Here is a 57,671-nt window from a genome sequence, read left to right on the forward strand (position 1 = left end):
CCCGGCACCGAGGCGACCTGCCAGTCGTGGTCGACGTCGAGTGCTACGCCGAGTACTGCGATACCCCTCCCTCGGCAGCCACAGTCCGGGAGGTGCTCGACCCGCTCCTGCTCGCCATCGAACAGCACTACGGCCGACCGGCCGTGCTCTACGCGACCCGCGACTGGTACGAGCGATACCTGGCCGGAAGCTACCCCGACAACCCCGTCTGGTTCCGCTCGGTCGCCACCTCACCGCAGCTCGCCGACGACCGCGACTGGACTTTCTGGCAATGGTCGGCGCGCGAGCAGCTCGACGGGTACGACGGTGACGAAGAGTTCATCGACATGAACGCCTTCAGAGGCAACCGCCAAGAACTGGAATCACTGCTGCTGCCCTGACACCCTGCCTCGGCGGCCGGGCTGATGCCCGCATCGGGCTCGTCCATCGGGCGCGCAACCCAGGTACCTGGAAGCCGATGACCGCCCGCCTGTGGCTGTTCCGGATGTGCCCTGTCCGCGCCGGGCCCAAGGTGACACGACTTGGAGATGATCTTTCCTCGTTCGAGCGGATGACGTTCGTCAACGGGATGGTAACGGGACGTTGGGAGCCGCCGACCGCCCCGTACGGTGGCCTCATCGGACCCCACGACGACACGGTCACCGGGGCTCGCGGGGCCAGCCACGGGCTCACCCCGACCGACTCGTACAAGGGGGAAACATGAAGAGATCCGTGCTCACCGCACTGGTCCTGCCGTCCGTCGTCGCTGTGATTCTGGGGGGAACAGCGCTGTCGGCGCCGATGGCTTCGGCCGCGCCGGCGTCGAGCTCGACAGCAGCAGCAGTGCCCGACGAAGGAGGTGCGGCCGCCTACCCGACGGGCGCTCCCGCACCTGGCACGGCAGCGCCGACCGACGAGGCCGCCCCGGTCGAGTCCGCGCCCGCCGAGGCACCCGTCGAGGCGCCTGTCGAGTCCGCTCCGATCGGCCTTCCCACGACCGACGACGCGGCCCCGGCCCCCGCCCCCGAGTCGGACGAACCGGCGCTGGCGGCGCCCGAGCCCGAGCCCGGCAGGGACGACGTCGTCGGCATCGCCGCCGCGACCGAGCCCGGCACCGTGACCATCGCGGGCACGACCGAGTTCGGCGACCTCCAGACGGCCGTGACCGACGGCTGGCCCGACGGCACCACGTTCACCTACCAGTGGACCCGTGACGACGCGGCCCTGGAGGGCGCCACCGACGAGACCTACGTCCTCGTCCGCGCAGACATCGGTCGCGTCGTCGAGGTCGCCGTCACCGGCACCGGGCCTGGTGCCGACGACGAGCCGACGACCGTCGTGAGCGACCGCCGCGTCGCCGCGGGCGTCGCGTCCACGTTCACCGCCCAACCCGGCACCGACCTCACGGTCGTCGCCGGCGAGCCGTACTCGTTCACGTGGGAGGCCGCCGGCGACCCCCTGCCCAACATCGAGATCGTCGCCGACCCGAGCACGCTCGTCTCGACCCTCCCCGCGGGCGCCACAGTCACCCAGGCCCCCGGCTCCCTCACGATCTCCGGAACCAGCACCCTCGCCGGCTTCTACTCGTTCGGCGTCACACCGCTCAACACGGTGGGCATCGGCGAGCTCCTCGTCGTCGACCTCGAGGTCGCAGCAGCGGAGGCGGCGGGCATCCTCGTCTCGGCGGTGGAGATCCCCGAGACGGGCGACGAGGACCAGGCGATCGCCGTCGGCTCGTCGCTGGACGGCAGCGCCACGACGCTCCGGCTCGACGACGGCGACACGGTCTTCGTGAGCGCCTACGCCGTCGACAGGTTCGAGAACACCGTCGTGCTCGGGGCCGACCTGCCTGAGAGCCTGCGCACCTCCGCGTCGACGAACGGACCGGGCGACGCCGTCGTCCGCACCTCTCCGAACGGCTTCCCCTCGGTCACGTTCAACAGCCCCGGGACGCGCGCCTTGGACATCTCGTTCGGTGGCTTCACCGCGACGATCCCGGTCGAGGTGCGGAGCAACGCTGTCGTCGTGCCCGCAGCGTCCGGCTCGGCACCGATCACCACCTCCGCCAGCCTCGCCTACACCGGCAGCGAGCCCACAGACGGCCTGCTCGCCCTCGCCGCCGGCCTCCTGGCCGCCGGTGCCGCCCTGACCGTCGTGCGCCTCCGCCGCCGCGTCCAGCGCTGACCGCCGCCTGCGCGCCCCTAGCCCTCCCCACCGGGAGGGCTACGGGCCCGTCGCCCGTTCGAGCTGGGCCGGGTCCGGGGAGCTCACTCCGCTGAGGGCGGTGTCGGGGCTTCCACCAACACCGCAGGACAGCTCTTGCGGCGGGTCCAGGTCCAACGGGTCTCACGCCCAAGCTGCCTTCGGATGATCACCGTGAAAGAACCCGTAGGGGAATCGGTCCCGGTGGCGGACTGTCGACCGGGCCTGGTGGCGGCTTGTCGACGATCGCCTCGCTCGCGCTCACGGGCTGAAGTAGCCGCCGTCACAGTGTCTGAGTTGAGCGGTCCAGGGCGACGCGACACCTGTGTGCGGTGCCGAGGCGTGCCCCGGCGTGGCACCCCTCGGCACTTTCGCCGCTCTTAGCGTGAAGGAGGCGCCAGATACGCCGCCTCGATCTGAGGGAGAGCAATGGATCACGAGCATCTGGGCAGGACTGGAATGCAGGTCAGTCGTCTTGGCCAGGGCCCGCAAAAGTGGGGTCCAGGTTGAATGTGATCACCCGAAGGCCTGGCGGCCGCTGACCGATCCCCTACCGGGCATCACGCTCGGCGTCAGCTTTCCTGCGCCCACGAACGGTTCGGAGCACGAGGCGCCAGCAGACGAGGTAGGTGAAAACCCCGGCAGGAATGGCGATCCACTGCGGAGCGCCAACCAGGACGAGCACGACGGCTACAACAACGGCGATGATCAATGAGCCGAGCAGAACGAGACTCTGCACACGGCGAAGGCGCTGCTCCACTATTGAAGTCCCCATGCGGGCAGATCAGTCAGGTATCTAGTAGCCGATCGTCTACCGGGCATCTTGCGGAGGCGTCACCAGCGACTCGACGCGAGGATGACAAACCCAACCATGAACAGCGCGAACGAGGCCAGTATCCATGGGAAGACAAGGGCCTTGCGTCCCTCAAAGACCGGCCCGCCGTAGCGCCGATGGTTGATGAGTTCGTAGATGACAGCCGCGCCGAACGATGCGAAGCCGACTGCGGCAAGGACGATGGCCAGGGAATCCATAACTAACCTAAGCAGTCACTTCGAGCGCATGAAGCAACTTCATGGGGTAGACAACAAGCGTGAATTTAGACTCTCGGTTCGGCCGCATCATGTACGGCATCAGCCTCGTCGTGAGCGTTGGGATGCTCGCCCTCGTGTGGCTGGTCCTGCAGCCGAGTCTGATCTTCTCCATCGTGTTCACGGTCTTCGTTGTGGGCATCGCTGTGTGGAACGGCCGATCTGCCTTTGGCGCTTCCTCAAAGAGTCCCAGGACCTAGCGGCTCAGCCCCTCCGTCGTCGTACGCGTCGCCCGCCTCGCAGCACAGACGAGTGGTTGCGCTTGACAGCGGACTCAGCTCCTAAACCGCGCGTTGGATCGCGCGGTCGACCGTCGAACGAGCAACTCCGAAGAGCTCGGCGATCTCGCTGGTGGTGTGGGCGCCGGTTCGGTGCAGCTGCACGAGGTGCTTCTCCTGCGAGGGGGTGAGCTTGGGCTTGCGGCCGCGGAGCTTGCCGGCAGCCTTGGCGATCGCCATCCCCTCCCGGGTCCGGGCTCGGATGAGGTCGGCCTCGAACTCCGCGACCATGGCGAGGACGTTGAAGAGGAGCCGGCCGACAGGGTCGGTCGGGTCGTAGACCGCTCCCCCGAGGTTCAGGGCAACGCCCTTCTTCGTCAGCTCGTCCGCGATGTCCGTCGCATCCCGCAGCGACCGAGCAAGACGGTCAAGCTTGGTGACGACCAGGACGTCGCCAGCCCGGCACGCGGCCAAGGCCTCGCGGAGGCCCGGTCGCGCTCGAGTTGTACCCGACAGCCCGTGGTCAACATGCACGTGTTGATCTTTAACACCAAGCGCTGCGAGACCATCGCGCTGTGCTGCAAGATCCTGTCCGGAGGTCGACACACGCGCGTATCCGATGAGCATTCGACGACTGTAGCGTTTATCCCCTTCACCGGGCCTTTTTGCGGGATAGGCATACGCGAATCCGCAGGCCAGGCGCCACTTGACCTCCATCAATTAGAACGGTCGCCCGAAGGTGTCCCGATGAACGACCCCTCACCGCACACCCCAACGCGCCCCGCCAGCCTGCGATCATGACGACGTGCCCTCCTCCGTCGCCACCGCCTACCTCGGCGTCGACGTCTGGCTGCTGCGCCTCGACGACACGGCGGCGGGGCTCGCCCGGGCGCACGGGCTGACGCTGCCCGCCGGCTCGTCCGCGGCCGCGTGGCTCGACGCCGACGAGCGGGCCCGGGCTGCCCGGCTGCACGACGCGACCGACCGGCACCGCTGGCTGCTCTCGCACGTCGCCACGCGCCTCCTCGTGGGCCTCGCGCTCGACCGCCACCCGGCCGACGTGACCTGGCGCCGCGAGCCCTGCCGGCGCTGCGGCGGGCCGCACGGGCGCCCCGTCGTCGTCGACGGCGACGACCTCCACGTCAGCCTCAGCCGCTCCGGCGACACCGCCCTGCTGGCGCTCCGCCGCGGCCTCCCCGTGGGCGTCGACGTCGAGCAGGTGACGAGCGCCACCCCGCACGACGACCTGCACCGCTGGGTCCGGGCGGAGGCGGTGCTCAAGTCATCCGGGGAGGGCCTGACCCGAGACCCCGCCGCGGTCGACGTGGGCGACCCGTCACGGGCGCGGTGGTCCGGCGAGGTCGGGGGGCTCGACCTCGACCTCTCCGCAGCCGCCGGCACGGCCCCCGACACCGGGGCCGACCCGCGCCTCCTCGCGGCCCTCGCGGGCCCCGCCCTGCACGGCTCGTCGCTCCGCGTTCACCTGCCGGTCACCGCGTCGACCTAGGTTCCGACCGACCCTGCGAGACCCTCGACGCCGAGGCCTCCCCCGCGCGCCCGCCGCGCGCCCGACCTGCGGAGACCCCATGCCCGACGCCGGCACGCCCCTCGACCCCTTCCTCCGCTCCGGCCGCGCCGCCGCCCCGCGCACCCTCGTCGACGTGCTCGAGACGACCACCGCCGCCCACCCCGAGGCCTCCGCCCTCGAGGACGAGCGCGGCGCCCTCAGCTACCGCGAGCTGTCGGCCCAGGTCGCCGTCGCCGCGAGCGCCCTCGCCGCCGCCGGCGTCGGCCGCGGCGACCGGGTCGGCGTCCGGATGCCCTCGGGCGACCGACGGCTCTACGTCGCCATCCTCGCCGTGCTGACCGCGGGCGCCGCCTACGTGCCGGTCGACGCCGACGACCCGGAGGAGCGCGCCGACCTGGTCTTCGGCGAGGCGCAGGTCGCGGGCGTCGTCGGCGCCGGAGGGGTGTTCCGCACCGCGGGGCAGGACGAGACCCAGGGCGTGCCGCTCTTCGGCGCCCGGGCCCCGCACGCCAGCACCGCCGACCGCCGCGGGCCCGGCGCCCCGGCCAGGCCTCCGCGCCCCGAGCCCGCCGACGACGCCTGGGTCATCTTCACCTCAGGGTCGACCGGCACCCCCAAGGGAGTCGCGGCGAGCCACCGTGCAGCCGCCGCGTTCGCCGACGCCGAGGCCGAGCTCTTCCTCGCCGACGACCCGCTGGGCCCGCTCGGGCCCGGCGACCGCGTGCTCGCGGGCCTCTCGGTCGCCTTCGACGCCTCCTGCGAGGAGATGTGGCTGGCCTGGCGCAGCGGCGCCTGCCTCGTGCCCGCCCCGCGCAGCCTCGTGCGCACCGGCGCCGACCTCGGCCCCTGGCTCGTCACCCACGGCATCACCGTCGTCTCGACCGTGCCGACGCTCGCCGCGCTGTGGCCGGCCGAGGCGCTCGAGTCGGTGCGCCTGCTCATCTTCGGCGGCGAGGCCTTCCCGCCCGAGTTGATCGACCGCGTCTGCGGCGACGGCCGCGAGGTCTGGAACACCTACGGCCCGACCGAGTCGACGGTCGTCGCGACCGGCGCCCTCGTCGTGCCGGGCGAGACCGTCCGCATCGGCCTGCCCCTGCTCGGCTGGGACGTCGCCGTCGTCGACCCCGCGGGCGACCCGGTCGCCGAGGGCGAGGTCGGCGAGCTCATCATCGGCGGCGTCGGCCTCGCCCGGTACCTCGACCCCGCCAAGGACGCCGAGAAGTACGCCCCGCACCCGCAGCTCGGCTGGTCGCGGGCGTACCGCAGCGGCGACCTCGTCGTGCTCGACCGGGAGGGCCTCGTCTTCCGCGGCCGGGCCGACGACCAGGTCAAGGTCGGCGGGCGACGCATCGAGCTCGGCGAGATCGAGTCGGCGCTCCAGGCGCTGCCCGGCATCGCGGGGGCGGCGGCCGCCGTCCGCGAGACGTCGGCCGGCAACCGGGTCATCGTCGGCTACCTCGCCCTGCACGGCGGCGCTGGCACGGGCACCGGCGCGGGCACAGCCGCCGCACCCGCCCCGACGCTCGACCGCGCCGCCGCCCTCGCCCGCCTCCGCGAGGCGCTGCCCGCCGCCCTCGTCCCCCTCCTCACCGTCGTCGACGGAGACCTCCCCACCAAGACCTCCGGCAAGATCGACCGCGACGCCCTCCCCTGGCCCCTCGCCGACCAGGCCCCCGACGACGGCTCGGCGGGCACGGGCAGCGGCACGGGCACGGGTGCCCTCGGGCCCGACGAGGCCGTGCTCGCGGCCGACTGGCAGGCTGTCCTGGGCCTCCCGATCGGCGACGCCTCCGCCGACTTCTTCGACCTCGGCGGCGGCTCGCTCGCCGCGGCCCAGCTGGTGGCGCGCATCCGCGAGCGCGACCCCGAGTACACCGTCGCCGACGTCTACTCGCACCCGCGCCTCGGCGCGATGGCCGACGACCTCGCCCAGCGACGGGCCGGAGTCGCGGGAGACCCGGCAGGGCCCTCCCGCACCGAGCACCACCGGTCGCTGCCCGTCCCCGCCCGCACCCAGTGGCTGCAGACGCTGCTCGGCCTGCCGCTGCACCTCCTCGCCGGCCTCCGCTGGCTGACGATCGCGCTGACCGCCTCCACCGTCCTGCGAGCAGCGGGCGGCTTCGACGTGCTGCCGCGGGTCGAAGCCTGGCTGCTCGTCGTGGGGATCGTCGTGTTCGTGACGCCGCCGGGGCGGATGGCGATCTCGGTGGCCGCGGCGCGACTCCTGCTGTCCGGGGTCGCCGCGGGCGACCACCCGCGCGGCGGCGGCGTCCACCTGCGGCTGTGGCTCGCCGAGCAGGTGCAGCTGCAGACCGCGGCGACGGGCCTCGCCGGGGCCCCGTGGATCAGCTACTACGCCCGTGCCCTCGGAGCGCGCATCGCCCCCGACGTCGACCTGCACACGCTGCCGCCCGTGACGGGCATGCTGCGCGTCGGCCGGGGCGCGTCGATCGAGCCCGAGGTCGACCTGTCGGGCTGGTGGGTCGACGGCGACGTGCTGCGCCTCGGCGCCGTCCGGATCGGGGCGGGCAGCACCGTCGGCATGCGGAGCACCCTGCTGCCCGGCACCCGCATCGGCAAGCACGCCACGGTCGCCCCGGGCTCCGCCGTCTTCGGCCGGGTGCCCGCGGGCCAGGCCTGGTCGGGCTCCCCCGCCGCCCGGGTCGGCAAGGCGCGCACCTGGTGGCCGGACGAGCGGCCCGACCGTGCCCGACGGTGGCTGTGGGCCTACGGCGTCTCGTCGCTGCTGATCAGCCTGCTGCCGGTCGCCTCGCTCTCCGCCGGCGGCGCCCTCGTCGCCGCGGGCGTGCGGGGCTCGGCCACGCTCGGCGACGCCTGGTGGCGGGCCGTCGTCTGGGCGGTGCCCGGCACCCTGCTGGCCGGCGTCGTGGCGGCGCTCGTCGTCGTCGGGGCCGTCCGGCTGCTCGCCCTCGGCGTCCGCGAAGGCACCTGGGCCGTGCGCAGCCGCGTCGGCTGGCAGATCTGGAGCACCGAGCGCCTGCTCGACCTCGCCCGCACCTACCTCTTCCCGCTGTACTCGAGCCTCGCGACCCCGGTCTGGCTCCGCCTCCTCGGGGCCCGCGTCGGCCGCGACGTCGAGGCCTCGACCGTGCTGCTGCTGCCGTGCATGACGACGATCCGCGACGGGGCCTTCCTCGCCGACGACACCCTCGTCGCCTCGTACGAGCTCGGTGGCGGCTGGCTGCGCGTCGCCCGGGCCGAGATCGGCCGCCGGGCCTTCCTCGGCAACTCGGGCATGGCCGGCCCCGGGCACGTGGTGCCGAAGGACGGCCTCGTCGCGGTGCTCTCGGCGGCCCCGCGCTCGTCGAAGGCCGGCTCGTCGTGGCTCGGCTCGCCGCCCGTCCGGCTGCGACGCACGGTCGCGGTCGCCGACGAGTCGCGCACCTTCCGCCCGCCGGCACGGCTCCGCGCCGCCCGCGTCGCCTGGGAGCTCAGCCGGGTCGTGCCCGTCGTCGTCACCGTGCTGATCGGCCTCGGCCTCGTCTTCGGCCTCTGGGCCGTGACCGACGCGCTCGGCCTGCTCGCCGCCTCCCTGCTCAGCGCCGTCCTGCTGCTCGCCGCGGGGGCCGTCGCCGCGGCCGTCAGCACCGCCGCGAAGTGGCTGCTGATCGGACGGGTGCGCGCCTCCGAGCAGCCGCTCTGGTCGTCGTTCGTCTGGCGCAGCGAGACCGCCGACGTGTTCGTCGAGATGTGCGCCGCGCCGTGGTTCGCCCGCGCGGCCAGCGGCACCCCCGCCCTGGTCTGGTGGCTGCGCAGCCTCGGCGCCCGGATCGGCCGCGGCGTCTGGACCGAGAGCTACTGGCTGCCCGAGGCCGACCTCGTCACGCTCGGCGACGGCAGCACCGTCAACCGGGGCTGCGTCGTGCAGACCCACCTGTTCCATGATCGAATCATGTCCATGGACTCCGTCACGCTCCGCGCCGGGGCGACCCTCGGGCCGCACGGCGTCGTGCTGCCCGCCGCCGTGCTCGGCGAGCACGCGACCGTCGGCCCCGCCTCGCTCGTGATGCGCGGCGAGGGCGTGCCCGCCGGCAGCCGCTGGAGCGGCAACCCGATCGGCCCGTGGCGCGAGGTCACGTTCGCCGACTACCACGCCGTCACCTCGTGACCTCGTACGCCCCCGGCAGCGGCGACGAGACCTGGTCGGCCGAGTCGTACGACCTCGAGCTGGCCTACCGCGTGGCCACCAACCGGCTCGACGGCACGGCGACCGTGACCGCGGTGGCCGCCACGCGCCTCCGGAGCCTGCAGCTCGACCTCGTCGGCCTCCGCGTCGAGAAGGTCAGGGTCGACGGGGCCCGCGCCCGCTCGCGCCACACGGCCGGCAAGCTCACGGTCACCCTGCCCGAGCCGGTGGAGGCGGGGGCCCGGCTGGTCGTGCGGGTGGACTACTCGGGCACGCCGGCGCCCCGGCAGAGCCCCTGGGGCGAGCTCGGCTGGGAGGAGCTCGACGACGGCGTCATCGTGGCCGCCCAGCCGACGGGCGCGCCGACCTGGTTCCCGTGCAACGACCGCCCGGCCGACAAGGCGAGCTACCGCATCAGCGTCTCGGCCGAGCACGGCTACACCGTCGTCTGCAACGGCGAGCTGACCGACCGCCGCACGACCGCCGGCAAGGTCACCTGGACGTACGTGCAGCCCGAGCCGACCTCGACCTACCTCGCGACCGTGCAGATCGGCCGCTACGAGACCGTCCCCGTCGCCCTCGGCACCGAGGCCGCCCCGGTCGCCGGCCTGATCGTCGCCCCGCCCGAGCTGCACGACCGCGCCGCGCACGACTTCGCGCCCCTCGACCGCATGGTGGGCTGCTTCGTCGACGCCTTCGGCCCCTACCCCTTCCCCGGGTACACCGTCGTCGTCACGGCCGACGAGCTGGAGATCCCGTTGGAGGCGCAGGGGGCCGCGGTCTTCGGCGCCAACCACGTCGACGGGAGGTCGGGCACCGAGCGGCTCATCGCGCACGAGCTCGCGCACCAGTGGTTCGGCAACAGCGTCGGCCTCGCCGACTGGCGCGACATCTGGCTCAACGAGGGCTTCGCCTGCTACGCCGAGTGGCTCTGGTCGGAGCACGACGGCGGCACCACCGCGCACGCGCACGCCCAGCGCACGCGGCTGCGGCTCGCCCTGCCGCCGCACGACATCGTCGTGGGCGACCCCGGGCCCGACGCGATGTTCGACGACCGCGTCTACAAGCGCGGAGCCCTCACGCTCCACGCGCTGCGGCTCACGATCGGCGACGACGCCTTCTTCACCGTGCTGCGCGAGTGGACGGCCCGCCACCGCCACGGCGTCGTCAGCACCGACGACTTCGTCGAGCTCTGCGACGAGGTCACCGACACGACCGACGACTCGCTGGCGCTGCTGTTCGCGGCCTGGCTCGACCAGACGGCGCTGCCGACGCTGCCGCGGCGGGGCGCCGGGGGCTGAGCGTCCTGGGGCTCGGCGTCCCGGGGCTCGGCTTCCCGGGCCGGCCCTAGGGGGGCTCGGGGTCCGGGCGGGGCAGTGCCCGTAGGAGGCGCGGGTCGGCTCAGCCCGCGGAGCCTCCGTCGTCGAGCGGGTCGCCCTCGGCCGCGGCGATCAGCCTCGTCATCGTGCGGTGCAGCACGACCAGCTCGTCGCGCGTCACGCCGAGCCGACGCATCATGCGGCCGGGGATCGCCTCGGCCTCGGCCCGGAGCGCCTGCCCCGGCCCGGTCAGCTCGATGGCCAGCGTGCGCTCGTCGTCGACGTGACGGCGCCTCGTGAGCAGGCCCTGCGCCTCCAGCCGCTTCACCAGCGGGGAGAGGGTGCCGGGGTCGAGCCGGAGGAGGCGCGCGAGGTCGCGGATCGACAGCGGGCGGTCGTCCGGGCCCTCACCGCGCCTCCCCCGGTGCTCCCAGAGGGCGAGCATGACGAGGTACTGCGGGTGCGTGAGGCCGAGGGGCTCGAGCACGGGGCGGTAGGCGGCGACGACGCTGCGGGACGCGACCGAGAGGGCGAAGCAGATCTGGCTCTCGAGGGCGAGCGGGTCGACGGCGGTGGTGCCGGGTGCGTTCACGAGCCCGCGTCGGCCCGGGCGGCGCGGGGGGTGCCGGGGCAGTGCACCATCGTGCGGGGGCCGGTGCGGTCGACGACGTGCTCGTCCATGGGCGCGCCGCAGAGCGGGCATGCTCCGCCGTGCGCCGGCGCCACCGGGGGCGCCTCGTTCTTGAGGCCGAGCTGCGCGCCGCCGATGTAGGGGCGCAGCCGGGCGTTCATCGACTCGACGAGGTCGCCGAAGCGACTGCCGTGCGCGTGGGGGTCGCGGTCGCGGGGTGCTCGGGGTGCTCGGGCCATGACGTCGAGTGTACCGATCGTTGGGGCACCAACGGAATCCCCGGGCTGGGCAGTGGGCGGCCGTCAGGGGCCGTCGAGCTCGACGTCGACCAGCGTCACGAGGTAGCCGCAGAACCACGCGGCACGCCCCGGTCGTCCCAGTCGGCGGTGCCCAGCACCGAGGTGACGTTCCACGCCACGGGTGCCGACGCCCGTCCGATCGCCGCGACGGTGCCCGTGACCGTGCTGACCCGGTGCGTGGCGCCGTAGTGCTCGACGAGCAGATCAGGGTCGGCAGGGGCGTGCAGCCCGGCCAGCCGGTCGGCGCCGGGGGCGGGCACCGTGACGGGCCAGCTCACCACGTCGGCGACCCGGAAGACGTCGTGCCCCTGCACCAGCTGCCACGCGTCGACCCACACCGTCACGCTCGTCGCCACCCCGCGCCTCCTCGCCGTCGCTCCGCAGGCCTCACCTGGTCGACCCGCCTCGTCGCCTCCACCGTGGTCGCCCACGGCGGCGCGCGGTGCCCCCTTGACAGCCCCCGGAGCACGTGGTGCGGAGGGGTACGGCACGGCGTCCCGGCAGGTGCGGGGCGTACGACGGAGGCATGACCAGCGACCAGTACACGTTCGACGACCCCCGCCACCGCTACCCCGTGATCAGCCCCGAGGTGCAGCAGCAGCCGGAGCCCGGCCTGCAGTCGGCCATGACCCCGGTGCCCGACCTCGGTGAGGCGACCTACCGCGGCACCGGCCGCCTCACGGGGCGGAAGGCCCTCATCACCGGGGCCGACTCCGGCATCGGCGCCGCGGTCGCGATCGCCTTCGCGCGGGAGGGCGCCGACGTGACCCTGTCGTACCTGCCCGAGGAGGAGGAGGACGCCCGGCACGTCGTGGAGCAGGTGGAGGCGGCGGGCCGGAAGGCCGTGGCCGTCCCCGGCGACCTGACCAGCGCCTCCTTCTGCCGGGAGCTCGTGGCGCGCGCCGTCGAGGGCATGGGCGGCCTCAACGCGATCGTCAACGTGGCGGGCAAGCAGGTCTGGCAGCCGACCATCGAGGAGATCAGCGACGAGCAGTTCGAGGAGACCTTCCGCACGAACGTCTTCGCGCCGTTCTTCATCGTCAAGGCCGCGCTGCCGCACCTCGCCCCCGGCTCGACCATCGTCAACACGGCGTCGCTCGAGGCGTACGTGCCCGCACCCGACCGTCTCGACTACGCGACCACGAAGGGCGCGATCAACAACTTCTCGAAGGGGCTCGCGCAGCAGCTCATCACGCGCGGCATCCGCGTCAACGTCGTCGCGCCCGGGCCCACCTGGACGGCCCTGCAGGTCACGCGCGGCGTCGACCCCGAGACGCTGCCCGAGTTCGGCTCGAGCGAGTCGCCGATGGGGCGGGCCGCGCAGCCGGCCGAGCAGGCTCCGGCGTACGTGTTCCTCACCAGCGCCGAGTCGAGCTTCGTCGCGGGCGAGACGCTGAACGTCAACGGCGGGATGGTCACGCCGTAGGGGCGTCTCGCGCAGACGACGGCGCCCGGCCCCTCGCGGGGTCGGGCGCCGTCGTGTCTGGTGCGGGTGCCCGTCTGGCTACGCGACCTTGCGTCCGGTCGCGAGCACCTGGTGCGCACGGGCGGCGAGCTCGCCGCGCACGAGCACCTCGTAGCGCCCCGCCTCCATCGTCTTCACGGAGGAGAAGTCGCGGCGGCCGCGCGTCGCCGCGTGGCCGATGGCGCCCCACAGGGCACCCCAGAGGGCTCCGGCGCCGACGGCCACGAGCAGGACGCCGATCAGGGCCACGTTGCTCGCGAAGAGGCCGAAGAGGAGGCCGAGCAGGAGGCCGAACCACGCGCCGCCGCCGGCGCCGCGCACGGCGGCCTTGCCGGTGGTGAGGCGGCCGGCGACGTTCTCGACGGTGCGGATGTCGTGGCCGACGATCGAGACGCTCTCGACGGGGAAGCCCTCGTCGCTGAGCAGGTCGACGGCGGCCTGCGCGTCTTCGTACTTCGTGAAGGTGGCGAGGGTCTGCGGGTGCCCGCCTCCGGCGAAGGCGCCGATGCCGGGGAGGCCCGGCGTCGCCTGGGGCGAGCTGCCGGCCGGGGCCTGGTAGCCCGGCTGCGGGGGCACGACGCCCGGGGCGGGTGCGGGAGCGGGGGCGCCCTGGGGAGCCTGGCCCTGCCCCGCGTCGGGGGCGGCGCCGCCCGCGGGGGTCGGGGCGTACTCGCCGTAGGCGGGGCGCGGTCGCGACTCGGGGGCGGGACCGCCGGAGGCGCGGGTCGCGTCGTCGTCGGGGGTCGGGCTCGGGACGGGCTGCTGGTCGGTCATGCCTGATGTCTACCCCGTCGCGTCCCCGCGTGGAGCCGATGCACAGCCCTCCCCCAGCAGCCCCCCGGCCCGCGCACGGGCACGCGCGCTCCCGCCGCGTAGACGGCGAGCAGCGCAGCGCCCCGCCGCGCCGCAACGTGCCGCAACCGGCCGCGCCGGGCTGCGCTACGCCGCGCCTGGCCACACCACGACGAGGCGACCCGTCCTGGGCCCACACCCCCGCCAATCCCCCAGAACTCGACACCTCGATGAGCGCCACGCTGGGCCGCGACGGCCACACCACGACGAGGTGACCCGTCCTGGGCCCTCACCACGGGCCATCCCCCAGTACGCGCCACCTCGATGAGCGCAGCGCCCGCGCGCAGCCTGCGCGGGGCCGACGGACCCGCGCTGCCCCGCGTCGCGCGCCGGGGTCACGTGAGGCTCCTGGGGTGGAGAGAGGACGGCGCGCAGCGCCGGGCCACTCATGGCCACACCACCACGAGGTGACCCGTCCTGGGCCCACACCCTCGCCCAGCCCCCAGAACGCGACACCTCGATGAGCGCGGCGCCCGGCCGCGACGGCCACACCACGACGAAGCGACCCGTCGTGGGCTCTCATCGACGCCCGGGCCCCAGGACGCGACACCTCGAAGGAGGCGCGCCCGGCCCCCCGCGACGGGGCACACGCACCCCCAGAAACGAGAAGAGGCCCTCCCAGCGGGAGAGCCTCTTCGTTCGGGTGGATCTGAGGGGACTCGAACCCCTGACCCCCTGCATGCCATGCAGGTGCGCTACCAGCTGCGCCACAGACCCATGTTCGGTTGTCGTTCCGTTGCCCCTTCCGAAGCAACTCGTCAACCTTACTACAGATTTCGAGGCCTCGAGTACACCCTCCCCCGACGGCCTCCCGGACGCACGGAGACCCGGCCGCAGCCGGGTCTCCGTCAGGTCGAACACCCCGGAGGGCGAGCCGGGCTAGGCCTCGGCAGGAGCCTCGGCCGGCTCAGCGGCCGCAGCCTCGGTCACGACGTCGAGCGGGATGGTCGGGCAGTCGCTCCACAGCCGCTCGAGCGAGTAGTACTGGCGGTCTTCGTCGTGGAAGACGTGGACGACGAGGTCGCCGAAGTCGAGGAGGACCCAGCGGCCCTCGGCCCGGCCCTCGCGGCGCAGCGTCTTGACGCCGTGCTCGAGCAGCTTGTCTTCGATCTCGCCGGCGATGGCGACGACGTTACGTTCGCTGCGCCCGGAGGCGAGGAGGAACACGTCGGTGAGGGGCAGCGGCTCGGTGACGTCGAGCGCGACGAGGTCGTCGGCCTGCTTGTCGTCTGCGGCGCGGGCGGCGATCTGCAGGAGCTCGATGGCGCGAGGGGTGGCTGTCAAGGGATCCTCTGGGTAGGGACGGATGTGGTGGAGGCGACCGTCAGGGACGGCCAGTGTGTTCAGGAGGCGGTGGTCGGGTCGAGCCCGCCACCACGCCGACCCGGTGGGGGTCGGAGGTCAGCCGCCCAGGACTCCGGTCGAGAAGCCGTAGACGATGACACCGATGATACCAAGGCCCACGCCGCCCCCGACGATCCCGAGCACGAGCGGCAGCCGGTTGGCCGCCGGCTGGGCTGCGGCGAGCACGACCGAGCGGGTGGAGGTGTGCGTGCTGATGGCCTTGCTGGCCCGGACGGGCGCCGCGTCGGTGTCGGCCGACTCGGCGTCGCCGGCCTCCATCAGGCGGTCGATCTCGGAGTTGTCGATGCGGGCCTGCGACCCCGTGGCGCCGAGGCTGCGGGGCAGGTCGATGGAGCCGGTGATGATAATCTCGCCGGTGGCGTTCAGCGCCCCGGTGACGTCGGCGACCTGCTGGTCGGTGAGGATGAGCGCGTTCGTCTGGCCCGTGTGCGTGCCGAGCGCGCGACCGGGGGCGCTCTCGTCGTCGGGGGCGTCGACCTGCGTCGTCCAGTGCCCCACCGGCGGCACGAAGCCGGTCGGCTCGGGCACCGAGGCCGGGGCGGCCTCCACGACCGGGGTCGGGGCGACGGGGTCGAGCCCCGCCGGCCGCAGGGACGCGACGGGCTCGGACGGCGCCGACGACGGCCGCTCGCCGCTGAGGTCGAGCGGGAAGACCGTCGGGGTCGACGTCGGCGCGGGCGACGAGGCCGGGCGCACCTCGCCCGTGCGACGCGGCCCGGGGGCCGCACCGTCGTCGGCCGTCGAGTCGTCGTCGCGGGTCGGCAGCACCGACGGCGCGGAAGACACCGGCGGTCGCACCGACGCCGGGAGGTCGTCACCGGCGGGCGGAGCCGAGGCGGGCGCGGCAGAGGCCGGAGCGCCAGAGGCCGGAGCGGACGAGGCCGGACGTGAGCCCGTGGCCGCGCTCGTGCCCGCCGCGGAGCCCACGCCGCCCTCGATCGGGGAGACGATCTGGTCGACCGTGTCGAGAGCCTCGGAGAGCGTGCGACGCGGCTCGGGGCCGGGGGCCTGGAGCGGCACGGGGCCACGGGCGGCCTCCGCGTCGCGGAGGGCGCGCAGCTGGCGACGGGTCAGCTGGCCCGGCTCGGCGACGGAGGCGGGCGGGCCCGAGATCGACGACGGAGCCGAGAGGGAGGAGGGGGCAGGAGCGGACGCGGGGGACGGTGCGGAGGCGGCCACGGCCGGGCTCGACACCGGGGCCACCAGCGACGACGGAACGGGCCGCACGACCTCCTCGGTCACGGGCGCGGCCGAGACGGGCGAGGGGGCCGAGCCGGTCGGGGCCTCGGCGGCGGGCTGCTCGCCCGTGAGGGCGGCGGACCCCTGTCGGGCTCGCTCGAGGTCGCGGACCTGTCGCCTGGTGAGCGGCGGCTGGCCGTCGGTCGAACTCATGAGTGGCTCCTGTACAGGTGGTGCTTGGAGATGTACTGGACGACTCCGTCGGGGACCAGGTACCACACCGGGTGATCGCGACCGACCCGGGCGCGGCAATCGGTCGACGAGATCGCCAAGGCGGGGACTTCGAGCAAGCTTACGTCGCTCTCCGGCAATCCACCAACGCTCAGGTCGTGCCCGGGCCGGGTCACGGCGACGAAGTGCGCGAGGGCCCAGAGCTCCTCGACGTCCTTCCAGTCGATGATCTGGGCGACGGCGTCGGCGCCCGTGATGAAGAAGAGCTCGGCGTCGGGGTGCTGCGAGCGGATGTCGCGGAGGGTGTCGATCGTGTAGGTGGGGCCGCCGCGGTCGATGTCGACCCGGCTGACCGTGAACATCGGGTTGGAGGCGGTCGCGATGACCGTCATGAGGTAGCGGTGCTCGCTGTCGCTGGGCGCCGCCTTCATGTAGGGCTGGCCGGTCGGGACGAACACGACCTCGTCGAGCGCGAACGACTGGGCGACCTCGCTGGCCGCGACCAGGTGACCGTGATGGATCGGGTCGAACGTGCCGCCCATGATCCCGATGCGGGGTCGGCGGTGCTGCTCGTCGACGCCCTCGAGGGTCGCCGCCGGGGCGACCGCCACCACGCTCTCAGCCCGCCCGGTCAGTGCTGCTCGGGGTGGCCGAACTCGTCGACGGGGGCCTCGTGGTGCGCCTGCGTGGACGCCTTGCGCGGCGAGCGGTTGGCGACGTCGCGGTAGCTCCACACGACGTAGCCGAGGAACAGGAAGAACACGCCGAAGACCGCGGAGATGGCAGCGGGCGGCGCGATGAGCGGCGCCAGGTCTTCGTGGGCAGCGGCGAGGAGGGCGACGTCGAGCATGGGTTCTCCGTTCCGAGGGGTGATCCGGGCCAGTCTAGCCGCGCACCTGGCCAGTGCCGCGCACGAGCCACTTCGTGCTGGTCAGCTCGGGCAGCCCCATCGGCCCCCTCGCGTGCAGCTTCTGCGTCGAGATGCCCACCTCGGCGCCAAAGCCGAACTCGCCCCCGTCGGTGAACCGCGTCGACGCGTTGACCATGACGACGGCGCTGTCGACCTCGGCGAGGAACCTCTCCGCCGTCGCGTGGTCGGCCGTGACGATCGACTCGGTGTGCCGCGTCGACCAGCGCTCGATGTGCTCCATCGCCGCGTCGACGTCGGCGACGACGCGCACCGCGAGGTCGAGGCTCATGTACTCCGTCGCCCAGTCGTCGTCGGTGGCGGGCACCACGTCGGCGTCGACGGCGCGCACGCGCTCGTCGCCGTGGACGGTCACGCCGGAGGCGCGGAGGGCACCCAGCACGGCCGGCAGCAGGCGGTCGGCGGCCCGCTCGTGCACCAGGAGGGTCTCGAGGGCGTTGCAGACGCTCGGCCGCTGCACCTTGCTGTTCACGACCACGTCGACGGCGGTCGCCTCGTCGGCGCTCTCGTCGAGGAAGACGTGGACGACGCCCGCGCCCGTCTCGATCACCGGCACGGTCGACTCGCGGACGACGGTCTCGATGAAGGCGGCGCTCCCCCGCGGCACGAGCACGTCGACGAGGCCGCGCGCGCGCATCAGCTCGGCGGCGCCCTCGCGGCCGTGCTGGTCGATGGTCACGACGGCATCGGCGGGCAGGCCGGAGGCGATCAGCGCCTCCCTGATGACGGCCACCAGGGCCGTGTTCGACCGACGGGCCGCGCTGCCGCCGCGGAGCACGGCCGCGTTGCCGCTCTTGAGCGCGAGGGCGGCGATGTCGACCGTGACGTTGGGCCGCGCCTCGTAGATGGCGCCGACCACGCCGAACGGCACGCGCACCTGGTCGAGGCGCAGCCCGTTGGGCAGCACCCGGCCGCGCACGTTCTCGCCGACGGGGTCGACGAGGGCGGCGACGAGCCGGGTGGCGGCCGCGAGCCCCTCGAGGCGCGCGAGGTCAAGGCGCAGGCGGTCGCGCAGGCCCGGGGCGACCCCGTCGCGCTCGGCCTGCTCGAGGTCGAGCGCGTTGGCGGCGAGCACGCGGTCGGCCTGGGCCACGACCGCGTCGGCGATCGCGTGCAGCGCGGCGTCCTTGCGGTCGCTGGTGAGCTGCGCCAGCACGCGCGACGCCGCCCGCGCCGCGACCAGCGAGTCGTGCACCGACGGCGAGCCGGCCGCGGGCGCGGGGCCGGCGGCCGACGAGGAGGCAGGGTCGACGGGCGTGGGCACGAGGGTCGTCATGCCGAGATCTTAAGCCCGCGGGCAGCCCTCAGGAGGCGCGGGGCACGGCCTCGAAGAAGGTCCCGACCGCGGCCCCCGACAGCGCGAGCGCCACGTTCGCCGTCGACGTGACGAGCACCGGCGTGCCCGCCGCGGCGGCGTGGCGGGCCGCGGCCACCTTGGTGCCGGCGCCGCCCGTGCCGACCCCGGCCGCGCCCGCGTCGCCGAACGTGACGCCGGCGAGGTCGTCGCCGACCGGGACGTCGACGAGCGCGACCGCGCCGGGCTCGTGCGGCGGCCGGGTGTAGAGAGCGTCCACGTCGCTGAGCAGCACGAGGGCGTCGGCGCCGATCAGCTCGGCGACCAGGGCGGCGAGCCTGTCGTTGTCGCCGAAGCGGATCTCGTGGGTCGCGACGGTGTCGTTCTCGTTGACGATCGGCAGGATCCGCAGCTCGAGCAGGCGGTCCATCGCGCGCTGGGCGTTGCTGCGCGGCGTCGGGTCGCGCATGTCGCCCGCCGTGAGCAGCACCTGCCCGGCGACGATGCCGTGCCGGCGGAGGCTCTGCTGGTAGCGGTAGATCAGGACGTTCTGGCCGACCGCCGCCGCCGCCTGCTGGGTCGCGAGGTCGGTCGGGCGGGAGTCGAGCCGCAGGTGCGGCAGCCCGGTCGCGATGGCGCCCGAGGAGACGAGCACGACCTCGGCGCCGCGCGCGTAGGCGTCGGCGAGCGCGTCGACCAGGGGCTCGATCTGGCCGACGTTCTCGCCGCTGATCGACGACGAGCCGACCTTGACCACGATGCGGCGGGCCCGGGCGATGCCGGCACGGTCGACCACGGGGGCGCCGTCGGGGCGCGCCGGGGTCACGAGGGGGCCCTCGGTGCTCATTCCCGCTCGTCGCCCTCCGTGACGAGGAAGCCCTCGTCGTCGGTCCAGAGGCCGGCCGCGCGCTCGCGCTGGAGCTCGGCCCGCGCCTCCGCCTTCGCGTCCATGCGCTCGAAGTAGTCCTCGCGGCGTTGGTTGCGGGTGGGGCGGTCGTTCTTGATCAGGCGCGGGTCGGTGCCGCGGGCCGAGGTCATCAGCTCGGCGGTCGAGGTGAGCGTGGGCTCCCAGTCGAAGACGATGCCGCCCTCGGGGCCGATCAGGACGGTCGAGCCGGCCTGCGCGCCCGCCTTGAACAGGGCGTCCTCGATGCCGATCGCGTTGAGGCGGTCGGCGAGGTAGCCCACGGCCTCCTCGTTGTTGAAGTCGGTCTGCACCACCCAGCGCTCGGGCTTCTGGCCGAGGATGCGGTACACGTTGCCGTACGTGCCGCCCTCGACCCTGATGACGAACGGCTTCTCGTTGACGGCGCGGGGGCGCATGACGAGGCGGGGAGGCGCGGGTCGGCTGGCGATCTCGGCGCGGCTGGCCTCGACGACCTCGGCCAGGGCGAACGAGAGGTTGCGGAGGCCCTCGTGGCTGACGGCCGAGATCTCGAAGACGCGGTAGCCGCGGGCCTCGAGCTCGGGCGTGACGAAGTCGGCGAGCTCGCGGCCGTCGGGCACGTCGACCTTGTTGAGGGCGATCATCTGCGGGCGCTCGAGCAGCGGCAGCTGCCCCTCGGGCACCGGGTAGGCCTCGAGCTCGCGGAGGATGACGTCGAGGTCGGTCAGCGGGTCGCGGCCGGGCTCGAGCGTGGCGCAGTCGAGCACGTGCAGCAGGGCCGAGCAGCGCTCGACGTGGCGGAGGAACTCGAGCCCGAGGCCCTTGCCCTCGCTGGCGCCCTCGATCAGGCCGGGCACGTCGGCGACCGTGTAGCGGGTGTCGCCCGACTCGACGACGCCGAGGTTCGGGTGGAGGGTGGTGAAGGGGTAGTCGGCGATCTTCGGCTTGGCCGCGGAGAGCGCGGCGACGAGGCTCGACTTGCCGGCCGACGGGTAGCCGACGAGCGCGACGTCGGCGACGACCTTCAGCTCGAGCAGGACGTCGCCCTGCCAGCCCGGGGTGCCGAGCAGCGCGAAGCCGGGGGCCTTGCGCTTCGTCGACGACAGGGCCGCGTTGCCCAGGCCGCCGATGCCGGCCTCGGCCACGACGTAGCGCGTGCCGTGCTCGGTCATGTCGATCAGCTCGGTGCCGTCGGTCGACTTCACGACGGTGCCGAGCGGCACGGCGAGCTCGAGCTCGGTGCCCTGGGTGCCGCTGCGGTGGTCGCCCATGCCCGGGCCGCCGTTCTCGCTGGAGCGGTGGGGGGCGCGGTGGAACCCGAGCAGCGTGGTGACGCCGGCGTCGGCGACGAGCACGATGTCGCCGCCGTTGCCGCCGTTGCCGCCGTCGGGGCCGGCGAGGGGCTTGAACTTCTCGCGCTTGACGGAGACGCAGCCGTTGCCCCCGTTGCCTGCTCGGAGGTGGAGGGTCACGTGGTCGACGAAGGTGGCCATGGGTGTTCAGTCTCTTCTGGATCTGTGTGCCGGGGAAAGGTGCCCCGGGTCGAGCACGAGGGAGCGGGCTGTGCCCGCCGCTCGGTCGCGTCGCCGGACCGTCTGGACGGGCGACGCTGGTGCGGTGCGAGAGGACGTCGTGGGGCGGACGAGATCACGCCCGGGGATGCCGACACGACCGTGGGCCTGCGCGCACCGGCCCTCCACGATACAGGTGGCCCTCGGCGGGCGTCAACGCGCGGGTAGCATCGGCGGCGTGACCATCCTGATCGACGAGGCCATCTGGCCCGCCCACGACACCCTCTGGGCGCACCTGGTCAGCGACGAGTCGTACGCCGAGCTGCACGCCTTCGCGGCGGCCCACGACGTGCCCCGCCGGGGCTTCGACCACGACCACTACGACGTGCCCGAGTCACGCCTCGCCGACCTCGTCGCGGCCGGCGCCGTGCCCGTCTCGGGCCTCGAGCTCGCCCGCCGCCTCGAGCGCAGCGGCCTGCGCGTCTCGCAGCGGGTCAAGCGCGGGCTGCCGGCCCGCCCGCGCCCTTAGCGCCGCGGGGCACGGCGGTGCCGGGTCGACCGCCGCCCGGGTCGACCGCCGCCCGGGCGTCCGCCGGCCCCTCACCAGGAGGCGGCGTGGCCGAGGAAGCTCGCCACGACGGCGCCCGAGGCGAGGTCGACGACGGTGGTCGTCACCTCGGCCGGCGTCGGGTCGATCGTGTAGGTGTAATCGGTCGGGCTCGTGGCCGTGGCGGTCTCGACCGCGAGGAACTGCCCGTTCGGCGACACGGAGAAGCCCTCGATCTCGCTGGAGCCGCTCGGCGGGCGGAAGACGACCCGCGCCTCCTGCTCGTCGTCCAGCACGATGAGGCTGCTGAAGCTCGTGCCGCCGTCGGTCGGCAGCGCCACCTGCTGCACGTACTCCGTCGCGCCGACGGCGACGAGCTCGCCACGGAACGGCGTCTGCCCCTCCACCGCCGAGAACGGGATGGGGGTCTGCTCCCCCGTCGACAGGTCGACCCGGAAGGCCTGCAGCGCCGTCGCCGCGACGATGCCCCGCCCGTCGAGCGAGACCCCCTGCAGCGCGACGAAGGTGCCGAGGGGCCGGGGAGGCGCGGCGCCGCTGAGGTCGAAGAGGGTCACCTGCTCGTCGGTCGCCTGGGCCACCACGCTGTCGAGCCCGGGGACGAACTGCCAGTCGAGCACCGTGAGGGGCTCCCCCGCGATCGACGTCACGGGGGCGACGGCCCGCTGGCCCTGGAGCGGCAGCGTGTAGAGGGTCTCCTGCTCGGAGCCCTCGGGCTGCCACGAGAACGCCAGCGTGGTGGTCGCCCGGTCGGCGCCGAGCTGCGTGACGAGACCGGGCCCGTCGGGCAGGGGCAGGGTCTCGGCGGCGACCCCGTCGAGCGAGACGAGGCTGAGGGTCGACTGCTCGCCGTCGTCGGTGAGCACGGCGACCGCGCTGTCGAAGACCTCGTACGCCTGGATCCGCGGCGCGCTCCAGACCGTGCGCCGCTCGGCCCCGCCCTTCAGGTCGGCCTGCTCAAGGGAGTCCTCCGCACCGTCACGACCGTGCACGATGCGCCAGGTGACGGCCTGCTCGGTGCTGAACCGCGCCTCCAGGTCGGAGGTCTGCCGCTGGTAGATGCTCGACACCCCCGACACGCTCACCCGGTAGTCGGTGTCGTAGCGCAGCCGGTCGGTGAACTGCACCGAGACCACGTCGCCCGAGGTCTGCACGGTGAAGGGCGCCGCCGGGCTGACCACGACCTGGTCAGGGTCGACGTGCGCCAGGGCCTGGTTCGAGAACAGCCGCAGCTGCTGGCCCGACCGCTCGACGACGGCGCTCGCGTCGACCTGCACGTCGGTGAGCTTCGGCCCCTGCAGGTGGGTGAGCACGCCGAAGAGCCCGCAGACGACGGCGAGCACGGCCACGACCGCGACGAAGCGGCGACGCTGACGGAGGCGCAGGTCGGCCTCGTCGAGCGGGTCGCCGTCGCGCCCGCCCTCCGCCGACCACCGGTCAGTAGAGGTACGGGTCACTCGGCTGGCCGACCTTCTCGAGGCTGTCGGGGACGAGCGCGACCGGATCGGTCGACGCGCTGCTCTGGTTGGCCCGGAAGCCGCCGGAGACGTCGACCCACTCGTCGGGCTGGAGCTGGCTCTGCCAGTCGTCGAGCTGCACGGGCACGCCGACGGGCTGGGCGTCGACGGCGCAGCAGGTCACGACGAAGCGCGAGACGTAGAAGGTGTCGGGGTCATCGCCGGCCGGCACCACGAAGCCGACGACGTCGGCGGTCTTGCCCTCGAAGAACGCGAGGTCGCTGGTCTGGCGCAGCAGCCCGGCCCAGTCGAGCACGCTGAACGACTTGTACGCGTCGGCGTCGCCCGCCTCGGCGTCGGCCACCGTGGTGCCGTTGAGGGAGGCCGTGGACGAGTTGACGTCGCGCTGCCCGGCCGTCGCGCTGGTCAACGTGGCGGGCGGGAGGACGACGAGGGCGACGGCGATGCCGACCGTGACGAGGGCGCCGACCGAGACGGCGGCCCCGCGGAGGCCGGCCCGGCCCCGTCGGCGACGACGCGGCCTGCGGGAGCCGGCGGGCGCCTCCCCGGCGGCCTCGTGCTCGTGGTCGTGGTCGTCGCGGGCCGGCACGAGGGCGAGCACGCCGAGCGAGAGCACCATGCCGATCGCGATCATGATCACCGTGAACACGACGTAGCGCGGGTGGATGTAGAGGATGAGCTGACCGGTCGCGGCGAGCCAGAGGGTCGAGACACCCACGACGAGCGTGAGCAGCACCCCCTGCCACCGATCTGCGAGCGTGCTAAGCAAAGAAGTTCACCACCAGTCCGATCGCGGCGCTGGTCAGCGCCACCACGAGGGTCAGCTGCGCGAGCACCTTCGGCCGGTACGTCGTGCGCAGCAGGGCGAGCATCTTGACGTCGATGATCGGCCCGAAGACGAGGAAGGCGGCGATGCCGCCGGGCATGAAGGTCGTCGCGAACGGCAGCACGAAGAACGCGTCGACGTTCGAGCAGAGCGAGATGACGAACGCGAGCACCATCATCGCGAGCACCGACCAGACCGGGTTGCTGCCGAGCGTCACGAGCACCGAGCGCGGCACGGCCGTCTGGATGCCGCCGGCGATCGCGGCGCCGATGAACAGCGCGGGCATCATGGTCGACATCTCGCGGCGGAACAGCTCGACGCTCTCGCGGACGCGCCCGCCGCCGTGGGCGTGGTCGGTCGGCAGCGCGCACTCCGCGGCGAACGACTTCGTCAGCAGGCTCTCGGGGTCGGGGTGGCGGCTGTAGAGCCAGCCGATCAGGTTCGCGATCAGGAACCCGCCGAGGAGGCGCGCGACCAGGATCCCGTCGCTCCAGCCGAACGCCTGGTGCGTCGTGATGATCGTGATCGGGTTGAGGATCGGCGCGGCGAGGAGGAACGTCATCGACTCGGAGACCGTGAAGCCCTTGAGCACCAGGCCGCGGGCCAGCGGCACGTTGCCGCACTCGCAGACCGGCAGGAACATGCCGAGGAAGGAGATGACCGCGCGGCGCAGCAGCGGCTGGCGCGGCAGCCACGACGTGAAGAAGGCCTGCGGCAGCCACACCTGCACGATGATCGACAGCACGATGCCGAGGAGCACGAAGGGCATCGACTCGACGATGACGCTGATCGTCAGGGTGACGAAGTCCTGGGCCACGTCGGGCAGCAGGCCGGGGCCGAGGGCGGGCGACGCCAGGCGCACCACGAGCAGCAGGAGCGCCACCGCGCCGCCGACGACGAGCAGGGGCGTGCGGGAGGCGCGGCGCGGGCCTCGCCCGGAGCCCCGACCGGGCGCGACGACGCCGTGGTCGTGGTGGTCGTGCGACGGGTCGCGGTGCAGCAGGGGCGCGCTCACCGCTCGCCCTCGCCGCGGTCGGCGGGCGGCGCGAAGCGCGACCAGTCGTCGCGCGCGGGGTCGGCGGCGCGACGGGAGCGTCGGGGGGCGTCGGGTGCGGGCGTCGCCTCGGGCTCGACGGCGGGCCGTGCGGGGGCGTCGTCGGCGTCGACGGGCGCGACGGCGGCCGGCCGGAAGGACGCGTGGTCGGCGGGGCCGGAGCGGGGCGCGCGCGACGGTCCGGACACCCGGGCCGGTGCACCGGTCGCGTCGGCGTCGGCGTCCGCCTCGGCCTCGGCGTCCGACGACGTCGGTGTGGGGGGCACGACGACGGCCTCGGGCCGGGCGTCGGCCTCGGGGTCGGCCCCTGCCGGGTCGTCGCCCTCGCGACGCGCCCAGAGCCAGGCCAGGACGGCGCCCACCACGAGCAGGGCCGTGTCGACGACTCCCGCCGCCAGCGGGATGGTCGTGACGTAGAGGACGAGGTTGGCCCAGGTGCCGCCGCTCTGCGAGAGCAGCACGCCCGGCACGACGCCGACGACGGCGAGGGCCAGGGTGCCCGCGGCGCCGGCCACGAGGGCCCGGCGCAGCACGGTGGCGAGGGGGGCGGCCGTCTCGAGCGGCCGCACCACCAGCAGCACGACGAAGGCCACGACGTAGAACGGGAACGGGTAGAAGACGAAGCTGCCGAGGAACTGGCCGACCGGCGTCGCCGCGAACCCGCTCGGGAAGGCGGTGACGCTGAACCCGACGGCGGCCCCGACCATGGCGAGCAGGCCCAGCGCGAAGCGGGCCAGGAGCACGACGCCGACGGCCGTGGCGGCGGCGACCAGACGGTCGCGCCCCGAGGTGCCGCGCAGCGAGACGACGGCAGCCCGGACGGTCGACCCTGGGGTCGGCTGTCCGGGCTGCGTCGAGGTCACGCAGTCACCCTAGACGAGTCAGAGTTCGTCGGAGCTGACGCCCACGCCCAGGATGAACGGACCCGCGTCGCCCTCGGTCGAGCGGCCCTCGGTCGACTCCGCGGCCGCGGGGGCGACCGGTGCGGAGGTCGTGCCCGAGCTCGAGGCACGGCGCGAGCGGCTGCGGCCCTGGCCGGGCTGCTTGGGCTCGGGCAGTGCCCCGAGGACGGAGTCGAGCAGCTGCTCGGCGTCGTCCCGGCTGATCTTGCGGGGCTCGCGACGGGTCGTGGTGACCGGGATGTCGAGGATCGCCACGCTGGCCTCGGGGGTCGTCACGGTGACGCGCGACCGGCGGGACTCCGTGCTGCGCTCCGCGCGGGCGGGCACCGCCTCGGCCGCGGCGGCGGGAGCCGTCGGGGCCTGGACGGGCTCGGCCACGGCCTGCTCCGCGGGGGCGGTCGTCGGCACCGTCACGACGGCGGCCTCGGCCGCCGGCGCGTCGGCCTGGTCGGCCTCGGCGCGGCCCTGGCCCGTCTCGATCGAGCTGTCGTCGGTCGACGAGCCCTCGGCCGAGTCGGCGTCACGGCCGCCGCGCGAGCGACGGCTCTTGCGGGCGCCACGGCCCCGGCGGGGCTCGTCGCCCTGCTGCTCGGTCGGCGCCTCGGCCGAGCCGCCGACCGACGCCGCGGCGGCGTCGATGGCCGCCTCGACGGCGGCGGCGGCCTCGACGGCGGAGTCGGTGCTCCGGTCGCCGTCCTCGGCGTGCGCGATCGTCGACGCTGCGATCCGCGACAGGGCGTTCTTGACGTCCTCGGTGATCGCGTGGGTGCCCGTGGTGGGGTGCGCGGCCGAGGCGGGCTGCTGGCCCCCGCGACCGGCGCCCGCGGCACCGGACTGGCCCGCGCCTCCGGACTTGGCGGCCGCGCCGCCGCGGCGACGCTGCTCCTGGCCCTGGCCGTTCTGGCCGCCCTGGCCGTTCTGGCCGTTCTGGCCGCGACGCGGCTGCTGCTCCTGCACACGGGCGGCGCTGCCGGCCTCGGCGAACGACTCGGCGAGCCCCAGGCCCAGCTTCTTGCGGGTCATCTGCACGAGGCCGAGCGAGGTGACCTCGGCGACCTGGTGCTTGGTGCGGTCGCGGCTGAGGCACTCGACGAGACGGCGCAGCACGAGGTCGCGGTTCGACTCGAGCACCATGTCGATGAAGTCGACGACAATGATGCCGCCGATGTCACGGAGGCGCAGCTGGCGGACGATCTCCTCCGCGGCCTCGAGGTTGTTCTTCGTGACGGTCTCCTCGAGGTTGCCGCCGGAGCCGACGAACTTGCCCGTGTTGACGTCGACGACCGTCATGGCCTCGGTGCGGTCGATGACGAGCGAGCCGCCCGAGGGCAGCCAGACCTTGCGGTCGAGGGCCTTCTCGATCTGCTCGTTGAGGCGGTACTCGTCGAACGCGTCGCGCTCGCCCTCGTAGCGCACGATGCGGTCGATGAGGTCGGGAGCGACGGCCGAGAGGTACGACTGAAGCGTCTCGTAGGCGTCCTCGCCGTCGACGACCATCTCGTGGAAGTCCTCGTTGAAGACGTCGCGCACGATCTTGATCAGCAGGTCGGGCTCGGAGTGCAGCTGGGCCGGGGCAGCACCCGTCTCGACCTTGGCGCTGATGTCGGCCCACTGGTTCGTCAGGCGCTTGATGTCGAGGGTCAGCTGCTCCTCCGTCGCGCCCTCGGCCGCGGTGCGGACGATGACCCCGGCGTTCTCGGGCAGCGCCTCCTTCAGGATCTTCTTCAGGCGCGCGCGCTCGGTGTCGGGCAGCTTGCGGCTGATGCCGTTCATCGAGCCGTTGGGCACGTAGACCAGGTAGCGGCCGGGCAGCGAGATCTGGCTCGTCAGGCGGGCGCCCTTGTGGCCGACCGGGTCTTTCGTGACCTGTACGAGGACGCGGTCGCCGGGCTTGAGGGCCAGCTCGATGCGACGGGGCTGGTTGCCGTTCGACAGGCTGTCCCAGTCGACCTCGCCGGAGTAGAGCACGGCGTTGCGGCCGCGCCCGATGTCGACGAAGGCGGCCTCCATGCTCGGCAGCACGTTCTGCACGCGGCCGAGGTAGACGTTGCCGATCAGCGAGACGTTCTGCGCCTTGGCGACGTAGTGCTCGGCGAGCGTGCCGTCCTCCATGACGCCGATCTCGATGCGGTCGCCCGACGAGCGGACGACCATCTTGCGGTCGACGCTCTCGCGGCGCGCGAGGAACTCGGCCTCGGTGATGACGGTGCGGCGGCGGCCGGCGTCACGGCCGTCGCGGCGGCGCTGCTTCTTCGCCTCGAGGCGGGTCGAGCCCTTGATGCGCTGCGGCTCGGTGATCAGCTCGACCTGGCGCTGCGGGCGCTCGCGCGGGCCGCGGTCGCCCTGGCGGGCCTCGGAGTCGCGCTCCTCGCGGTCCTGCGAGCGGCCGCGCGAGCGGCGGCGCGAGGCGGGGCGCTGGGGCTCGTCGTCCCAGCCGCCGTCGTCGTAGCCCTCGTCGTCGCGCTCGTCGAGGTCGTCGCGCTGGTCGCGGTGGTCGTCGCGGTCGTCACGGCGACGGCCGGGGCGGGCCGGGAGGGGCGTGATGACCGGGGCGTGGAAGATCAGGCTCGTCGTCGTCAGGTGCGCCGGGATGGGCGACGCGGACGGGTCGGCGGCCGGCTCCGAGCCGGTCGCGGGCGCCTCGGCGGCGGGCTCGCCGTCGGCGATGTCGGCCTCGACGGCCTCGACGTCGACCGCGGGGGCGACGTCGGACGCGACGACCCGACCAGCGTCGGGCGTGGCCTGGGCCGGGGCGGCGCTGTCGTCGGCGGGGGTGCTCGGGGCCTGGCCCGCGGAGTCGGTGTCGTGGGTCACGGTCTGTGCCTCCTGGGCGTCGTCGATGGGATCGGTCGGAGAAGAGGGGCGCTGTGCGCCGGTGGTGCGCGCCGCGGGCGGTGCCGCCTGGCGGGCGAGCAGGGCCCCGAACAGGCCCCGCTTCCTCTTCGGTCGACCGTCGGTCGTGTCGTCGTTGTTGTCCAGCACTGCTGGTGTGCTCCTCGCCCTGCCGAGGACGTGCCGTCGGCAGGTGGTCTCGTGTCGTGGCCGAGCGGTGCCGTGCACCTGCCCCCGGACCACCGTGCCCTCTCACGGCACGCCATGTCGGTCACGCGGCGTTCGGTCACGAGGTGAGCCGGACCGTCTCTGCGGTCGTCGCCACCCCGTGTCGTTCGTCGACGTGCGGTTCTTCGTTGCTGTCGGAACTGGCCATCCGACCTGGAGCGCCTGCGCCCCGTGCCCGGCTTCACCTGCACCCGCGCGACGCCCCTCGGGGCCGGTGCCACGCGGGCCAGCACGGCCCGGAAAGTCATGATCTCGGGGCTCTCACCCCTCGACTGGGTCGATTATCGCACGCATCGCAGCCGACCACGATCCGACGGGTGCGATGATCGGGGGGTGACGCTCACCGACACCGCCCCGAGCACGACGCCCGTCGGCCCCTCCGCGGGCCTGCCCCGGGGCCGCACCCCGGTGGTCGCCGCCGTGCTGCTGATCGTGGTCGGGCTCGTGGGGCTGCTGGGGTCGTTCGCCCTCACCGTCGACAAGTTCCGCCTGCTCGAGAACCCGACCGAGTCGCTCGGCTGCGACGTGAACCCGTTCGTCGGCTGCTCGCCCGTCATCAACAGCTGGCAGGCGTCGCTCTTCGGGTTCCCGAACCCGATCATCGGCCTGGTCGGCTTCGCGGCGCCGGTCGCCGTGGGGCTCGGCCTGCTCGCCGGCGCCCGCTTCGCCCGGTGGTTCTGGGTCGCGTTCGCCTCGGGCGTGTCGCTGGCCTGGGTCTTCATCACGTGGCTCTTCACCCAGACGGTCTTCGTCATCGGCGCCCTCTGCCCCTGGTGCATGCTCGTGTGGTCGGTCACCATCCCGCTCTTCTGGGTCTTCCTGACCTGGGGCACGGCGCGCGGGGTCCTCGTGCGGCCCGGCCGGCTGCAGCGGGCCGCGGCGGCCTTCCTGCCGTACTCGTGGGTGCTGCCCGTGCTCAACTACATCGTCGTCGCGACGGTCATCGTCGTGCAGTTCCCGCTGCTGCTGCCGACGCTCCTGGGCTGACCGCACCGCGCCTCCGCCACCTGCACCGCGCCTCCCCCGCGGCGTCCCGGTCCCAGGTTCTTCTTGGCCGGCGGCGCGACGCTGGCCGGGAGCGCCCGTCGGCGCCCCCGACCCAGCGAGGACCGATGACCCCACCAGCCGTGCCCGGAGACACCAAGCGTGAGCGCCGCGAGGCCGCCCGCGAGAAGGCCCGCGTCGCCCGCGAGGCCGCCGCGAAGCGCCGTCGTCGCAAGAAGTGGGCGCTGCAGGGCGGCCTCGTGCTCGGCGTGCTGGCCGTCGCCGCCGTCGTCGTGCTCGTCGTGACGCGGTCGATGGCCCCGGGCGGCCCCGGGCCGCTGAACATGGCGAGCGACGGCATCGTGCTCTCGGGCGACGGCACCACGGTCTCGGCGACGACGACCGACGCGGTGCCGGCCGACGGCGAGCCGACGGCCTCGGCGGCCGGCACGGCCGAGAAGCCGAGCATCGTCGTCTACCTCGACTACATGTGCCCGTACTGCGGCCAGTTCGACACGACCAACGCGGAGCAGCTGCAGACGTGGGTGAGCCAGGGGGCGGTCGACCTCGAGATCCACCCCCTGGGGTTCCTCGACAACGCCTCGCTCGGCACCAAGTACTCGACCCGCTCGGCGAACGCCCTGGCCTGCGTCGCGAACTACCAGCCCGACGCGGCTCTCGACGTCAACACGGCCCTCTTCGCGCAGCAGCCGGAGGAGAACACCAGCGGGCTGACGAACGACGAGCTGGTCAGCCTGGTCCAGGGAGCGGGCGCCGACGACGAACAGATCCCCGGGTGCGTCACGGGGGGCGAGTTCGACGACTGGGTGGCCTCGGCCACCGAGCGGGCGCTGAACGACCCGCTGCCGAACAGCGACCTCGAGAAGGTCACGGGCACCCCGACGGTGCTGGTCAACGGCCAGCAGTACCAGGGCTCGCTCACCGACCCGACGGTCTTCGCCCAGTTCGTCGCGGAGGTCGCGGGCGGAGCCCCCACCTCCGACACGAGCACCGGCACCGCCCCCGAGTCGTCCGCCACCCCCGCCCCCTAGGGCCGGCGCAGAACGCACCCCGGGGTCATGTCGCGACCCCGGGGCGCCCCTCGGCCGTCAGCCGCAGGGGCGGCGGCTGGCCCCCCGATGTCGGCGAAGGCGGCTGCGAAGCCGGCGCCTGGAGCGCCCCCCGGGGCCAGAACTCGACCCCGAGCGACAAACCCCAGCCAGTCAGCCGCAGGGGCGGCGGCTGGCCCCCCGATGTCGGCGAAGGCGGCTGCGAAGCCGGCGCCTGGAGCGTCCCCCGGGGCCAGAACTCGACCCCGAGCGACAAGCCCCAGCCAGTCAGCCGCAGGGGCGGCGGCTGGCCAGAAGACTCAGAACCAGAGCGAGAGCTCGCGCGCGGCGGACTCGGGGCTGTCGCTGCCGTGGACGAGGTTCTGCTGCACCTTGAGGCCCCAGTCGCGGCCGAGGTCGCCGCGGATGGTGCCGGGGGCGGCGGTGGTCGGGTCGGTGGTGCCGGCCAGCGAGCGGAAGCCCGCGACGACGCCGTTGCCGGCGATGCGGAGGGCGACGGTGGGGCCGCTCTCCATGAACTCGACGAGCGGCTCGTAGAACGGCTTGCCCACGTGCTCCTCGTAGTGCTTCGACAGGAGGTCGCGGTCGGCCTGCAGCATGCGCAGGTCGACGAGCTCGTAGCCCTTGGCCTCGATGCGGCGCAGGATCTCGCCGGTGAGGCCGCGGGCGACGCCGTCGGGCTTGACGAGGACGAGGGTCTCTTGGAGGTCGGTCACTGTGGTGCTCCTTCTGGTGTGGTGGCGGGAGGGTCGGTGTGGTCGGGTCGGCCGGGCCGGCTCACGCCGCGTCGCCGGGCCCACCGTAGCGGGCGGCGTTGAGGCGGTCGAGCTGGGTGCCCTTGATCAGGCAGTAGGTCCAGATGGCGACGAAGAGAGCCGCGACGACGTACATGACGGGGTCGAGCAGCCCGCAGGCCACGAGGCCCGCCTGCACGACCCAGCCGAGCGCGATGCCCCAGGGCCAGCGCGTCGTGCGCGAGACGAGCATGACGACGACGATGGCGGCGAACCCGCCGCCGAAGGCCACGGCCGTCGGCAGCAGGTCGCGGCCGTTGACGACGAGCATCACGAAGAACAGCGACAGCGCCTCGAGCACGAGCACGATCGAGAGCAGGCTCTCGGCCGCGCCGCGTCGGCGCCCGGGGCGTCGACCGCCCGGGCGGGTGCCCGCCGGGGGGCCCTCGGGAGGCGGCGCCGCGGTCACGAGAGACCGCCCGGGGCCTGCGCCAGCGCGAGCACGTCGCCGACCAGCGTGATCGACCCGGTGACGACGACGCCGCCGGGCTCGTCGCCCTCGGTCTCCTCCGCGAGGTCGCGGGCGGTGCGGAGCGCGGCGACGAGGTCGGTCTCGACCACGACCCGGTCGGCGCCGACGACGCCCACCGCGATCGCGGCGAGGTCGTCGGCGTCGACGGCCCGCTCGGAGTCGCTGCTCGTCACGACGAACTGCTGCACCGTGCCGGAGAGCGCCCGGACGATGCCCGCGGCGTCCTTGTCGGCGAGCACCCCGAGCACGGCCACGACGCGACCGAACTGGAAGTAGTCGTCGAGCGCCTTCGCGAGCGCCCGTGCCCCGTGGGGGTTGTGGGCCGCGTCGACGAGGATGGTCGGCTCGTTCGCCACGATCTGGAGGCGTCCGGGCGACGTCACCGCGGCCAGCCCCTCGGCCAGCACGTCGTGGTCGAGCGCCTGCGAGCCGCTGCCGAGGAACGACTCGACGGCGGCGATCGCGACCGCCGCGTTCTGCGCCTGGTGGTCGCCGAACAGGGGCAGCAGGAGGTCGTCGTAGCGGCCGGCGAGGCCGCGGACGGTGATCAGCTGCCCGCCGACCGCGACCGTGGTCGACTCGACGCCGAACGCGGTGCCCTCGACCGCGAGCGTGGACTCGGTGAGGTCGGCCGCCCTCTGCAGCTCGGCCAGCGCCTCCGGCTGCTGGGAGGCGCTGACGACCGAGGCCGACGGCTTGACGATGCCGGCCTTCGTGCGGGCGATCGCGTCGACCGTCGAGCCGAGCCGCTGGGTGTGGTCGAGGGCGATCGGCGTGAAGACGGCGACCTGGCCGTCGGCGACGTTCGTGCTGTCCCACTCGCCGCCCATGCCGACCTCGAGCACGACGACGTCGGCGGGGGCGTCGGCGAAGCAGGCGAAGGCCAGCACGGTGAGCGCCTCGAAGAAGGTCAGGGGCTGCTCCCCCGCCGCCGTGAGCTCGCCGTCGGTCATCTGGAGGTAGGGCTGGATGTCGTCCCAGTTCGCCACGAGCAGCTCGTCGCTGATCGGCTCGCCGTCGACGACGATGCGCTCGTTGACGCGGGTGAGGTGCGGGCTCGTCATGAGGCCGGTGCGCAGGCCGTACGACCGCAGCACGCTCTCGATCATCCGGCTCGTCGAGGTCTTGCCGTTCGTGCCCGTCACGTGGATCACCGGGTACGCGCGCTGCGGGTCGCCCAGCAGCTCGGCGGCTCGACGCGTCGCCCCGAGCCGCGGCTGCGGGGCCTGCTCGCCGACGCGCGCGAGCAGCTCGTCGTAGACGCGGCGGGCGCCCTCGGCGAACTCTCCGCCGTCGGCCGCGCCCCCGCCCGTGCCCTCGGCGCCGCTCTTCTTCTTCTTCGGGCTCATGCTCGTCGGACCTCCACCGTCACGGCCGCGCCGGAACCGACGGCGACCCTCTCGTCGCGCGTCGCGACGTCGTCCTGCACGTCGACGACCAGCTCGGTCGTCAGGGTCTCGCCCGCGATGAGCGCGCGGTGCGCCTCGATCGCGGCGGCCGAGCCGGGCTCGACGACGAGGGTCGTGACGACCCGGTCGCCGACGTCGAGGCCGGCCGCCTTGCGGGCCTGCTGCACGGCCCGGACGACGTCGCGCGCGAGGCCCTCGGCCTCGAGCTCGGGCGTGGTCGCGGTGTCGAGCAGCACGAAGCCGCCGTCGCCGACGAACGCGATCGCCGCCGACGGGTCGGCGACGGCCAGCTCGAGCGTGAACTCGCCGGGCAGCAGCTCGACGCCGCCCACCACGACCGTCTCGCCCCGCGCCTCCCAGTCGCCCTTCTTCGCGGCGGGGATGACCTGCTGCACCTGCTTGCCGATGCGGGGGCCGGCCGCGCGGGCGTTGACCGTCAGCTTGCGGGTGACGCCCCACTCGCCGAGGCTCTCCTCCGTCAGCGCGGTGAGGACGACGTCCTTGACGTTGAGCTCGTCGCGGAGGATGGCGCGGAACGGCTCGAGGCCCGCGGTGTCGGGCGCGACCACCGTGAGGCGCGCGAGCGGCAGGCGGACCCGCAGGCCGGTCGCCTTGCGCAGCGCGAGACCGGACGACGCGATGGCGCGCACGGCGTCCATCGCGTCGACGAGCGCGTCGTCGGCCGGGAAGGCGGAGGCGTCGGGCCAGTCGGCGAGGTGCACGCTGCGGCCGCCGGTGAGGCCCTTCCAGATCTCCTCCGTGACGAGCGGGGCGAGGGGCGCCGCGACGCGGGTCAGCGTCTCGAGCACCGTGTACAGGGTGTCGAAGGCGTCGTGGTCGGTGCCGGCCCAGAAGCGGTCGCGCGACCGGCGGACGTACCAGTTCGTCAGCACGTCGGCGAAGTCGCGGAGGGCCGCGGCCGCCAGGGGCGAGTCGAGCGCGTCGAGGTGGCCCTCGACCTCGGTGACGAGGCGGCGGGTCTTCGCGAGCAGGTAGCGGTCGAGCACGTCGGTCGAGTCGGTGCGCCACTGCGCGACGTAGCCGTCCGCGACGTGCCGACCCGCGCCTCCCGACCCGTCGGCCTCGGCCGCGTTCGCGTAGAGGGTGAAGAAGTAGTACGTGCTCCAGAGCGGCAGCAGGAACTGCCGGACGCCCTCGCGGATGCCCTCCTCGGTGACGACGAGGTTGCCGCCGCGGATCACCGAGCTCGACATCAGGAACCAGCGCATCGCGTCGGCCCCGTCACGGTCGAAGACCTCGCTCACGTCGGGGTAGTTGCGGAGGCTCTTCGACATCTTCTGCCCGTCGGAGCCGAGCACGATGCCGTGGCTGATGACGTTCGAGAACGCCGGGCGGTCGAACAGCGCGGTCGAGAGCGCGTGCATGACGTAGAACCAGCCGCGCGTCTGCCCGATGTACTCGACGATGAAGTCGGCGGGCGCGTGCGTCTCGAACCAGTCGCGGTTCTCGAACGGGAAGTGCACCTGCGCGAAGGGCATCGAGCCCGAGTCGAACCAGACGTCGAAGACGTCCTCGATGCGGCGCATCGTGCTCTGCCCGGTCGGGTCGTCGGGGTTCGGCCGCGTGAGGTCGTCGATGTACGGGCGGTGCAGGTCGGGCTCGCCCTGCTCGTTGAGCGGCAGGCGCCCGAAGTCGGCCTCGAGCTCGGCGAGCGAGCCGTAGACGTCCGTCCGCGGGTAGGCGGGGTCGTCGCTGCGCCACACGGGGATGGGCGAGCCCCAGTAGCGGTTGCGCGAGATCGACCAGTCGCGGGCGCCGGCGACCCACTTGCCGAACTGCCCCTCCTTGACGTTCTCGGGCACCCAGGTGATCTCCTGGTTGAGCTCGCCCATGCGGTCGCGGAACTCCGTGACGCGGACGAACCAGCTGGAGACGGCCTTGTAGATGAGCGGGTTGCGGCAGCGCCAGCAGTGCGGGTAGCTGTGCTCGTAGCTCGCCAGGCGCACCAGGCGCCCGTCGGCGCGCAGGCGCTGCACCAGCGCCTTGTTGGCCTCGAACACCTGGAGGCCGGCGACGCCCAGCTCGTCGAACATCGGCAGGAAACGCCCGGCCTCGTCGACGGACACGATCACGGGGATGCCCGCGGCGGCGCAGACCAGCTGGTCGTCCTCGCCGTAGGCGGGGGCCTGGTGCACGATGCCGGTGCCCTCGCCGGTGGCGACGTAGTCGGCGACGAGGAGGCGCCAGGCGTTCTCGGTGCCCCAGGTCTCGGTGTCGGCGTAGACGTCCCAGATGCGGTCGTACTCGACGTCCGCGAGCTCGGCGCCGGCGAAGTGCGCCGTGACGGCGGCCTCCGCCGCCTCGGCGGACTCGTAGCCGAGGTCGCGGGCGTAGGCGGCGAGGGTGTCGGCGGCGAGCAGGAAGACGCTGCCGGTCAGCAGCTCCTGGTCGCCGGTGCGCTCGCCCGGCAGCAGGGCGTGGGGCACGGTCACGTAGTCGATGGCCGGCCCCACGGCGAGCGCCATGTTCGTGGGCAGGGTCCAGGGCGTGGTCGTCCAGGCGAGGGCCTCGACGCCGGTGAGGCCGAGCGACTCGGCCTTGGCGCCGACGAGCGGGAAGGCGACCGTGACGGTCTGGTCCTGGCGCATCTTGTAGACGTCGTCGTCCATGCGCAGCTCGTGGTTCGACAGGGGGGTCTGGTCGTGCCAGCAGTAGGGCAGCACGCGGAAGCCCTCGTAGGCGAGCGACTTGTCGTGCAGCTGCTTGAACGCCCAGAGCACGCTCTCCATGTAGCTGACGTCGAGGGTCTTGTAGTCGTCCTCGAAGTCGACCCAGCGCGCCTGGCGCGTGACGTACTGCTGCCACTCGTCGGTGTAGCGCAGGACCGAGCCACGGGCCGCGGCGTTGAACTCGCCGATGCCCATCTCGTCGATCTGGTGCTTCTCGGTGATGCCGAGCTGGCGCATCGCCTCGAGCTCGGCGGGCAGCCCGTGGGTGTCCCAGCCGAAGCGGCGGTGCACCTGCTTGCCGCGCATCGTCTGGTACCGCGGGAAGACGTCCTTCGCGTAGCCCGTCAGCAGGTGGCCGTAGTGCGGCAGGCCGTTGGCGAACGGCGGGCCGTCGTAGAAGACCCACTCGTCGCGGCCCTCCCGGGCACGGATCGACTCGCGGAAGGTGTCGTCGCCCTTCCAGAAGGCGAGGACGCCCTGCTCGACGTCGGGGAACCGGGGTGACGCGGGTACCGGCTGGTAGGCCATGGGAACTCCAGGTGGTGCGGATGTCCGTCCACGGGGACGACCGCCGAGGGGCCTCGGAGGTCGCGGTACCACCCCGCTTGCCGGCCCTCACGGGCCGACCACTCGCTCTGCGGCTGTGACGGGCCTGCCCCGCTCGGTTCTACCGGCGGCTGCCGGCCCCGAGGGGCAGGTCTCCGCGTTCTTCCGAGTGCTCCCCGGTGATGGCCGGATCGATGCACGTCACATCGTACGCGTCGAGGAGGCGCGGCGCGATCGGTGCAGGGCGTGCATCATCGAGTCCATGACGACAGCACCCCCGACCACCGACCCGTCGCCGGGCCCCGGCTCCGCCCCGAAGCCGGAGAGCTCGCTCACGGTGGTCGTCGCGTTCCTCGCGAACCTGCTCGTGGCGGTCGCGAAGACGGTCGCGGCGTTCCTGACCGGGTCGGCCTCGATGGTGGCGGAGTCGGCGCACTCCTGGGCCGACACGGGCAACGAGGTCTTCCTCTTCGTCGCCGACAAGCGCGGCGTGAAGCAGAGGGACGCCGACCACCCCCTCGGCTACGGCAAGGAGACCTACGTCTGGTCGATGTTCGCCGCGTTCGGCCTCTTCACCGTCGGCGCGGTGGTCTCGATCCAGCACGGCATCTCGCAGCTCGGCGCCGCGGAGGAGGCCGAGGACTACCTCGTCAACTACGTCGTGCTGGCGGTCGCGTTCGTGCTCGAGGGCATCTCGTTCACCCAGGCCCTCCGCCAGGCCCGGGGCAGCGCCCGCGAGCGGCAGCTGCCGACCCTGCGCTTCGTGCTGCGCAGCTCGAACTCGACCCTGCGTGCGGTCTTCGCGGAGGACGCCGCGGCCCTGGTCGGCCTCGTCATCGCCTTCCTCGGCATCCTGCTGCACCAGCTGACCGGCTCGGCCGTCTACGACGCCGTCGGGTCCATCCTCGTCGGCGTGCTGCTCGGCGTCGTGGCCCTCGTGCTCGTCGACCGCAACCGGCGCTTCCTGGTCGGCGAGAGCCCGAGCGACGAGCTGGAGTCGACGGTGCTCGCCCGGCTGCTGGCCCGGCCCGAGATCGACCGCGTGACCTACCTGCACACGGAGTTCGTCGGGCCGGGCCGGCTCTACCTCGTCGCCGCCGTCGACATGCGCGGCGACGACACCGAGGAGCACGTCGCCGTCGCCCTCCGCCGCGTCGAGCGCGAGCTCGAGCAGCACGACGCGGTGGAGGAGGCGGTGCTGACGCTGGCTACGCCCGACGAGCCGAGCCTGCAGCCGCGTCGCTGACCGGAGCGGTCGAGGCCGGTGCTCCGGCGGACCCGCGACGGCGCCGGGTCAGCACCACCACAGCGGCTCCCGCCGCGGAGAGCAGCAGGCCCGCGGCGACGAGGGCACGGGCGGAGTCGTCGCCCGTGTGCGCGAGGCGGCGGTCACGACCGGCCGCCGAGGGCGCGGAGCCACGCCCCGTCGGGGCGCTCAGGGTCGGCGCCACCGACACGGCGGGCACGACGGCGGTCGGCACGGCCGGCGGCGCCGGGGCTGCCGGTGCCACCAGGGTGAAGGACCGCGCGACGGCGGGAGACAGCCTGGACAGCGGAGGGGCTCCGTCGCCCGGGGCGACGGGCGTGGGGTCGCCGGGGACGTACTGGGCGACGCTCGCGCTCCATCTCCCGGAGGGGAGCACGGTCCGCCAGGTCCAGGTGCCGTCGGCCCCGACCCGGCCGGGCTGGTCGTCCGAGCCCCATCCCTGCTGGTCGTCGAGCGCCTCGAACCGCACCGCGGGCTGCGAGCCGACGACGCCTCGGCCCGTCATCACGAACTCGACGGCACCACCGAGGTAGGGCGAGGCCGCGCCCACGACGACCTCCCCCTCCGCCGGCGCGACGACGGAGGGCGCAGGAGAGACCGGCACGTCGACCGTGAAGTCGACGGTCCGGCGCCCGACCTCGGCGCCACCGGCGTCGCTCAGCACGACGGTCGCCGACTGCTCGGCGACGGCGTCGTCGGCCAGGGTCACGCGGAGGCTGACCACGGGCCCCGAGACCCCGGACACGCCGTGGACCTCGACGCCGTCCCGGTCGAGGACCGCGAGCGACCCGCCGACGACGTCGGTCTCCACCACGACCTCGTACCCGAGGGAGGTCGTCGTGCTCCCCGACACGGGGCTGACGAGGCGGAAGGTGGTCGTCGGCGCCGCCGCGACGGAGGGTGCCGGGGCGACGATCGGCGCCGGGGCGACAGGCGCGGTCGTGCTCGCCTCCGCCTCGGCGTCCGGTGCCGGGGGCGCGGCGGTCTCGTCGACCGGCACCGCGCCTCCCACGATCTGCTCGACCTGCTCGACCTGCTCGACCTGCTCGACCTGCTCGATCTGCTCGACCTGCTCGACCTGCTCGACCTGCTCGATCTGCTCGACCGCAGCCGGTGCGGCGGACGCCGCCGGTGCTGCCGTCAGGAGCCCCCCCAGGGCGATGGCGACGAGAGTCGGCAGCGCCACGGCGGCCGACACGTTCTTCTTCATGGTCTTCTCTCTCGTGTGGGCCGAGCTCGACGCGGCACCCCCGACCCACCCCGGGCAGCGCGCTCCGGCCCCGCACGGGCCGCTCGACACGACCGTACCCATCAGAGACGAGCCGACCTCACCCCGTGACCGTTCCGTGGCCGGATGTCATCCGCTCGGCGGACGGGGGTCATCACGCCGGGCGAGCTCGTGCCTGCCCGGGGCGCCGTCGGGAGGACGTCCCTGCGCCTCCGGTCGCGACCCCCGCGCCAGGGGGACAGTCCCGGCTCGCTCTTAGCCCGAGCGGGTACCGTGCCCCTCGTGCACTCGTTGATCCGGCTCGTGAAGGCCAACCCCTCCGTCCTCCGCTTCCTGGTGGTCGGGGGCATCGGCTTCGTCATCACGATGGTCATCAACTACGGCCTCAAGCTCTTCGTGATCCCCCAGCACCCGGTCACCGCGCTCGCGGTGGGGACGATCGTCGCGACCGTCGTCTCGTACGTGCTGAACAAGAAGTGGTCGTTCGACGACCGCGGCGACCGCCACACCGCCTACGAGATGCTCTTGTTCGTCATCGTCAGCGTCATCGGCATCGGCCTCAACTCGGCGCCCCTCTACCTCTCCCGCTACGGGCTCGACCTGGAGGTGCCGAACGTCACGCGGACCCACCAGGAGATCGCCGACTTCGTCAGCGGCCCCGTGATCGGCACCATGATCGCGATGGTCTTCCGCTACTGGGCCATGAACAAGTTCGTCTTCCCGAAGCGCGCCGAGCTCGACGATGTCCTGTCGCCGACGTCGCCCTCCACGGCGTCCACCCCGACCCCCGCCCGCTAGCCCGCGCGACCGGCACCCGGTCAGGCCCCGCCGGTCGGCGGCAGACGGTCGTCCAGGCCGTCCGCGACGGGGCCGAGCGCCCGCTCCACGACGTCGCCGAGGGCCGGCCTGCCGACGCCGGAGCCCGCCCACGTCACGACCGAGGTGGCCGCCGCCGCGAGCAGCACCGACGCGGCCACCTCGACGTCGAGGTCGTCCCGGGGGCGCCCGGCCGCCTCCGCCAGGTACGCCGCGACGACCGCCCTCAGCCGCACGCCCCTCACCGCCGCCGACGCCACCACCTCGTCGCCGAGGCCCATCGCGTCGGCCTGGGTCAGCGCCCAGGGCACCCGGTCGGCCGGGTGCTGCCGGGCGACGGCCACCAGCGCCGCCGCCACGGCCCGGACGGGAGAGAGCCCCGAGGAGGCGCGGAGCAGGTCGCCGAGACCGGCCGTGCTCGCGTCGAGGTCGACCCAGAAGAGGTCGGACTTCGCGTCGAACCAGTTGAAGAAGGTGCCCCGGCTGACCCCGGCCCGTCGGGCGACGTGGTCGACGGTCGTGCCCGACCACCCGGCCTCGAGGAAGAGCTCCGCCGCGGCGTCGGCGAGCATCTCGGCCGACGACCGACGCGGGCGCCCGAGGGGCCGTGCCGGGGCGTCGTCGGGGCGGCGGAGGGCGTCGTCGGACATGGCCCCATCATGCCGGTACACTCGGTGGCGGCCCGTTTGTACTGAGTACAACAATGCCGCCCCTCCCCCGGCCACCCCGTGATCCTCCGGAGCACCATGCGCACGCGCCCCCTCCCCTTCCTCGCCCTCGCGACCGTCGGCGCCCTGGCGCTGGCCGGGTGCACCGCCGGGGCGGACGACGCCGGCGACTCCGCGACTCCCGTCGAGGGCGGCACCCTCACCTACGCGACCGGCGACGCCGAGCCCACGTGCCTCGACCCGCACGTCGGCGGCAACTACCCGCAGGCCCTCATCTCGACCCAGTACGCCGAGTCGCTCGTGTCGAAGGACGCCGACGGCGAGATCGTGCCCTGGCTCGCCGAGTCGTGGACGGAGGCGAGCGACGGCCTGAGCTGGACCTTCACCCTGAAGCCCGACGTGACGTTCACCGACGGCACCCCCTTCGACGCCGCCGCGGTCGCCGCGAACGTGGCCCACGTGCAGGACCCTTCCACGCTGTCGTCGACGGGCTACCTCGCCCTCGCGAAGGTCACCGGCGTCGAGGCCGTCGACGACCTGACGGCCCGCATCGACCTGAGCACGCCCGACAGCGCCCTGCTCGAGTCGCTCACGCAGCCGTGGCTCGCGATGGAGTCGCCCGAGGCGCTCCAGCGGCCCCAGGAGGTCAACTGCGAGTCGCCCGTCGGCACCGGCCCCTTCGTCGTCGACTCGTGGACGAAGCAGGAGCAGGTCGAGCTGTCGCGCAACGACGACTACTCGTCGCCGCCCGCCGACGCCGACCACACCGGCCCCGCCCACCTCGAGAGCGTCGTCTGGCGGTTCATCCCCGACTCCGCGGCGCGCTACGCGGCCCTCCAGGCCGGCCAGGTCGACGTGATCGACAACGCCCAGCCCGACACCCTCGTCGCCGCGGAGAAGGACGACGCGATCAGCGAGATCGACGCCCCGCGGCCCGGCGCCTCCAACCGTCTCGAGCTGAACTCGGGCAAGGCTCCCTTCGACGACGAGCGGGTGCGCGAGGCGTTCGTCACGGGCGTCGACGTCGACGACGCGATCGACTCGCTCTTCTTCGGCACCGCCGAGCGCTCGTACAGCGCCCTGTCGAGCGTCGAGCCGCTCGCCTACTCCGACCCGTCGCTGTTCGAGGTCGACGCCGACGCCGCCGGCGACCTGCTCGACGAGGCCGGCTGGACGGGGCGCGACAGCGAGGGCTACCGCACCAAGGACGGCACGCGCCTGTCGCTGACCTTCCCGGTCAGCACGAACCAGTCCATCCCCGCCGAGCAGTCGCTCTTCGAGCAGATCCAGGCCGGGGCCAAGTCGCTCGGGTTCGAGGTCGTGCTGCAGCCCCTCGACCTCTCGAGCTGGTACGGCGCCCTCGCGAGCGACGACTACGACCTGGTCAGCGCGCCGTACACGAAGGTCGGCCCCGACGTGCTCCGCATCCTGTTCGACACGTCGGGCATCACCCCGGCACCGAGCGGCTACTTCGCCAACCACGCCCAGCTCTCCGACCCGGCCCTCGACGACCTGCTGACCCGCGCCTCCCAGACCTCCGACGCCGACGAGCGCGCCGACCTCTACCAGCAGGCCCAGCAGATCGTGCTCGAGAGCCGCACCGTGCTGCCCCTCTACGACCAGCAGAACCACTACCTCGTCCGCTCGTCGGTCACCGGCGTCCGCGCGCTGCCCCCGGTGCAGGCGGTCACCCTGTATGACGCCTCCGTCACCGACTGAGGCCGGGGCCCGGGCCGGGTCCGGCTCGCTCGTCGCGCCTCCGTCGCCCCGACGGAACGGGCCCGGCGGCCGGTCGGGCAGGAGTCGCGGGTCGGCCGAGCGGGCCCTGCGGTGGGTCGTCGGTCGCCTGGCCGGCGCGGTGCTGGTGCTCTGGGCGGTGGCGACCCTCATCTTCTTCGCGGTGCGGCTCGTGCCGGGCGACCCGGCCGAGGCGATCCTCGGCGGGCCGGGCTCGCAGGCGTCGGCCGAGGCCCTCGCCCTCGTGCGGGAGCAGTACGGGCTCGACCAGCCCCTCGTCGTGCAGTACCTCCAGCAGCTGGGGCGCCTCGTCACCGGCGACCTCGGCACGTCGTGGTCGCTCCGGGCCGACGTGGCCGGGCTGCTGCTCGAGCAGCTGCCCGGCACGCTCGCCCTCGCGCTCGCGTCGCTCGTCGTCGCCTGGCTGATCGCCCTGGGCACGGCCTGGTGGGCGACCCTCGGCGGGCGGGCGGCGTCCGCCGTCTCGTCGGCGCTCGAGGTCGTCGCCGCCGCGGTGCCGCACTTCTGGCTCGCGAGCGTGCTCGTCCTCGTCTTCAGCACGCAGCTCGGCCTGCTGCCCCCGGTCAGCACGGGCACGCCCGTCGGCCTCGTGCTGCCGGTGGTGACCCTGGCGATCCCGGTGGCGGGGTTCCTCGGGCAGGTGACCCGCGACTCCCTGCTCGACGCGGCGTCCGCCCCGTTCGCCGTGACGGCGCGGGCCCGGGGCGAGTCGACCTCGGGGCTCTTCCGTCGGCACCTGCTGCGGCACGCCGCGCTGCCGGGGCTGGCCCTGTCGGGGTGGGCGTTCGGCTCGCTGCTCAGCGGCGCCGTCGTCGTCGAGTCGGTCTTCGCCCGGCCGGGCCTCGGGCGCACGCTGCTCGGGGCGGTGACGCTCCGCGACGTGCCCCTCGTCACCGGCGTGGCCCTGGCCTCCGCCCTCGCGTACGTCGTGGTCGTCGCGCTCGGCGACCTCGCGGAGCGCGCCGTCGACCCACGGGAGCGGGCCTCGTGACGGTGCTGCCCGTGCTGCCGGGGGCGCCGGGACCGTCGGAGCCGTCGGCGCCGCCCGCGCCGCCGCGGGCGGGCTCCGGCCGCCGGAGACCCCGGAGGCGCGTGCGGCCCGTCGAGGCCGTAGCCGCCGTCGTGCTCGCGGTGATCGTCGTGGCCGCGGTCGCGCCGGGGCTCCTGGCGCCCGGCGACCCCCTCGCCGTGTCGCCGGCCGACGCCTTCGGCGCGCCGTCGCTCGCGCACCCCCTCGGCACCGACGAGTCGGGGCGCGGCATCTGGACGCGGATCGTGCACGGCGCCGGCGCGTCGCTGACGATCGGCGCCGTCGCGACCCTCATCGGCACCGGCCTCGGCGTGCTGCTGGGCGTGGCCGCCGGCTTCGGCGACGGGCGCTGGCCCGGGCGCGTCGCCGACGCGGGCGTCAGCCGCCTGCTCGAGGTGCTCTTCGCCCTGCCGGGCCTGCTGCTGGCGCTGGTCGTGATCGCCTTCACCGGGCCCGGCTCCGTGCCCGCGACGCTCGCCGTCGGCCTCGCCACCGCGCCCGGCTACGCGCGCATCGTGAGGACCCAGGTGCGCCGCGTACGGCGCTCGGCCATGGTCGAGGCCGCCGTCGTGCTCGGCCGCCGGCCCTCGACGGTGCTGCTGCGGCACGTGCTGCCGAACGCCCTCGCGCCCGTGGTCGTGCTGGCGACGCTCGGCCTGGGGCAGGCCGTCGTCTGGGCCTCCTCGCTGAGCTACCTCGGCCTGGGCTCGCCCCCGCCCGCGCCCGAGTGGGGCGCGATGCTCTCGGCCGGCCGCACCTACGTGCAGGTCGCCTGGTGGATGACCGTCTTCCCGGGCCTCGCGGTCGTCGTCACGGCGGCGGCGTCGACGATCGTCGGTCGCGGCCTCGCCCGACGCGGAGGCACCTCGTGAGCGGCCCGGCGCTGCTCGAGGTCGACGGGCTCTCCGTCGCCTTCGGCGGGCCGCCGGTCGTCGACGACGTCTCGTTCTCGGTGTCGGCCGGCGAGTGCGTCGCGATCGTGGGCGAGTCGGGCTCGGGCAAGAGCGTCACCGCACGGTCGCTGCTCGGCCTGAGCGGCGGCCGGGCCACGGCCCGGGGCCTCCGCCTCGGCGACACCGACCTCACAGCCCTCGGCGAGCGCGGCTGGCGTGCCGTCCGCGGGCCGCGCATCGGGCTGGTGCTGCAGGACGCGCTCGTGTCGCTCGATCCGCTGCGACCGATCGGCCGCGAGATCGACGACGCCCTCCGCCTCCACACGTCCCTCGGGCCGCGGGGCCGCCGGGAGCGTGCGCTGGAGGCGCTGGTCGAGGTGGGCATGCCCGAGCCGGAGGCGCGGCTCAGCCAGCGGTCGGGAGAGCTGTCGGGCGGGCTGCGTCAGCGGGCCCTGATCGCCGCGGCGCTCGTGCTGCGCCCCGAGCTCGTGGTCGCCGACGAGCCGACGACGGCCCTCGACGCCGAGGTGCAGGGGCTGGTCGTCGACCGCCTGGCGGCGCTCCGCGACGGCGGCACCGCGGTGCTCGCGATCAGCCACGACCTCGGCGTCGTGCGTCGGCTCGCCGACCGGGTGGTGGTGATGCGCGCCGGCGTCGTCGTCGAGACGGGGCCGACCGAGCAGGTGCTCGGCGACCCTCGGCACGAGTACACGCGGCTGCTGCTCGCGGCCCTGCCGCGCGGCGTGGCCCGCGGCGCCCGGCTGTCGCCCGCGCCCTCCGCACCTGCCCGCCCCGCGCCTCCCGCGCCCGTGCCCTCCGCACTTGACCGCCCCGCGCCTCCCGCGCCCGTGCCCTCCGCGCCTGACCGCCCGGCGCCTCCCGCGCCGGTGCCCTCCGCCGAGAACCGCGTTCCGTTCCATGAACGGCGTTCCACCGCGGTTCATGGAACGGAACGCGGTTCATCGCGGGTCGGAGCCGGGCCGGCGCCGGAGGTGGTGCTCGCCGCGAGCGGGCTGCGCCGGGCGTTCCCGGTGCGGGGCAGCACGCCCCGCGTCGCCGTCGACGACGTCTCGTTCGAGCTGCGCGCCGGCGAGACGCTCGGCCTGGTGGGCGCGTCCGGGAGCGGCAAGACCACGACCGCGCGCCTCCTGCTGGGCCTCGACGACCCCGACGACGGGGCGGTGACGCTGCTCGGCGAGCCGTGGGCACCGCTGCGCGAGCGGGAGCGCCGAGGGCGACGAGCCCTGCTGGGGGCGGTCTACCAGGACCCGGCGAGCTCGTTCGACCCCCGCTGGACGGTGGGCCAGCTGCTAGCCGACGCCGTGACGAGCGGGCGCGTCACCCGGCCGGGGCGGGTGTCGACCGAGGTCGAGAGGCTGCTCGACCGGGTGGGCCTCGCCGCCGACGTCGCCGAGCGACGCCCCGGCACGCTCTCCGGGGGTCAGCGGCAGCGGGTCGCCGTCGCGCGGGCCCTGGCCCCCCGGCCCCGCGTGGTCGTCTGCGACGAGCCGGTGTCGGCCCTCGACGTCTCGGTGCAGGCGCAGGTGCTCGACCTGCTCGACGAGCTGCAGCGCGAGGAGGGGCTGGCGTACCTGTTCATCTCGCACGACCTCGACGTGGTCGCCCACATGAGCGACCACGTCGCGGTGATGCAGCACGGTCGCGTCGTCGAACACGGCCGTGCGGCCCGGGTGTTCGGCGAGCCGCAGCACCCGTACACGCGGGCGCTGCTGGCCGCCCGGCCCTGAGCCAGTCCCCTACGAGCGCGTCGGCTCCGCGGCGGCGGGCCGCCCGCCGAGCTCGCCCTCGCCCGTGCGGTCGCCCTCGCCGCCCTGGCCCTCCGGGCGGATCACGGCGATCGGCCCGGAGTCCGCGAACGCGAGGCCCCAGTCCGACCGCGCCACCTCGCTGGTCTCGTCGCGGTAGGCCTCGATCAGCTCGTGCGCCTCGGCCTCGGTGGCCACGGTCGGGCCCGAGCCGAGCAGCGGCTCGTTCGCGGTCTCCTTCGTGAACCACACCGCCACGAGGCCGATCACGGCGGCCGCCATCAGGTAGAAGGCGGGGATGTCGTGGGCCCAGCCGAAGCCGCGGCCCTCGGCCCAGACGACGAGCGCCTCGGTCGCGAGCGGGGTCGTGCCGCCGAAGAGCGACACCGACACGTTGAAGGCGATCGCGAGGGCGCCGTAGCGGATGATCGTGGGGAAGAGCGCGGGCAGCGTCGACGGCATGGTCGACGTGAACGTGACGAGCACGAGGCCGAGCACGAGCAGGCCCGCGAACGACAGCACGCCGTTCTCGCTCTGCACCATGCGGAGCGCCGGGAACGACAGCACCAGGAAGCCGATGCAGCCCGCGAAGAGAACGGGGCGCCGGCCGAAGCGGTCGCTGAGCCGCCCGCCGAAGGTGATGACGAGCATCATCAGCACCATCACGACGATGATGAACAGCAGCCCGCTGGTCGCGTCGCGCCCGAGGGTGTTCGACAGATAGGTCGGCATGTACGACAGCAGCATGTAGTCGGTGACGTTGAAGACGAGCACGAGGCCGACGCAGACGAGCAGGGCGCGCCAGTTCTCGCGGAACAGCGACAGGAGCGGCACCTTCTGGTGCTCGCGCTCGGAGGCCTCGGCCTGCTGCTTCTGGAAGGCCGGGGTCTCCTCCAGCTTGAGCCGCAGGTACAGCCCGATCAGGCCGAGCGGGCCCGCGACGATGAACGGGATCCGCCAGCCCCAGCCGAGCAGGGCCTCCTCGCTCAGGCCGAGCTGCAGCGCGGTCACGAGGGAGGCGCCCAGCACGTAGCCGCCCAGGGTGCCGAACTCGAGCCACGAGCCCATGAAGCCGCGTCGCTTGTCGGGCGAGTACTCGGCGATGAAGGTGGCGGCGCCGCCGTACTCGCCTCCGGTCGAGAAGCCCTGCAGGAGTCGCGCCAGCAGCAGCAGGATCGGTGCCCACACCCCGATGGTCGCGTAGGAGGGGATCAGGCCGATCGCGAGCGTGCCCGCGGCCATCAGGATCATCGTCATGGCGAGCACCTTCTGCCGACCGATGCGGTCGCCGAGCGGGCCGAAGAAGGCACCGCCGATCGGCCGGACGACGAAGGCGGCCGTGAAGGTGCCGAAGGTGAAGAGGATGTTCAGGGCGTCGTTCCCGGGCGGGAAGAAGACCTGGGCGATGGTGGTGGTGATGTACGCGTAGACGCCGAAGTCGAACCACTCCATGGCGTTGCCGAGGGCGGCCGCGCTGACGGCGCGCTTGAGCATCGACTCCTCGACGACGGTGACGTCGTCGGTGGTGAGTTCTCGACGACGGGGCGTCGGGGCGTTCTTCCTGGCTGACATGGTGCGAGTACCTCCGGATCGGGGGACGGAGCGCGACCGCGGTGTCGGGCAAAAACCCAGGAAACCTAGCAGCGCTGCGCCGGAGCCGCCAGTGCGGTGGCTGCAACCCTGCGCTGACCGCACGTTTCCCTGGCGGCCGTGTCGGCCCGCGTACACTGACCTGGTCCACATCCAGGCGTCTCACCACCGACACGGCGCCGCCCACAGAACCGGAGTCAGCCCATGACGTCACCGATGCCCGACAAGCCCGCCCTCGAGGGCCTCGAGTCCCGCTGGGGCCAGGTCTGGGAGACCGACGGCACCTACCGGTTCTCGCGCACCGAGGCGACCCGCGACTCCGTGTTCTCCGTCGACACGCCCCCGCCGACCGCCTCGGGCAGCCTGCACATCGGCCACGTCTTCAGCTACACGCACACCGACGTCAAGGCGCGCTTCGAGCGCATGCGCGGCAAGAGCGTCTTCTACCCCATGGGCTGGGACGACAACGGGCTGCCGACCGAGCGCCGCGTGCAGAACTTCTACGGCGTGCGCTGCGACCCGTCGCTGCCCTACGACGCCGACTTCACGCCGCCCTTCGAGGGCGGCGACGGCAAGTCGTCGAAGGCCGCCGACCAGGTGCCGATCTCGCGCCGCAACTTCGTCGAGCTCTGCGAGCGCCTGACGGTCGAGGACGAGAAGCAGTTCGAGGACGTCTGGCGCAAGCTCGGCCTCTCGGTCGACTGGACCCAGAGCTACCGCACCATCGACGACCGCTCGCAGGCCATGGCGCAGAAGGCCTTCCTGCGCAACCTCGCCCGGGGCGAGGCGTACCAGGCCGACGCGCCCACCCTCTGGGACGTCACCTTCCGCACCGCCGTCGCCCAGGCCGAGCTGGAGGACAAGGAGATGCCGGGGGCGTACCACAAGCTCGCCTTCCACCGCACCGACGGCCAGGGCGACGTGCTCATCGACACGACGCGCCCCGAGCTGCTGCCCGCCTGCGTCGCCCTCGTGGCGCACCCCGACGACGAGCGCTACCAGGCCCTCTTCGGCACGACCGTGCGCTCCCCCCTCTTCGACGTCGAGGTCCCCGTGGTGGCGCACCACCTCGCGCAGCCCGACAAGGGCTCCGGCATCGCGATGGTCTGCACCTTCGGCGACACGAACGACGTCGTCTGGTGGCGTGAGCTGCAGCTGCCGAACCGCGCGGTGATCGGCTTCGACGGCCGCTTCGTCAGCGAGGCCCCGGCCGCGATCGAGTCCGAGGCGGGCCGCGACGCGTACGCCCAGCTGGCCGGCAAGACGGTCTTCAGCGCCAAGCAGTCGGTGGTCGAGCAGCTGACGGCCTCGGGCGAGCTCGTCGGCGAGATCCGGAAGATCACGCACCCCGTCAAGTTCTTCGAGAAGGGCGACAAGCCCCTCGAGATCGTGTCGACGCGCCAGTGGTACATCGTCAACGGCGCCCGCGACGAGCAGCTGCAGCAGTCGCTGCTCGAGCGGGGTCGCGAGGTGTCGTTCCACCCTGACTTCATGCGCGTGCGGTACGACAACTGGGTCAACGGCCTCAACGGCGACTGGCTCATCTCGCGTCAGCGCTTCTTCGGGGTGCCCCTGCCCGTCTGGTACCCGCTCGACGCCGACGGCAACCCCGTCTTCGACGACGTGATCGTGCCCGACGAGGCGTCGCTGCCCGTCGACCCGTCGAGCGACGCGGCCCCCGGCTACGACGAGTCGCAGCGCGGCGTGCCCGGCGGCTTCCAGGGCGAGCTCGACGTGATGGACACCTGGGCGACCTCGTCGCTCACCCCGCAGCTCGCCGGCGGCTGGGAGACCGACCCGGAGCTGTTCGACCTCGTCTTCCCGTACTCGCTCCGCCCGCAGGGCCAGGACATCATCCGCACCTGGCTGTTCTCCACCGCCCTGCGGTCGCAGCTCGAGCACGGCACGGTGCCGTGGACGAACGCCTCCATCTCGGGCTTCATCGTCGACCCCGACCGCAAGAAGATGTCGAAGTCGAAGGGCAACGTCGTCACCCCGGCGGCCATGCTCGACGACCACGGCTCCGACGCGGTCCGCTACTGGGCGGCCTCGAGCCGCCTCGGCACCGACGCGGCCTTCGACCCGCAGAACCCGAAGCAGATCAAGATCGGCCGTCGCCTCGCGATCAAGGTGCTCAACGCCGCGAAGTTCGTGTACTCGTTCGAGCTGCCCTCGGGCGAGCACCGTGTCACCGAGCCGCTCGACCGCGACATGCTCGCCGAGTTCGCCACGGTGATCGGCGCCGCGACGGACGCGCTGGAGGGCTACGACCACGCCCGTGCGCTCGAGATCACGGAGAAGTTCTTCTGGACCTTCTGCGACGACTACCTCGAGCTCGTCAAGGAGCGCGCGTACGGCGCGACGACGCCGGCCGAGCAGGCCTCGGCCGTGCTCGCCCTGCAGACCACGATCGACGGCCTGCTGCGCCTGCTCGCCCCGTACCTCCCGTTCGCGACGGAGGAGGTCTGGTCGTGGACCCACGACGGCTCGGTGCACCGCGCCTCCTGGCCCACGGCGGCCGAGCTCGGCGAGGTCGAGCAGCCCACGGGTCTGCTCGCGCTCGTCGGCGAGGCCCTGATCGGCGTGCGACGCGCCAAGTCGGACGCGAAGGCGTCGCAGAAGACCCCCGTGGTCTCGGCGACGATCGCGGCCCCGGCCGCCCAGCTCGCCGTGCTCCGCGGGGCGGCCTCCGACCTCGCGGCGGTCGGCAAGATCCAGTCGCTCGAGTTCGTCGAGGGCGAGGCGCTGGCCGTCGCGGCCATAGAGCTCGGCGAGCTGCCCGAGGCCCCGGCCCCGGCGGCGGGCGCCTGATGCAGCTCGGCACGCGGTGGAGCGTGGGAGGCGCGGCGCCGGCCGCCCTCCCCGCCCCGGTCGTCGGGGCGGTCGCCCAGGTCGAGCGCGAGCTCGCCGAGCAGGGCGTCGACGCCACGACCTGGCGCTGGACCCTGACCTACCTCGAGCACCGCCCGGTGGTCGAGCTCGACGACGGCACGACGATCCGCGTCGACGCCGTCACGGGCGAGGCCCGCATCCACGAGGCCGACGACGAGGGCACCGACCCCGACGCCTGAGCGACGACCGGCCCGGAGCCCGGGGCGGGCGCCGGTCAGGCGTCGGGCGTCAGGCGTCAGGCGTCAGGCGTCAGGCGTCAGGCGCGAGCGATCATCTCGCCGTGCGGCATCATGAGCACGCCGTCCGGGGCGTCCCGCCAGGCCCGCCAGGCGTCGGCGATCGCCTCGAGCTCGGCGGCGGTCGCGACGCCCCGCGCGACGGCGTCGGCCGCGAAGGCCGACTCCGTCGCCCGCGCCGCCCAGCTGTCGCCCCACCAGGTGCGCTCGTCGTCGGTCGAGAAGCACCACGAGGAGGCGGTGCACGAGACGTCGGTGAAGCCCGCCTCGAGCGCCCAGCCCCGCAGGGCCCGCCCCGCGTCGGGCTCGCCGCCGTTGCCGCGGTGCACCTGCTGGTAGACGTCCATCCACCGGTCGAGGCCGGCCGAGGCCGGTGCCCAGACGGTGCCGTGGTAGTCGACCTCGCGGGCCGCCACCGCTCCCCCGGGCACGGTCACCCGGCGCATCTCGCGGAGGGCCGCGACGGGGTCGCCGACGTGCTGCAGCACCTGGTGCGCGTGCACGACGTCGAACGAGTCGTCGTCGAAGGGCAGCGCGAAGACGTCGGCGACGACGAACTCGACCGTGTCGACGCCCCGCTCGGCGGCGAGCGCCCTGGCCTGCTCGACGACGACCTCGGCCGCGTCGACGCCGACCACGCGGCCCGGAGCGACGCGCTCCGCGATGTCGACCGTGATCGTGCCGGGGCCCGACCCCACGTCGAGCACGCGCCGGCCCGGCACGAGCTCGGCCTCGAGGTAGGCGGCGCTGTTGGCCACGGTGCGCCACGCGTGGCTCCGCAGCACGCTCTCGTGGTGGCCGTGGGTGTACGTGGCGGGGGCACCGGGGCGTGAGCTCATGCGGGGACTGTAGCGCGCCTCCTCGGGGCTGCCCTCCCCCGTGACGCCCCGCGGTCCGCCCGCCCCGACGTACGGCGCGCTCGTAGGGTGGGCGCATGACGAACCCGTTCCTCGAGCCGAGCCCGCTGCCGTACTCGCTGCCGCCCTACGCGACCATCACCGACGACGACTTCGCACCGGCCTTCGAGGCGGGCCTCGCCGAGCACCGCGCCGAGGTCGAGGCCGTCGCCTCCGACCCGGCGCCCGCGACGTTCGAGAACACGATCGCGGCGCTCGAGCGCGGCGGGGCCGTGCTGACCCGCGTCGGGCACGTCTTCTTCGACCGGGCCTCGAGCGACTCGAACGCCACCACCGACGCCCTCGAGCTCGAGCTCGCGCCGAAGCTGGCGGCTCACGACGACGCGATCCGGCTCGACCCGCGCCTGTACGCCCGCGTGCGCGCCGTCGCCGACGCCGTCGAGCGCGGCGACGACGACGAGGCCGGCCTCGACGACGAACAGCGCTACCTCGTGCACCGCACGCTGCGGTCGTTCGAGCGGGCGGGAGCGGGCCTGGGCGACGCGGAGAAGGCTCGCCTGCGCGACCTCAACGGCCGCCTGTCGACCCTCACCACGCAGTTCGAGAAGCACCTCCTCGCCGACACGAACGACCTCGCCGTGGTCGTCGACGACGTCCGCCAGCTCGACGGGCTCAGCGACGGCCAGGTCTCCGCCGCGGCCGAGGCCGCCCGCGACCGCGGCCTCGACGGGCGCTGGGTGATCACCCTCGTGCTGCCGACCGGGCACCCGTGGCTGGCCGACCTCACCGACCGCGACCTCCGCGACCGGGTGATGCGCGCCTCCCTGGCCCGGGGCCGACGCGGCGGCGAGCACGACACCCGAGCCCTCCTGCTCGAGATCGTGCGGCTCCGGGCCGAGAGGGCCGAGCTGCTCGGCCACCGCGACCACGCGTCGTGGGTCACCGCCGGCGAGACGGCCGGCAGCCCGCTGGCCGTCGCCGACCTGCTCGGCCGGCTCGCACCGCCCGCGGCCGCGAACGCCCGGGCCGAGTTCGTCGAGCTGCGGGCCGCCGCGGGCCGGCAGGAGGTCGCCGCGGCCGACTGGGCCTTCTGGGCCGACCGCCTCCGGGCCGAGCGCTACGACGTCGACACGACCGCGATGCGCGACTACTTCGAGGCCGAGCGCGTGCTGCACGACGGCGTGTTCTTCGCGGCGTCGCAGCTCTACGGCCTCGAGTTCGCCGAGCGCCCCGACCTGGTCGGCCCGCACCCCGACGCACGGGTCTTCGAGGTGACCGAGGGGGGCGGCCGTCCCGTGGGCCTGTACGTCCTCGACCTGTACACGCGCGACTCCAAGCGGGGCGGGGCGTGGATGAACCCGCTCGTCTCGCAGTCGGCGCTGCTCGGGCTGCCGCCGGTCGTGGTCAACAACCTCAACGTGCCGAAGCCCGCGGCGGGCTCGCCGACCCTGCTGACCCTCGACGAGGTCACCACGCTCTTCCACGAGTTCGGGCACGCCCTGCACGGCCTGCTCGCCCGCGTGACGTACCCGACGTTCTCGGGCACGAACGTCTTCCGTGACTTCGTCGAGTTCCCGAGCCAGGTCAACGAGATGTGGATGCTCTGGCCCGAGGTGCTCGAGAACTACGCCGTGCACCACGAGACGGGCGAGCGCATGCCGCAGGAGCTCGTCGACCGGCTCGTCGCGTCGCGGGCCTTCAACGAGGGCTTCGCCACGAGCGAGTACCTCGCGAGCGCCCTGCTCGACCAGGCGTGGCACACGCTCACCGCCGCGGAGGCCGCCGCCGTCACCGACGTCGAGGCCTTCGAGCGGGAGGCGCTGGCCGCGGCGGGCCTGGACCTCGCGCCGGTGCCCCCGCGCTACTCGAGCACCTACTTCGCCCACACCTTCTCGGGCGGCTACGACGCCGGCTACTACTCGTACATCTGGAGCGAGGTGCTCGACGCCGACACCGTGGAGTGGTTCGAGGGGAACGGCGGGCTCAGCCGGGCGGGCGGCGACCGGTTCCGGGCACGGCTGCTCGGCGTCGGCGGCTCCCGCGACCCGCTCGAGGCCTACCGCGACTTCCGCGGCCGCGACGCGCGGGTCGAGCCCCTGCTGGAGCGCCGCGGCCTCGCCTGACGCCCCGCGGCGCCGCCGGGCGCCCCGCGGCGCCGCCGGGCACCCCGCGGCGCTCAGGCCCCGTCGTGCAGCCGCGCCAGGGTGTTCTCGACGCTGCAGTAGACCGCGCGCGCCGTGGCCGTCCAGTCGTTGTCGACGAGGTCGAGCGTGCTGCCGCCGACCGCGGCGTAGAGCCCCACCGCGTCGGCACGGCTGCCGGGCGTCGCCACGTACCGGGTGCGGACGATGAGCGCAGAGTTGTCGTGGTGGCGGACGTCGATCACGCTCGGCCGCTGCGTCGTGCGGCTCGTCAGCCCGGTGACGAGGGTGTCGACGACGGTCAGGTCGTGGTTGCCCGTGTAGATGTTGAGCGCCCGGGCGATCGACCCGTTCAGCACCGAGCGGGCGACGACGAGCCCCGAGGTGAAGTAGACGCAGACCGCCGCGTCGAGGGTGTCTCCCCCGTAGCCCGTGACGGTGTTGTCGAGGATCGCGCCGGTGCCCTCCTCGACGGCCGTGCCCGAGCCGAACCCCGCGCCCTTGAAGACGATGCCGTTGCGCGGCACGGCGAGCGTGCCCGCGTCGACGGTGTTCGACGCGACCACGCAGTCGAGCGGCGCGTAGGTGGTGGCGCCGTCGGGGCTCTTGCAGGGCACGACGGCGATCCCCACCGCACAGCCCGTCAGGCGGTTGCCGACGATCGTGACCTCGCGCCCGCCGTGCGTGTCGATGCCCTCCCAGAGCGGCACGTCCGAGACGACGTTGTCGGCCACCGTGATCCGCTCCGAGCGCGGCGCGACGTCGATCGACTGGTTCCAGTACCGGTTCACGGCGATGCCGTACGAGTTCGGGAACGACCCCGACTGGTGCACGCCCGTGACCTCGTTGCCCCGCACCGTGCCGTCGAGGCAGGAGAACAGCATCACGCCCGCGTACGCGAGGTCGGTGAGCACGTTGCCGTCGACCGTGAAGTCGCGCACGTGCTCGAGGTACACGGCGCCGTACGAGAAGCGCGAGATCGAGCAGCCCGACACGCGCAGCCGTCGCACGGGAGCCCCGACCGTCGCGACGACCTCGACCCCGCGGGCCTTCCCGCTCGTCGCGGAGCCGGACCCGACCACGGTGGCTCCCCGCAGCGTGACGTCGTCGGCCCGGACGACGAGGGCGCTGACGTCCCGGGTCGTCCGCAGCTCCACGCCGGCCTCGAAGAGCAGGGTCATCGGGCGGTCCACCACGACCGGCACCGCGGTCGTCTCGGACCGGTCGACGACGAGGGTGCCGTGAGCCTCCGTGCCCGCGATCGCCGCCGCGAGCGTCGCGGAGGCCGACGAGCGACGCACCCCCGACGGGGCCCCGGGAGTCGCGGTGCCCGCTGCGCCGGGAGCCCCGGTCGCCGGGGCGGTCGGCTCCCCCACCGCGTGGGCCGCGTCGCCGCGACCGACCGGGCTGCTCGCCAGCACCCCGGCCCCGAGCGTGCCGAGCGCGGCGGCGAGCATCGCCCTCCGGCCGAGCCGGCCTCCCGTGTCGGCGCTGCCCCGCAGGTCGACCGGCCCCGACATGTCGTCGGGTGCCGTGTCGGGGGTGACCCCGTGACCACGCCGCACATCGTCGACTCTTACATCACTCACGCTTTCATGCACGATCCACGCTAACACTGACCGTCGAGGCGGGGGAAGAGCCCCGAAGGGGGCAGGACGACGAAGAGCCCGACCTCGTCGGTCGGGCTCTCCGGGCGACGTCGGCCCGCGGGGCTGTCGACGTCGAGGGCTGCGCGCTAGGCGGACTTCTCCGTGCGCTGCTCGACGAGGCGCGGAACGATGGTCGGCGCCGCGTTCTCCATGACGGAGGCGCGGGTGACGACGACCTTGCCGACGGTGTCGTCGGAGGGCACGTCGAACATGATCGGCCCGAGGACCTCTTCCAGGATGGCCCGGAGCCCGCGGGCCCCCGTCTGGCGGAGGACGGCGAGGTCGGCGATCGCCTCGAGGGCGGCGCTGTCGAACTCGAGCTCGACGCCGTCGATCTCGAACATGCGCTGGTACTGGCGCACGAGGGCGTTCTTCGGCTCGGTCAGGATCTGCATCAGGGCTGCCTGGTCGAGCTGCGTGACCGTCGTCACCACCGGGAGGCGGCCGATGAACTCGGGGATCAGGCCGAACTTGTGCAGGTCTTCGGGGAGGACCTCGCTGAACAGGGCCGCCTCGTCCTCCTTGCTGTGGAGGGGAGCCCCGAAGCCGATGCCGCGCTTGCCGGCCCGGTTGCTGATGATGTCCTCCAGGCCGGCGAACGCTCCGGCGACGATGAAGAGGACGTTGGTGGTGTCGACCTGGATGAACTCCTGGTGCGGGTGCTTGCGACCGCCCTGCGGCGGGACGGACGCGACGGTGCCCTCGAGGATCTTCAGCAGGGCCTGCTGGACGCCCTCGCCCGACACGTCACGGGTGATCGACGGGTTCTCGGCCTTGCGGGCGATCTTGTCGATCTCGTCGATGTAGATGATGCCGGTCTCGGCGCGCTTGACGTCGTAGTCCGCCGCCTGGATGAGCTTGAGGAGGATGTTCTCGACGTCCTCGCCGACGTAGCCCGCCTCGGTCAGCGCCGTCGCGTCGGCCACCGCGAACGGGACGTTGAGGCGCTTGGCGAGGGTCTGGGCGAGGTACGTCTTGCCGCAGCCCGTCGGGCCGATCAGCAGGATGTTCGACTTCGAGATCTCGACCTCGTCGGCGAGCGACTCGGCCGCCGTCAGCGTCGACGCGGCACGGATGCGCTTGTAGTGGTTGTAGACGGCCACCGAGAGGGCGCGCTTCGCGGCGTCCTGCCCGATGACGTACTCCTCGAGGAACGAGTAGATCTCGCGGGGCTTCGGCAGGTCGAACTCGCTCGTGGGCTCTTCACCGGCCTCGGCCAGGCGCTCCTCGATGATCTCGTTGCACAGCTCGACGCACTCGTCGCAGATGTAGACCCCGGGGCCCGCGATGAGCTGCTGCACCTGCTTCTGGCTCTTGCCGCAGAAGGAGCACTTGAGCAGATCTGCGCTCTCACCGATCCGTGCCATGCCCGGCCTCCCTGTCAGCTGGTCGTCGACCCCTGTCGGCCGTCGTCCCCCGAGCCTAACCCGATCGTCCGACACTCCCGCACCCGCACCGCCCTCCGGGCCGGATCGACCCGCGCCGGGCGCACCGGGGAGGACGACGAAGGACCCCGGGCGCGTGCCCGGGGTCCTCCGACGTCGCGCCGAGCCGGCGGTGGCCGGTCGGCGCAGGGGTCAGCGCGTGAGCGCCGGCTGGTTCTTGCGCGAGGTGAGCACCTGGTCGACGAGGCCGTAGGCCAGCGCCTCCTCGGCACCCAGGATGTTGTCGCGCTCGATGTCGCGGTTGACCTCTTCCGGCGACTTGTTCGAGTGCTTCGAGAGGGTCTCCTCCAGCCAAGTGCGCATGCGGAGCACTTCCTTCGCCTGGATCTCGATGTCGGACGCCTGGCCGCCGCTGCTGCCGCCGGTCGCGGGCTGGTGGATCAGCACGCGGGCGTTGGGCAGGGCGAGGCGCTTGCCGGGCTGGCCGGCCGCGAGCAGCACGGCCGCGGCGGACGCCGCCTG

The 57,671-nt window shown here is 73.7% G+C and carries 47 protein-coding genes and 1 tRNA gene (1 of these 48 running past the window's edge); 18 read left to right on the forward strand and 30 right to left on the reverse strand.

What is annotated here, in order from left to right:
* Nucleotides 1-380, forward strand: a 380-nt coding sequence (locus IFT45_RS00005) for a GH25 family lysozyme (protein WP_305798205.1), incomplete at its 5' end; no start/stop codon positions are given.
* 442 nt (nt 381-822) lie between these two features.
* Nucleotides 823-2,163, forward strand: a complete 1,341-nt coding sequence (locus IFT45_RS00010) for a hypothetical protein (protein ID WP_192126069.1) — start codon at nt 823-825, stop codon at nt 2,161-2,163.
* A gap of 852 nt (nt 2,164-3,015) precedes the next feature.
* Here IFT45_RS00010 and IFT45_RS00015 read toward each other — a convergent pair.
* Together IFT45_RS00015 and IFT45_RS00020 are read right to left on the reverse strand one after the other, a co-directional pair.
* The gene (locus IFT45_RS00015) at nt 3,016-3,213 is read right to left on the reverse strand and encodes a hypothetical protein (protein WP_192126071.1); all 198 of its coding nucleotides are present in this window, start codon (nt 3,211-3,213) and stop codon (nt 3,016-3,018) included.
* Nucleotides 3,214-3,551: 338 nt separating this feature from the next.
* Nucleotides 3,552-4,115 carry a recombinase family protein gene (locus tag IFT45_RS00020; protein ID WP_192126072.1) on the reverse strand — a complete coding sequence of 188 codons (564 nt, stop codon included), beginning with the start codon at nt 4,113-4,115 and terminating at the stop codon, nt 3,552-3,554.
* A gap of 178 nt (nt 4,116-4,293) precedes the next feature.
* On the opposite strand from IFT45_RS00020, the gene IFT45_RS00025 reads away from it, so the two are divergent.
* The 3 genes from IFT45_RS00025 to IFT45_RS00035 all read left to right on the forward strand — a co-directional run bounded on the left by IFT45_RS00025 (nt 4,294) and on the right by IFT45_RS00035 (nt 10,464).
* Nucleotides 4,294-4,995: a 4'-phosphopantetheinyl transferase superfamily protein gene (locus IFT45_RS00025; protein WP_192126075.1), complete on the forward strand. Its 702-nt coding sequence runs from the start codon at nt 4,294-4,296 to the stop codon at nt 4,993-4,995.
* A 79-nt stretch (nt 4,996-5,074) separates the two neighbouring features.
* Nucleotides 5,075-9,145: a Pls/PosA family non-ribosomal peptide synthetase gene (locus IFT45_RS00030; protein WP_192126076.1), complete on the forward strand. Its 4,071-nt coding sequence runs from the start codon at nt 5,075-5,077 to the stop codon at nt 9,143-9,145.
* Nucleotides 9,142-10,464, forward strand: a complete 1,323-nt coding sequence (locus IFT45_RS00035) for a M1 family metallopeptidase (RefSeq protein WP_219731567.1) — start codon at nt 9,142-9,144, stop codon at nt 10,462-10,464. Before IFT45_RS00030 ends, IFT45_RS00035 begins: the two co-directional genes overlap by 4 nt.
* Before the next feature lie 100 nt (nt 10,465-10,564).
* Here the strand turns inward: IFT45_RS00035 and IFT45_RS00040 are convergent, their stop codons facing one another.
* From IFT45_RS00040 to IFT45_RS00050, 3 genes are all read right to left on the reverse strand, one after another.
* Nucleotides 10,565-11,074 (reverse strand): MarR family winged helix-turn-helix transcriptional regulator, encoded by a 510-nt coding sequence (locus IFT45_RS00040; RefSeq protein ID WP_371810802.1) that lies wholly within the window; start codon nt 11,072-11,074, stop codon nt 10,565-10,567.
* Entirely contained in the window at nt 11,071-11,352 is a 282-nt protein-coding gene (locus IFT45_RS00045; RefSeq protein WP_192126080.1) for a hypothetical protein, read from the reverse strand. Before IFT45_RS00045 ends, IFT45_RS00040 begins: the two co-directional genes overlap by 4 nt.
* A gap of 95 nt (nt 11,353-11,447) precedes the next feature.
* Complete coding sequence (locus IFT45_RS00050) at nt 11,448-11,768, reverse strand: DUF6578 domain-containing protein (RefSeq protein WP_192126082.1); 321 nt, start codon at nt 11,766-11,768, stop codon at nt 11,448-11,450.
* Nucleotides 11,769-11,938: 170 nt separating this feature from the next.
* Between IFT45_RS00050 and IFT45_RS00055 the strand changes: the two genes are divergently transcribed.
* Complete coding sequence (locus IFT45_RS00055; RefSeq protein WP_192126084.1) at nt 11,939-12,838, forward strand: SDR family oxidoreductase; 900 nt, start codon at nt 11,939-11,941, stop codon at nt 12,836-12,838.
* A gap of 78 nt (nt 12,839-12,916) precedes the next feature.
* Here IFT45_RS00055 and IFT45_RS16690 read toward each other — a convergent pair whose 3' ends face one another.
* The 9 genes from IFT45_RS16690 to obgE all read right to left on the reverse strand — a co-directional run bounded on the left by IFT45_RS16690 (nt 12,917) and on the right by obgE (nt 21,105).
* On the reverse strand, nt 12,917-13,651 hold the full coding sequence (locus IFT45_RS16690; RefSeq protein ID WP_197982097.1) for a general stress protein: 735 nt from the start codon (nt 13,649-13,651) through the stop codon (nt 12,917-12,919).
* A 722-nt stretch (nt 13,652-14,373) separates the two neighbouring features.
* Nucleotides 14,374-14,446, reverse strand: a tRNA-Ala gene (locus tag IFT45_RS00065).
* A gap of 162 nt (nt 14,447-14,608) precedes the next feature.
* Complete coding sequence (gene rsfS, locus IFT45_RS00070; protein WP_056056424.1) at nt 14,609-15,013, reverse strand: ribosome silencing factor; 405 nt, start codon at nt 15,011-15,013, stop codon at nt 14,609-14,611.
* A gap of 117 nt (nt 15,014-15,130) precedes the next feature.
* Nucleotides 15,131-16,486, reverse strand: a complete 1,356-nt coding sequence (locus IFT45_RS17595) for a hypothetical protein (RefSeq protein ID WP_192126086.1) — start codon at nt 16,484-16,486, stop codon at nt 15,131-15,133.
* Nucleotides 16,483-17,115, reverse strand: a complete 633-nt coding sequence (gene nadD, locus IFT45_RS00080) for a nicotinate-nucleotide adenylyltransferase (RefSeq protein ID WP_255354173.1) — start codon at nt 17,113-17,115, stop codon at nt 16,483-16,485. Before nadD ends, IFT45_RS17595 begins: the two co-directional genes overlap by 4 nt.
* 20 nt (nt 17,116-17,135) lie before the next feature.
* On the reverse strand, nt 17,136-17,354 hold the full coding sequence (locus IFT45_RS00085; RefSeq protein ID WP_056056426.1) for a hypothetical protein: 219 nt from the start codon (nt 17,352-17,354) through the stop codon (nt 17,136-17,138).
* A gap of 34 nt (nt 17,355-17,388) precedes the next feature.
* The gene (locus IFT45_RS00090; protein WP_192126088.1) at nt 17,389-18,708 is read right to left on the reverse strand and encodes a glutamate-5-semialdehyde dehydrogenase; all 1,320 of its coding nucleotides are present in this window, start codon (nt 18,706-18,708) and stop codon (nt 17,389-17,391) included.
* A 28-nt stretch (nt 18,709-18,736) separates the two neighbouring features.
* The gene (gene proB / locus IFT45_RS00095) at nt 18,737-19,573 is read right to left on the reverse strand and encodes a glutamate 5-kinase (protein WP_185233116.1); all 837 of its coding nucleotides are present in this window, start codon (nt 19,571-19,573) and stop codon (nt 18,737-18,739) included.
* On the reverse strand, nt 19,570-21,105 hold the full coding sequence (obgE, locus tag IFT45_RS00100) for a GTPase ObgE (protein WP_056056429.1): 1,536 nt from the start codon (nt 21,103-21,105) through the stop codon (nt 19,570-19,572). Before obgE ends, proB begins: the two co-directional genes overlap by 4 nt.
* Nucleotides 21,106-21,361: 256 nt before the next feature.
* Here obgE and IFT45_RS00105 point away from each other — a divergent pair, with 256 nt between their 5' ends.
* Nucleotides 21,362-21,652 (forward strand): DUF4031 domain-containing protein, encoded by a 291-nt coding sequence (locus IFT45_RS00105; RefSeq protein WP_056056430.1) that lies wholly within the window; start codon nt 21,362-21,364, stop codon nt 21,650-21,652.
* 71 nt (nt 21,653-21,723) lie between these two features.
* On the opposite strand, the gene IFT45_RS00110 is transcribed toward IFT45_RS00105, so the two are convergent.
* The 5 genes from IFT45_RS00110 to IFT45_RS00130 are packed head-to-tail and all read right to left on the reverse strand — an operon-like array spanning nt 21,724 to nt 28,930.
* Entirely contained in the window at nt 21,724-23,145 is a 1,422-nt protein-coding gene (locus IFT45_RS00110) for a hypothetical protein (protein WP_056056431.1), read from the reverse strand.
* Nucleotides 23,126-23,902 carry a TIGR03943 family protein gene (locus tag IFT45_RS00115; protein WP_056056432.1) on the reverse strand — a complete coding sequence of 259 codons (777 nt, stop codon included), beginning with the start codon at nt 23,900-23,902 and terminating at the stop codon, nt 23,126-23,128. Before IFT45_RS00115 ends, IFT45_RS00110 begins: the two co-directional genes overlap by 20 nt.
* 25 nt (nt 23,903-23,927) lie before the next feature.
* Nucleotides 23,928-25,007: a permease gene (locus IFT45_RS00120; RefSeq protein WP_371810803.1), complete on the reverse strand. Its 1,080-nt coding sequence runs from the start codon at nt 25,005-25,007 to the stop codon at nt 23,928-23,930.
* Nucleotides 25,004-25,909 carry a hypothetical protein gene (locus IFT45_RS00125; protein ID WP_192126090.1) on the reverse strand — a complete coding sequence of 302 codons (906 nt, stop codon included), beginning with the start codon at nt 25,907-25,909 and terminating at the stop codon, nt 25,004-25,006. Before IFT45_RS00125 ends, IFT45_RS00120 begins: the two co-directional genes overlap by 4 nt.
* Before the next feature lie 18 nt (nt 25,910-25,927).
* Entirely contained in the window at nt 25,928-28,930 is a 3,003-nt protein-coding gene (locus tag IFT45_RS00130) for an Rne/Rng family ribonuclease (RefSeq protein WP_371810804.1), read from the reverse strand.
* Nucleotides 28,931-29,341: 411 nt separating this feature from the next.
* On the opposite strand from IFT45_RS00130, the gene IFT45_RS00135 reads away from it, so the two are divergent.
* Both IFT45_RS00135 and IFT45_RS00140 read left to right on the forward strand, forming a co-directional pair.
* Nucleotides 29,342-29,995 (forward strand): vitamin K epoxide reductase family protein, encoded by a 654-nt coding sequence (locus IFT45_RS00135; RefSeq protein WP_235491242.1) that lies wholly within the window; start codon nt 29,342-29,344, stop codon nt 29,993-29,995.
* A 125-nt stretch (nt 29,996-30,120) separates the two neighbouring features.
* Nucleotides 30,121-31,044 (forward strand): thioredoxin domain-containing protein, encoded by a 924-nt coding sequence (locus IFT45_RS00140; RefSeq protein WP_192126093.1) that lies wholly within the window; start codon nt 30,121-30,123, stop codon nt 31,042-31,044.
* Nucleotides 31,045-31,361: 317 nt separating this feature from the next.
* Here the strand turns inward: IFT45_RS00140 and ndk are convergent, their stop codons facing one another.
* The 4 genes from ndk to ileS all read right to left on the reverse strand — a co-directional run bounded on the left by ndk (nt 31,362) and on the right by ileS (nt 36,955).
* Nucleotides 31,362-31,778, reverse strand: coding sequence for a nucleoside-diphosphate kinase (gene ndk, locus IFT45_RS00145; RefSeq protein ID WP_185233120.1), 417 nt, complete (start codon nt 31,776-31,778; stop codon nt 31,362-31,364).
* 61 nt (nt 31,779-31,839) lie between these two features.
* On the reverse strand, nt 31,840-32,265 hold the full coding sequence (locus IFT45_RS00150) for a DUF4233 domain-containing protein (protein WP_192126095.1): 426 nt from the start codon (nt 32,263-32,265) through the stop codon (nt 31,840-31,842).
* On the reverse strand, nt 32,262-33,677 hold the full coding sequence (locus tag IFT45_RS00155) for a folylpolyglutamate synthase/dihydrofolate synthase family protein (protein WP_192126097.1): 1,416 nt from the start codon (nt 33,675-33,677) through the stop codon (nt 32,262-32,264). The genes IFT45_RS00150 and IFT45_RS00155 overlap by 4 nt, the downstream gene beginning before the upstream one ends.
* On the reverse strand, nt 33,674-36,955 hold the full coding sequence (gene ileS, locus IFT45_RS00160) for an isoleucine--tRNA ligase (RefSeq protein ID WP_192126099.1): 3,282 nt from the start codon (nt 36,953-36,955) through the stop codon (nt 33,674-33,676). The genes IFT45_RS00155 and ileS overlap by 4 nt, the downstream gene beginning before the upstream one ends.
* A 280-nt stretch (nt 36,956-37,235) precedes the next feature.
* Here ileS and IFT45_RS00165 point away from each other — a divergent pair, with 280 nt between their 5' ends.
* Entirely contained in the window at nt 37,236-38,219 is a 984-nt protein-coding gene (locus IFT45_RS00165) for a cation diffusion facilitator family transporter (protein ID WP_192126101.1), read from the forward strand.
* Here the strand turns inward: IFT45_RS00165 and IFT45_RS00170 are convergent.
* Entirely contained in the window at nt 38,182-39,450 is a 1,269-nt protein-coding gene (locus IFT45_RS00170; protein ID WP_192126103.1) for an LPXTG cell wall anchor domain-containing protein, read from the reverse strand. The two genes, IFT45_RS00165 and IFT45_RS00170, sit on opposite strands and share 38 nt — an antisense overlap.
* Nucleotides 39,451-39,750: 300 nt before the next feature.
* Between IFT45_RS00170 and IFT45_RS00175 the strand changes: the two genes are divergently transcribed.
* Nucleotides 39,751-40,266, forward strand: coding sequence for a GtrA family protein (locus IFT45_RS00175; protein WP_197981312.1), 516 nt, complete (start codon nt 39,751-39,753; stop codon nt 40,264-40,266).
* A 20-nt stretch (nt 40,267-40,286) separates the two neighbouring features.
* Here the strand turns inward: IFT45_RS00175 and IFT45_RS00180 are convergent, their stop codons facing one another.
* On the reverse strand, nt 40,287-40,934 hold the full coding sequence (locus tag IFT45_RS00180; RefSeq protein WP_185233130.1) for a TetR/AcrR family transcriptional regulator: 648 nt from the start codon (nt 40,932-40,934) through the stop codon (nt 40,287-40,289).
* Nucleotides 40,935-41,030: 96 nt separating this feature from the next.
* On the opposite strand from IFT45_RS00180, the gene IFT45_RS00185 reads away from it, so the two are divergent.
* The 4 genes from IFT45_RS00185 (at nt 41,031) to IFT45_RS00200 (ending at nt 46,381) form a co-directional block, all read left to right on the forward strand.
* The gene (locus IFT45_RS00185) at nt 41,031-42,671 is read left to right on the forward strand and encodes an ABC transporter substrate-binding protein (protein WP_192126105.1); all 1,641 of its coding nucleotides are present in this window, start codon (nt 41,031-41,033) and stop codon (nt 42,669-42,671) included.
* The gene (locus tag IFT45_RS00190) at nt 42,649-43,701 is read left to right on the forward strand and encodes an ABC transporter permease (protein ID WP_192126107.1); all 1,053 of its coding nucleotides are present in this window, start codon (nt 42,649-42,651) and stop codon (nt 43,699-43,701) included. Before IFT45_RS00185 ends, IFT45_RS00190 begins: the two co-directional genes overlap by 23 nt.
* Before the next feature lie 101 nt (nt 43,702-43,802).
* On the forward strand, nt 43,803-44,612 hold the full coding sequence (locus tag IFT45_RS00195) for an ABC transporter permease subunit (RefSeq protein ID WP_192126109.1): 810 nt from the start codon (nt 43,803-43,805) through the stop codon (nt 44,610-44,612).
* A complete protein-coding gene (locus IFT45_RS00200) occupies nt 44,609-46,381 on the forward strand; it encodes a dipeptide ABC transporter ATP-binding protein (RefSeq protein ID WP_192126110.1) in 1,773 nt (590 codons plus the stop codon). The genes IFT45_RS00195 and IFT45_RS00200 overlap by 4 nt, the downstream gene beginning before the upstream one ends.
* 9 nt (nt 46,382-46,390) lie before the next feature.
* Here IFT45_RS00200 and proP read toward each other — a convergent pair whose 3' ends face one another.
* The gene (gene proP / locus IFT45_RS00205; protein WP_192126112.1) at nt 46,391-47,971 is read right to left on the reverse strand and encodes a glycine betaine/L-proline transporter ProP; all 1,581 of its coding nucleotides are present in this window, start codon (nt 47,969-47,971) and stop codon (nt 46,391-46,393) included.
* 222 nt (nt 47,972-48,193) lie between these two features.
* Between proP and valS the strand changes: the two genes are divergently transcribed.
* Nucleotides 48,194-50,800, forward strand: coding sequence for a valine--tRNA ligase (gene valS, locus IFT45_RS00210; protein ID WP_244637577.1), 2,607 nt, complete (start codon nt 48,194-48,196; stop codon nt 50,798-50,800).
* Nucleotides 50,800-51,060 (forward strand): hypothetical protein, encoded by a 261-nt coding sequence (locus IFT45_RS00215; RefSeq protein WP_192046041.1) that lies wholly within the window; start codon nt 50,800-50,802, stop codon nt 51,058-51,060. The genes valS and IFT45_RS00215 overlap by 1 nt, the downstream gene beginning before the upstream one ends.
* Nucleotides 51,061-51,137: 77 nt before the next feature.
* Here IFT45_RS00215 and IFT45_RS00220 read toward each other — a convergent pair whose 3' ends face one another.
* On the reverse strand, nt 51,138-51,956 hold the full coding sequence (locus tag IFT45_RS00220; RefSeq protein WP_192126115.1) for a methyltransferase domain-containing protein: 819 nt from the start codon (nt 51,954-51,956) through the stop codon (nt 51,138-51,140).
* 95 nt (nt 51,957-52,051) lie between these two features.
* Here IFT45_RS00220 and IFT45_RS00225 point away from each other — a divergent pair, with 95 nt between their 5' ends.
* The gene (locus IFT45_RS00225; RefSeq protein WP_192126117.1) at nt 52,052-54,097 is read left to right on the forward strand and encodes a M3 family metallopeptidase; all 2,046 of its coding nucleotides are present in this window, start codon (nt 52,052-52,054) and stop codon (nt 54,095-54,097) included.
* A 53-nt stretch (nt 54,098-54,150) separates the two neighbouring features.
* Here IFT45_RS00225 and IFT45_RS00230 read toward each other — a convergent pair whose 3' ends face one another.
* The 3 genes from IFT45_RS00230 to IFT45_RS00240 all read right to left on the reverse strand — a co-directional run.
* On the reverse strand, nt 54,151-55,704 hold the full coding sequence (locus IFT45_RS00230; RefSeq protein WP_192126119.1) for a right-handed parallel beta-helix repeat-containing protein: 1,554 nt from the start codon (nt 55,702-55,704) through the stop codon (nt 54,151-54,153).
* A 146-nt stretch (nt 55,705-55,850) separates the two neighbouring features.
* Nucleotides 55,851-57,131: an ATP-dependent Clp protease ATP-binding subunit ClpX gene (clpX, locus tag IFT45_RS00235; RefSeq protein ID WP_056056451.1), complete on the reverse strand. Its 1,281-nt coding sequence runs from the start codon at nt 57,129-57,131 to the stop codon at nt 55,851-55,853.
* 210 nt (nt 57,132-57,341) lie between these two features.
* On the reverse strand, nt 57,342-57,671 hold the 3' portion of the coding sequence (locus tag IFT45_RS00240; RefSeq protein WP_056056452.1) for an ATP-dependent Clp protease proteolytic subunit. Its footprint extends 333 nt past the window's final position; the window shows 330 of its 663 coding nt (coding positions 334-663); its start codon lies beyond the right edge, outside the window; it ends in the stop codon at nt 57,342-57,344.

The sequence above is a fragment of the Frigoribacterium sp. CFBP 13707 genome, assembly GCF_014842245.1.
Classification (GTDB): Bacteria; Actinomycetota; Actinomycetes; order Actinomycetales; family Microbacteriaceae; genus Frigoribacterium; species Frigoribacterium endophyticum.

Excerpts from the sequence above, each read along its gene's own strand:
- IFT45_RS00045 (WP_192126080.1), bottom strand. The coding sequence starts at position 11,352 with ATGGCCCGAGCACCCCGAGCACCCCGCGACCGCGACCCCCACGCGCAC.
- valS (WP_244637577.1), top strand. The coding sequence starts at position 48,194 with ATGACGTCACCGATGCCCGACAAGCCCGCCCTCGAGGGCCTCGAGTCC.
- IFT45_RS00020 (WP_192126072.1), bottom strand. The coding sequence starts at position 4,115 with ATGCTCATCGGATACGCGCGTGTGTCGACCTCCGGACAGGATCTTGCA.
- IFT45_RS17595 (WP_192126086.1), bottom strand. The coding sequence starts at position 16,486 with ATGAGTTCGACCGACGGCCAGCCGCCGCTCACCAGGCGACAGGTCCGC.
- ileS (WP_192126099.1), bottom strand. The coding sequence starts at position 36,955 with ATGGCCTACCAGCCGGTACCCGCGTCACCCCGGTTCCCCGACGTCGAG.
- IFT45_RS00155 (WP_192126097.1), bottom strand. The coding sequence starts at position 33,677 with ATGAGCCCGAAGAAGAAGAAGAGCGGCGCCGAGGGCACGGGCGGGGGC.
- IFT45_RS00170 (WP_192126103.1), bottom strand. The coding sequence starts at position 39,450 with ATGAAGAAGAACGTGTCGGCCGCCGTGGCGCTGCCGACTCTCGTCGCC.
- IFT45_RS00190 (WP_192126107.1), top strand. The coding sequence starts at position 42,649 with ATGACGCCTCCGTCACCGACTGAGGCCGGGGCCCGGGCCGGGTCCGGC.
- IFT45_RS00055 (WP_192126084.1), top strand. The coding sequence starts at position 11,939 with ATGACCAGCGACCAGTACACGTTCGACGACCCCCGCCACCGCTACCCC.
- proB (WP_185233116.1), bottom strand. The coding sequence starts at position 19,573 with ATGAGCACCGAGGGCCCCCTCGTGACCCCGGCGCGCCCCGACGGCGCC.
- IFT45_RS00015 (WP_192126071.1), bottom strand. The coding sequence starts at position 3,213 with ATGGATTCCCTGGCCATCGTCCTTGCCGCAGTCGGCTTCGCATCGTTC.
- IFT45_RS00225 (WP_192126117.1), top strand. The coding sequence starts at position 52,052 with ATGACGAACCCGTTCCTCGAGCCGAGCCCGCTGCCGTACTCGCTGCCG.
- proP (WP_192126112.1), bottom strand. The coding sequence starts at position 47,971 with ATGTCAGCCAGGAAGAACGCCCCGACGCCCCGTCGTCGAGAACTCACC.
- IFT45_RS00090 (WP_192126088.1), bottom strand. The coding sequence starts at position 18,708 with ATGACGACCCTCGTGCCCACGCCCGTCGACCCTGCCTCCTCGTCGGCC.
- IFT45_RS00030 (WP_192126076.1), top strand. The coding sequence starts at position 5,075 with ATGCCCGACGCCGGCACGCCCCTCGACCCCTTCCTCCGCTCCGGCCGC.
- IFT45_RS00085 (WP_056056426.1), bottom strand. The coding sequence starts at position 17,354 with ATGCTCGACGTCGCCCTCCTCGCCGCTGCCCACGAAGACCTGGCGCCG.
- IFT45_RS00165 (WP_192126101.1), top strand. The coding sequence starts at position 37,236 with ATGACGACAGCACCCCCGACCACCGACCCGTCGCCGGGCCCCGGCTCC.
- obgE (WP_056056429.1), bottom strand. The coding sequence starts at position 21,105 with ATGGCCACCTTCGTCGACCACGTGACCCTCCACCTCCGAGCAGGCAAC.
- IFT45_RS16690 (WP_197982097.1), bottom strand. The coding sequence starts at position 13,651 with ATGACCGACCAGCAGCCCGTCCCGAGCCCGACCCCCGACGACGACGCG.
- clpX (WP_056056451.1), bottom strand. The coding sequence starts at position 57,131 with ATGGCACGGATCGGTGAGAGCGCAGATCTGCTCAAGTGCTCCTTCTGC.
- IFT45_RS00185 (WP_192126105.1), top strand. The coding sequence starts at position 41,031 with ATGCGCACGCGCCCCCTCCCCTTCCTCGCCCTCGCGACCGTCGGCGCC.
- IFT45_RS00180 (WP_185233130.1), bottom strand. The coding sequence starts at position 40,934 with ATGTCCGACGACGCCCTCCGCCGCCCCGACGACGCCCCGGCACGGCCC.
- IFT45_RS00215 (WP_192046041.1), top strand. The coding sequence starts at position 50,800 with ATGCAGCTCGGCACGCGGTGGAGCGTGGGAGGCGCGGCGCCGGCCGCC.
- IFT45_RS00140 (WP_192126093.1), top strand. The coding sequence starts at position 30,121 with ATGACCCCACCAGCCGTGCCCGGAGACACCAAGCGTGAGCGCCGCGAG.
- IFT45_RS00220 (WP_192126115.1), bottom strand. The coding sequence starts at position 51,956 with ATGAGCTCACGCCCCGGTGCCCCCGCCACGTACACCCACGGCCACCAC.